The 57,671-nt window shown below is 65.5% G+C and carries 50 protein-coding genes and 2 tRNA genes (1 of these 52 only partly in view); 19 read left to right on the plus strand and 33 right to left on the minus strand.

Annotated elements, in window-relative coordinates; genetic code table 11:
- On the minus strand, positions 1 to 185 hold the 5' end (the start) of the coding sequence (locus E3T29_RS20350) for a hypothetical protein (protein WP_241987837.1). The gene continues 376 nt to the left of window position 1, outside the view; the window shows 185 of its 561 coding nt (coding positions 1-185); it begins with the start codon at positions 183 to 185; the stop codon falls past the left edge of the window.
- A gap of 88 nt (positions 186 to 273) precedes the next feature.
- Here E3T29_RS20350 and E3T29_RS14725 point away from each other — a divergent pair, with 88 nt between their 5' ends.
- The 5 genes from E3T29_RS14725 (at position 274) to E3T29_RS19725 (ending at position 6,175) form a co-directional block, all read left to right on the plus strand.
- The gene (locus E3T29_RS14725; protein WP_092340664.1) at positions 274 to 1,728 is read left to right on the plus strand and encodes a proton-conducting transporter membrane subunit; all 1,455 of its coding nucleotides are present in this window, start codon (positions 274 to 276) and stop codon (positions 1,726 to 1,728) included.
- The gene (locus E3T29_RS14730) at positions 1,725 to 4,163 is read left to right on the plus strand and encodes a putative inorganic carbon transporter subunit DabA (RefSeq protein WP_166789999.1); all 2,439 of its coding nucleotides are present in this window, start codon (positions 1,725 to 1,727) and stop codon (positions 4,161 to 4,163) included. Before E3T29_RS14725 ends, E3T29_RS14730 begins: the two co-directional genes overlap by 4 nt.
- The gene (locus E3T29_RS14735) at positions 4,160 to 4,477 is read left to right on the plus strand and encodes a transcriptional regulator (protein WP_233197391.1); all 318 of its coding nucleotides are present in this window, start codon (positions 4,160 to 4,162) and stop codon (positions 4,475 to 4,477) included. Before E3T29_RS14730 ends, E3T29_RS14735 begins: the two co-directional genes overlap by 4 nt.
- The gene (locus E3T29_RS14740) at positions 4,474 to 5,313 is read left to right on the plus strand and encodes a DUF6671 family protein (protein ID WP_134346349.1); all 840 of its coding nucleotides are present in this window, start codon (positions 4,474 to 4,476) and stop codon (positions 5,311 to 5,313) included. Before E3T29_RS14735 ends, E3T29_RS14740 begins: the two co-directional genes overlap by 4 nt.
- A gap of 541 nt (positions 5,314 to 5,854) precedes the next feature.
- A complete protein-coding gene (locus E3T29_RS19725; RefSeq protein WP_241987842.1) occupies positions 5,855 to 6,175 on the plus strand; it encodes a tyrosine-type recombinase/integrase in 321 nt (106 codons plus the stop codon).
- A 35-nt stretch (positions 6,176 to 6,210) separates the two neighbouring features.
- Here E3T29_RS19725 and E3T29_RS14750 read toward each other — a convergent pair.
- From E3T29_RS14750 to hisS, 7 genes are all read right to left on the minus strand, one after another.
- A tRNA-Leu gene (locus E3T29_RS14750) sits at positions 6,211 to 6,287 on the minus strand.
- Between the two features lie 73 nt (positions 6,288 to 6,360).
- On the minus strand, positions 6,361 to 7,863 hold the full coding sequence (locus tag E3T29_RS14755; protein WP_092340660.1) for an NAD(P)/FAD-dependent oxidoreductase: 1,503 nt from the start codon (positions 7,861 to 7,863) through the stop codon (positions 6,361 to 6,363).
- Positions 7,864 to 7,885: 22 nt separating this feature from the next.
- On the minus strand, positions 7,886 to 9,202 hold the full coding sequence (locus E3T29_RS14760) for a S8 family serine peptidase (protein WP_241987838.1): 1,317 nt from the start codon (positions 9,200 to 9,202) through the stop codon (positions 7,886 to 7,888).
- Positions 9,199 to 9,741, minus strand: coding sequence for a DUF501 domain-containing protein (locus E3T29_RS14765; protein WP_134346350.1), 543 nt, complete (start codon positions 9,739 to 9,741; stop codon positions 9,199 to 9,201). The genes E3T29_RS14760 and E3T29_RS14765 overlap by 4 nt, the downstream gene beginning before the upstream one ends.
- Positions 9,738 to 10,241 carry a septum formation initiator family protein gene (locus E3T29_RS14770; RefSeq protein ID WP_241987839.1) on the minus strand — a complete coding sequence of 168 codons (504 nt, stop codon included), beginning with the start codon at positions 10,239 to 10,241 and terminating at the stop codon, positions 9,738 to 9,740. The genes E3T29_RS14765 and E3T29_RS14770 overlap by 4 nt, the downstream gene beginning before the upstream one ends.
- Positions 10,242 to 10,361: 120 nt before the next feature.
- A complete protein-coding gene (gene eno / locus E3T29_RS14775; RefSeq protein WP_104130191.1) occupies positions 10,362 to 11,642 on the minus strand; it encodes a phosphopyruvate hydratase in 1,281 nt (426 codons plus the stop codon).
- Between the two features lie 116 nt (positions 11,643 to 11,758).
- The gene (gene hisS, locus E3T29_RS14780; RefSeq protein ID WP_104130190.1) at positions 11,759 to 13,012 is read right to left on the minus strand and encodes a histidine--tRNA ligase; all 1,254 of its coding nucleotides are present in this window, start codon (positions 13,010 to 13,012) and stop codon (positions 11,759 to 11,761) included.
- A 95-nt stretch (positions 13,013 to 13,107) separates the two neighbouring features.
- On the opposite strand from hisS, the gene E3T29_RS14785 reads away from it, so the two are divergent.
- Positions 13,108 to 14,115: an ABC transporter ATP-binding protein gene (locus tag E3T29_RS14785; RefSeq protein WP_174776432.1), complete on the plus strand. Its 1,008-nt coding sequence runs from the start codon at positions 13,108 to 13,110 to the stop codon at positions 14,113 to 14,115.
- A complete protein-coding gene (locus E3T29_RS14790; RefSeq protein ID WP_174776433.1) occupies positions 14,112 to 15,194 on the plus strand; it encodes an ABC transporter permease in 1,083 nt (360 codons plus the stop codon). Before E3T29_RS14785 ends, E3T29_RS14790 begins: the two co-directional genes overlap by 4 nt.
- A 3-nt stretch (positions 15,195 to 15,197) precedes the next feature.
- Here the strand turns inward: E3T29_RS14790 and E3T29_RS14795 are convergent, their stop codons facing one another.
- Positions 15,198 to 15,950: a MazG family protein gene (locus E3T29_RS14795; RefSeq protein ID WP_134346351.1), complete on the minus strand. Its 753-nt coding sequence runs from the start codon at positions 15,948 to 15,950 to the stop codon at positions 15,198 to 15,200.
- Positions 15,951 to 16,097: 147 nt separating this feature from the next.
- Between E3T29_RS14795 and nhaA the strand changes: the two genes are divergently transcribed.
- On the plus strand, positions 16,098 to 17,465 hold the full coding sequence (gene nhaA / locus E3T29_RS14800) for a Na+/H+ antiporter NhaA (RefSeq protein WP_134346352.1): 1,368 nt from the start codon (positions 16,098 to 16,100) through the stop codon (positions 17,463 to 17,465).
- A gap of 312 nt (positions 17,466 to 17,777) precedes the next feature.
- On the opposite strand, the gene mfd is transcribed toward nhaA, so the two are convergent.
- The 9 genes from mfd to E3T29_RS14845 all read right to left on the minus strand — a co-directional run bounded on the left by mfd (position 17,778) and on the right by E3T29_RS14845 (position 29,069).
- Entirely contained in the window at positions 17,778 to 21,407 is a 3,630-nt protein-coding gene (gene mfd, locus E3T29_RS14805) for a transcription-repair coupling factor (RefSeq protein ID WP_134346353.1), read from the minus strand.
- 18 nt (positions 21,408 to 21,425) lie between these two features.
- Positions 21,426 to 22,010 carry an aminoacyl-tRNA hydrolase gene (pth, locus tag E3T29_RS14810; RefSeq protein ID WP_134346354.1) on the minus strand — a complete coding sequence of 195 codons (585 nt, stop codon included), beginning with the start codon at positions 22,008 to 22,010 and terminating at the stop codon, positions 21,426 to 21,428.
- Positions 22,011 to 22,066: 56 nt separating this feature from the next.
- On the minus strand, positions 22,067 to 22,681 hold the full coding sequence (locus E3T29_RS14815; RefSeq protein ID WP_134346355.1) for a 50S ribosomal protein L25/general stress protein Ctc: 615 nt from the start codon (positions 22,679 to 22,681) through the stop codon (positions 22,067 to 22,069).
- 243 nt (positions 22,682 to 22,924) lie between these two features.
- Positions 22,925 to 24,154 carry a D-mannonate dehydratase ManD gene (manD, locus tag E3T29_RS14820; RefSeq protein ID WP_134346356.1) on the minus strand — a complete coding sequence of 410 codons (1,230 nt, stop codon included), beginning with the start codon at positions 24,152 to 24,154 and terminating at the stop codon, positions 22,925 to 22,927.
- Positions 24,155 to 24,208: 54 nt separating this feature from the next.
- Positions 24,209 to 25,357: a galactonate dehydratase gene (dgoD, locus tag E3T29_RS14825; protein ID WP_134346357.1), complete on the minus strand. Its 1,149-nt coding sequence runs from the start codon at positions 25,355 to 25,357 to the stop codon at positions 24,209 to 24,211.
- Positions 25,344 to 25,877, minus strand: a complete 534-nt coding sequence (locus E3T29_RS14830; RefSeq protein WP_241987840.1) for a gluconokinase — start codon at positions 25,875 to 25,877, stop codon at positions 25,344 to 25,346. The genes dgoD and E3T29_RS14830 overlap by 14 nt, the downstream gene beginning before the upstream one ends.
- 2 nt (positions 25,878 to 25,879) lie before the next feature.
- Complete coding sequence (locus tag E3T29_RS14835; protein ID WP_092340648.1) at positions 25,880 to 26,761, minus strand: carbohydrate ABC transporter permease; 882 nt, start codon at positions 26,759 to 26,761, stop codon at positions 25,880 to 25,882.
- Positions 26,758 to 27,681 carry a carbohydrate ABC transporter permease gene (locus tag E3T29_RS14840; protein WP_233197388.1) on the minus strand — a complete coding sequence of 308 codons (924 nt, stop codon included), beginning with the start codon at positions 27,679 to 27,681 and terminating at the stop codon, positions 26,758 to 26,760. The genes E3T29_RS14835 and E3T29_RS14840 overlap by 4 nt, the downstream gene beginning before the upstream one ends.
- 95 nt (positions 27,682 to 27,776) lie before the next feature.
- Positions 27,777 to 29,069: a sugar ABC transporter substrate-binding protein gene (locus E3T29_RS14845; protein ID WP_134346358.1), complete on the minus strand. Its 1,293-nt coding sequence runs from the start codon at positions 29,067 to 29,069 to the stop codon at positions 27,777 to 27,779.
- A gap of 138 nt (positions 29,070 to 29,207) precedes the next feature.
- Here E3T29_RS14845 and E3T29_RS14850 point away from each other — a divergent pair, with 138 nt between their 5' ends.
- From E3T29_RS14850 to E3T29_RS14860, 3 genes are all read left to right on the plus strand, one after another.
- Entirely contained in the window at positions 29,208 to 29,990 is a 783-nt protein-coding gene (locus E3T29_RS14850; RefSeq protein ID WP_134346359.1) for a FadR/GntR family transcriptional regulator, read from the plus strand.
- A gap of 154 nt (positions 29,991 to 30,144) precedes the next feature.
- Positions 30,145 to 31,548, plus strand: a complete 1,404-nt coding sequence (gene gndA, locus E3T29_RS14855; RefSeq protein ID WP_370449181.1) for an NADP-dependent phosphogluconate dehydrogenase — start codon at positions 30,145 to 30,147, stop codon at positions 31,546 to 31,548.
- A gap of 111 nt (positions 31,549 to 31,659) precedes the next feature.
- Positions 31,660 to 32,025 (plus strand): hypothetical protein, encoded by a 366-nt coding sequence (locus E3T29_RS14860; protein ID WP_134346361.1) that lies wholly within the window; start codon positions 31,660 to 31,662, stop codon positions 32,023 to 32,025.
- Between the two features lie 77 nt (positions 32,026 to 32,102).
- On the opposite strand, the gene E3T29_RS14865 is transcribed toward E3T29_RS14860, so the two are convergent.
- From E3T29_RS14865 to E3T29_RS14875, 3 genes are all read right to left on the minus strand, one after another.
- Positions 32,103 to 33,080, minus strand: coding sequence for a ribose-phosphate diphosphokinase (locus E3T29_RS14865; protein WP_092340644.1), 978 nt, complete (start codon positions 33,078 to 33,080; stop codon positions 32,103 to 32,105).
- Complete coding sequence (gene glmU / locus E3T29_RS14870; protein WP_134346362.1) at positions 33,081 to 34,541, minus strand: bifunctional UDP-N-acetylglucosamine diphosphorylase/glucosamine-1-phosphate N-acetyltransferase GlmU; 1,461 nt, start codon at positions 34,539 to 34,541, stop codon at positions 33,081 to 33,083.
- Between the two features lie 35 nt (positions 34,542 to 34,576).
- Positions 34,577 to 34,648, minus strand: a tRNA-Gln gene (locus tag E3T29_RS14875).
- Between the two features lie 123 nt (positions 34,649 to 34,771).
- Between E3T29_RS14875 and E3T29_RS14880 the strand changes: the two genes are divergently transcribed.
- The gene (locus tag E3T29_RS14880; protein WP_134346363.1) at positions 34,772 to 35,263 is read left to right on the plus strand and encodes a MarR family winged helix-turn-helix transcriptional regulator; all 492 of its coding nucleotides are present in this window, start codon (positions 34,772 to 34,774) and stop codon (positions 35,261 to 35,263) included.
- Between the two features lie 6 nt (positions 35,264 to 35,269).
- Here E3T29_RS14880 and E3T29_RS14885 read toward each other — a convergent pair whose 3' ends face one another.
- The 9 genes from E3T29_RS14885 to rsmI all read right to left on the minus strand — a co-directional run bounded on the left by E3T29_RS14885 (position 35,270) and on the right by rsmI (position 45,364).
- A complete protein-coding gene (locus E3T29_RS14885; RefSeq protein ID WP_134346364.1) occupies positions 35,270 to 35,929 on the minus strand; it encodes a methionine ABC transporter permease in 660 nt (219 codons plus the stop codon).
- A 1-nt stretch (position 35,930) separates the two neighbouring features.
- Positions 35,931 to 36,959 carry a methionine ABC transporter ATP-binding protein gene (locus E3T29_RS14890; protein ID WP_134346365.1) on the minus strand — a complete coding sequence of 343 codons (1,029 nt, stop codon included), beginning with the start codon at positions 36,957 to 36,959 and terminating at the stop codon, positions 35,931 to 35,933.
- Between the two features lie 131 nt (positions 36,960 to 37,090).
- Positions 37,091 to 37,981, minus strand: a complete 891-nt coding sequence (locus tag E3T29_RS14895) for a MetQ/NlpA family ABC transporter substrate-binding protein (protein WP_134346366.1) — start codon at positions 37,979 to 37,981, stop codon at positions 37,091 to 37,093.
- A gap of 199 nt (positions 37,982 to 38,180) precedes the next feature.
- The gene (locus E3T29_RS14900; RefSeq protein ID WP_134346367.1) at positions 38,181 to 39,974 is read right to left on the minus strand and encodes an ABC-F family ATP-binding cassette domain-containing protein; all 1,794 of its coding nucleotides are present in this window, start codon (positions 39,972 to 39,974) and stop codon (positions 38,181 to 38,183) included.
- Positions 39,975 to 40,029: 55 nt separating this feature from the next.
- Positions 40,030 to 40,956 carry a 4-(cytidine 5'-diphospho)-2-C-methyl-D-erythritol kinase gene (locus E3T29_RS14905; RefSeq protein ID WP_092340781.1) on the minus strand — a complete coding sequence of 309 codons (927 nt, stop codon included), beginning with the start codon at positions 40,954 to 40,956 and terminating at the stop codon, positions 40,030 to 40,032.
- Between the two features lie 51 nt (positions 40,957 to 41,007).
- A complete protein-coding gene (rsmA, locus tag E3T29_RS14910; RefSeq protein WP_104089352.1) occupies positions 41,008 to 41,880 on the minus strand; it encodes a 16S rRNA (adenine(1518)-N(6)/adenine(1519)-N(6))-dimethyltransferase RsmA in 873 nt (290 codons plus the stop codon).
- Positions 41,877 to 42,875 (minus strand): TatD family hydrolase, encoded by a 999-nt coding sequence (locus tag E3T29_RS14915; RefSeq protein ID WP_104089353.1) that lies wholly within the window; start codon positions 42,873 to 42,875, stop codon positions 41,877 to 41,879. The genes rsmA and E3T29_RS14915 overlap by 4 nt, the downstream gene beginning before the upstream one ends.
- On the minus strand, positions 42,868 to 44,439 hold the full coding sequence (gene metG / locus E3T29_RS14920; protein ID WP_104089354.1) for a methionine--tRNA ligase: 1,572 nt from the start codon (positions 44,437 to 44,439) through the stop codon (positions 42,868 to 42,870). Before metG ends, E3T29_RS14915 begins: the two co-directional genes overlap by 8 nt.
- A 61-nt stretch (positions 44,440 to 44,500) precedes the next feature.
- Positions 44,501 to 45,364, minus strand: a complete 864-nt coding sequence (rsmI, locus tag E3T29_RS14925; protein ID WP_134346368.1) for a 16S rRNA (cytidine(1402)-2'-O)-methyltransferase — start codon at positions 45,362 to 45,364, stop codon at positions 44,501 to 44,503.
- A gap of 62 nt (positions 45,365 to 45,426) precedes the next feature.
- Between rsmI and E3T29_RS14930 the strand changes: the two genes are divergently transcribed.
- The 6 genes from E3T29_RS14930 (at position 45,427) to E3T29_RS14955 (ending at position 51,658) form a co-directional block, all read left to right on the plus strand.
- Positions 45,427 to 46,983: a dolichyl-phosphate-mannose--protein mannosyltransferase gene (locus tag E3T29_RS14930; protein ID WP_104089356.1), complete on the plus strand. Its 1,557-nt coding sequence runs from the start codon at positions 45,427 to 45,429 to the stop codon at positions 46,981 to 46,983.
- 155 nt (positions 46,984 to 47,138) lie between these two features.
- Positions 47,139 to 48,239 (plus strand): acyl-CoA desaturase, encoded by a 1,101-nt coding sequence (locus tag E3T29_RS14935; RefSeq protein ID WP_134346369.1) that lies wholly within the window; start codon positions 47,139 to 47,141, stop codon positions 48,237 to 48,239.
- On the plus strand, positions 48,193 to 48,534 hold the full coding sequence (locus tag E3T29_RS14940; protein WP_134346370.1) for a hypothetical protein: 342 nt from the start codon (positions 48,193 to 48,195) through the stop codon (positions 48,532 to 48,534). The genes E3T29_RS14935 and E3T29_RS14940 overlap by 47 nt, the downstream gene beginning before the upstream one ends.
- A gap of 107 nt (positions 48,535 to 48,641) precedes the next feature.
- Positions 48,642 to 50,027 (plus strand): L-serine ammonia-lyase, encoded by a 1,386-nt coding sequence (locus E3T29_RS14945; protein ID WP_104089464.1) that lies wholly within the window; start codon positions 48,642 to 48,644, stop codon positions 50,025 to 50,027.
- 177 nt (positions 50,028 to 50,204) lie between these two features.
- Positions 50,205 to 50,624 carry a LysM domain-containing protein gene (locus E3T29_RS14950; RefSeq protein WP_134346371.1) on the plus strand — a complete coding sequence of 140 codons (420 nt, stop codon included), beginning with the start codon at positions 50,205 to 50,207 and terminating at the stop codon, positions 50,622 to 50,624.
- A 92-nt stretch (positions 50,625 to 50,716) separates the two neighbouring features.
- A complete protein-coding gene (locus tag E3T29_RS14955; protein WP_134346372.1) occupies positions 50,717 to 51,658 on the plus strand; it encodes a sulfurtransferase in 942 nt (313 codons plus the stop codon).
- 137 nt (positions 51,659 to 51,795) lie between these two features.
- On the opposite strand, the gene E3T29_RS14960 is transcribed toward E3T29_RS14955, so the two are convergent.
- On the minus strand, positions 51,796 to 54,294 hold the full coding sequence (locus tag E3T29_RS14960; protein WP_134346373.1) for an RNA helicase: 2,499 nt from the start codon (positions 54,292 to 54,294) through the stop codon (positions 51,796 to 51,798).
- Between the two features lie 246 nt (positions 54,295 to 54,540).
- On the opposite strand from E3T29_RS14960, the gene E3T29_RS14965 reads away from it, so the two are divergent.
- The gene (locus E3T29_RS14965; protein WP_134346374.1) at positions 54,541 to 56,178 is read left to right on the plus strand and encodes a molybdopterin-dependent oxidoreductase; all 1,638 of its coding nucleotides are present in this window, start codon (positions 54,541 to 54,543) and stop codon (positions 56,176 to 56,178) included.
- Between the two features lie 61 nt (positions 56,179 to 56,239).
- On the opposite strand, the gene E3T29_RS19730 is transcribed toward E3T29_RS14965, so the two are convergent.
- The gene (locus E3T29_RS19730) at positions 56,240 to 56,398 is read right to left on the minus strand and encodes a hypothetical protein (protein ID WP_166792426.1); all 159 of its coding nucleotides are present in this window, start codon (positions 56,396 to 56,398) and stop codon (positions 56,240 to 56,242) included.
- 101 nt (positions 56,399 to 56,499) lie between these two features.
- Entirely contained in the window at positions 56,500 to 57,453 is a 954-nt protein-coding gene (locus tag E3T29_RS14970; RefSeq protein ID WP_134346375.1) for a ferritin-like domain-containing protein, read from the minus strand.
- Positions 57,454 to 57,671 lie beyond the last annotated feature (218 nt).

The following is a 57,671-nucleotide window of genomic DNA, read 5'->3' on the forward strand; positions in this document are numbered from 1 at the left end:
CGCTCCCGCTCCAGGTAGCCAGCCTCTTCCAACTCGGTGACAATGCGTTGCGCTGCCCGCTCGGTGATGCCGACCTGCACTGCCACGTCCCGCAGCCAAACGTTCGGGTTATCGGCCACACACAGCAGCACGTGCGCGTGATTGGTCAGAAACGTCCAGTGCGTCATCAAATTATTGACCCCCACGGGACCCGCTTTTCCCCATTGCTAATTTCCGATCCACAACACATGTTATATTTATCGTGTTTTATGTTACGTGTTATGAGGGGCGGGTATGAACGGCAACCAACTGAACCAGCCGGCGGAGGTGGTCGCACGTCTCGTAGCGGTGGTCATGGGGGTCGGATTTTTGGTCACGGTCGTTGCCATTCCGGTCATCTTCTCCTCGGGCTCTCTGCGCGTGGGGATCCAGCGGTCGACGCTGCAGGTGGATGGCCTGGCGGTGGTGTTATCGGCGTTGGTGCTAGGCCTCAGCGCCCTGATCCAGAGCTTCGCGATCCGCTACCTTCGAGGCGACTCACGCCAGCTCTGGTTTGTGGCCGCCTCCGCCTTATTGACAGGGTTCACCGTTCTGATGGTGTGTGCAGGCTCCGTCGCGGTATTTGCAGTCGGGTGGATCGGCGCGGGAGCGGCGTTGGTACTGCTGCTGGGAACGTATTTTCCGCTAGCTCAGGCTCGGCGCGGGAAGCGGGCCACCGCGGTGAGGTTCATCCTCGCCGATGCCGCGTTCGTGTCCGCGGTGGTGGTGCTGCTGGTGGCGGGTGGCGGGGACCTGTCCTGGGCCCGGCTGGGTGCTGTGGTCACGGGCCTGCCGGTGCCGGTGCAGGTGATCGTGGCCGGGCTGCTGGCGACAGGTGCGTTCGCACGCTCCAGCCAGATCCCTTTTCACGGCTGGTTGCCGTTCACTTTGGCGGCACCCACTCCTGTGTCCGCCCTGATGCACGCCGGTGTCGTCAACGCAGGCGCGATCCTGTTGTTCCGGTTCGCTCCCGCCATTGCTCTGCACGCCTCGGTCATGACGATCGTTTTTCTGGTGGGAGCGACAACACTCACCTACGCTGCTGCGGTGCGGTTGGTGCGTGCGGACGTGAAGGGTCGGTTGGTGTTTTCGACGATGGGGCAGATGGGATTCATGATCATGGCCTGCGGCCTCGGGCTGTTCGCCGCCGCGATCTTCCACCTGATCGCTCACTCCCTCTTCAAGTCCGCACTGTTCTTGGGAGCCGGCGCGGGCATCACCCAACACACCGTCAGCCGCGACCTACCCGACCCGAAACCTCGCACCCGTGTCAGTTACGGCATCGCGGTAGCGGTGGGTGTCCTCGTGCCAGGCGGCACGCTGCTGGCCGCAAAACTGGTCCTGGCGCCCACAGCCTCAGCGGCAACGATCGGCTTGCTCGGCTTCGTCTCCCTGACCGCCTCCGTCGCCCTGGCTTCCGCCCTGATCACTCACTTCACGCTCCGCACCTTCGTGTCCGGTGTCGGCGCGACAGTGCTCCTCCTGGTCGGCTACGTCGCGTTCCTCCACACTTTCACCGCTGCCCTACAGCCGGTCTTCTCCATCACTGCTGCCCCCGCATGGCTGCTGCTGCTTCCGGGGCTCAGTCTGCTGGGCGTGCAACTGCTTGCCAGCACCCAGTGCCTCACCGGTTTCCGCAATCTCGTCTATGCCCGCGCTGTGACGACGACCGTATCCCGACCGCCGAGTGTTCAGAGAGTTGTGTCATGAGTTTGATTCTTCGCGCGCAGATCGCGTCTGCCGCCCGGAACATCGTGTCCGGGTGGCCGGTGGAGTCGTTCATCGCCGTGAACCCCTTGGCCGGCCACGAGGCCGACCCTTTCCACACTGTCACCGCGGCGGGGGTTGCGCTGACCCGCGATCAGCACGACTATTTGGAGGATCTGAGGAAGGGCCGCATTACCGATGCCGACCTTGCCCAAGCAATCAGCGAACGAATCCCGGAACTTTCCTCCGCCACGTTCAGCGTGGACGGGCAGACGGTCCCCGCCGTTCGAGTCGCCGTCCTCGACATGACCACCGCCTCGTGGGCTCCGATCCCGACACCGTCCGCACCTTCGCGCTCGACGCGGTGGCTTGATGAGTATCTGGCTGCATGGTTGCCCGCGGGCCTGACCCCGGATCCGCTGTGGCCAATGCCTCACATCGAAGACGGGTTCTTTGGGGCTTGGCGCCGCCTGGCCCTCCGGGACCCCTGTCTGCCTCGGGCCGCGCGACGGACCCTGCGGGAAGCACCAGTGCAGGCGGACGCGGCCCTCGACTGGGCGCTGGCCCGGCTCGCTATCGCCCCAGAACTGATCCGGGGTACCCTCGCCCAAGAACTGGAGCACCAGCCAGGATGGGTCGGCTACATCAAGTGGCGGGCAGAAAAGCACGGCGATATTGACCTGACCTCCTACCTCGCCAGCCGGTTCGTCCTACGAGCAGTGCTCACCCTCCCAGTGGCAGCAGTGCCGTCGCCCGCTGGCGTAGCCGATGAGCGGGCCGGGCTCTGGCAGCGGGCTGAACAGCTCACCGCGCGCCTCAGTGAACGACCCACGCGTGAAGCCGTGGCGGCCATTGCCCGCGTGCTGGCCCACCACCCGATCACTGAGCACCCGTTCACCTGGCAGAAAGCCTACGAACTGCACTACCGCACCACCCTGATCCGGTCCCTGAGCCCGGCGACTTCGACTCGTGGAGTGCGGCCCACATTTCAGGTGGTGATGTGCATCGACCCCAGATCGGAAGGCATGCGACGTCACCTAGAAATCACGGACGAGGTGGAGACGTTCGGGTTCGCCGGGTTCTTCGGGGTACCCGTCCGGTTCGCCCGATACAGCGCCCGCGGGAGCATCAACTCGCTGCCCGCTCTGCTCACGCCACGTCACACCCTCACTGAGGACCCGACCGACACCGTTCACGCTGAGAAGTATGTGGCGCGCGGTCGTGCCCGGGACGCGCTTCGTCGGGCCGTGCACAACGCTGACTCCAGCACCGCAACCCCCTTCGCGTTCGCGGAAACGGCCGGCTGGCTCTACGGTCCAACCAGCATGCTACGCACCTTTGCACCCAGCCTGCATCGACGACTGAACCGCTGGCATTCAGTTCCGCTGCATAGTTCTGTGACGATCGCGGACGCTTTCACGCTCGAGGAACGCGCCGGCATCGCCGAAACCGCCGTAAGGATGATGGGAATAACCGATTTCGCACCACTGGTGGTGTTGGCCGGACATTCCTCCGAGTCGGCCAACAACCTCTACCAGTCCGCCCTGGACTGCGGCGCGTGTGGCGGAAACCCTGGCGCTGCCAACGCTCGCGCCGCCGCAACAATCTTCAACGACCCGGCCGTCCGGGCGCTGCTGATGCTGCGAGGAATCGACATCCCGGAAGACACGGTTTTCGTCGCAGCCGACCACAACACCACCCGCGACACCATCACCCTGCTCGACCATCACCTCGTCGCCGACACCCACCGCGGCCTGACTAGCCAGTTTGATCAGCTGCACTACGACGCTGGACTAGCGCTCCTGAACGAGCGCGCGGCAGATCTTCCGGGAGCGACGAGGAGGCAGTCCCCAGCACGGGTGCGGGCGCGGGCGTATGACTGGGCGGAGGTGTACCCCGAGCTCGGGCTCGCCGGCAACGCCGCTATGGTCATCGGCTCCCGCACCCTGACCCGCGGGATCGACCTCGGCCGGCGCGTGTTCCTGCACTCCTACGACACCTCCCTCGACCCGGACGGGACCGCCCTGGAGACAATCATGACCGCCCCCCTTGTGGTCGCGCAGTGGATCAACCACCAGTACTACTTCTCCGCGCTCAACCCCGACACCTTGGGTGCGGGCACGAAAACCATTCACAACGCCATCGGCACCATCGGAGTGATCGCCGGTCAGGCCGGGGACCTCCGGCGCGGGCTGCCCTGGCAATCGGTCGGGGTCGGCACAACACTCTTCCATGAGCCGATGCGGTTGGCCGTCATCATCGAGGCACCCCTGGAGCGGATCGGTGTCATCATCTCCCGCAACCAGGTGCTGAGGAACCTGTTCGACAACGACTGGATCACCCTCACCGCCCGCAGCACCGCCCACGAACCCTGGCACCAGTACGGCGCCTACGGGTGGAAACCGACAAACTCGACCACGGAAGGGACCTCACTGTGAACAACCTGACTCAGATGACTCGACTGGAGGTGATCGTACCCGCCCGTGACGCTTCCGCCATCCGCGAATTGATCACCACCGCCGGCGCCACCGGCTACACCTCGGTATCCGGGGTGTCTGGCATCGGCCACCATGGCCAACACTCTGGTGCCCTGCTGTTCAACGAATACGACACCCTCACCATGCTCATCACCGTCCTTCCCCCGGGCAAAGCCGGCGAGCTCATCGACGCCATCCGCGAGCTGCTCAGCACCTCCAGCGGAGTCATGTTCGTGGCCGACACCTACGTCTCCCGCCCCGAGTACTTCCAATGACTCCCCGCCCCACGCACTACAAAGACCGCCACATCACCTTCGCCACCATGCACGGCAAAGAACACCTCGCACGCGACGCATTCCGCGACGTTCTCGGTGCGACAGTCACCGCCCCCGAAGGACTGGACACCGACCAGTTCGGAACCTTCGCCGGCGATATCCTTCGTACCCTCACCCCCAGAGCTGCCGCCCGCGCAAAAGCTCGCCTCGGCATGCAAATGGCCAGCAGCACCCTCGGTCTTGCCTCCGAGGGAAGCTTCAGCGCAACCTTCGGGCCGGTCGAGCACATGGAGATTCTGCTGTTCATCGACGACGACCTCGGACTGGAACTCATTGAAGGCACCCGCACCACCTCCCCCATCCCCGGAGGCCACACCATCACCGCGGCACCCCAAGCCCGACGTTACGGTGAAGCGCTAGGCTTCCCCGCCCAAGGAGTGATCGTGCAAAGCACGAAAGCTGCCCTAACCACCGCCCACAAAAACATCACGAACCTTGACCAGCTTGAGCAGACCGTTCAAGCAATGCTCAAGAATGGGTCCACCGTGATCGTTCTACCCGACTACCGGGCGCACCACGCACCCTCCCGCGCAGACACCATCCGAACCCTCTGCGCCCAAATGGCCCAACGTCTCGCCACCGAATGCCCCACCTGTCAGACCCCCGGGTTCGGGCAAGTCGACGTCGAACACGGCCTCCCCTGCTCCCAATGCGGTTCCCCGACCCGCGTCATCGCCGCCGACATCCACGCCTGCGGCAAATGCGACCACCGGACCAGAGTCCCACGCGACAACACTCGCGCCGACCCCACCTGGTGTGACTACTGCAACCCCTGACCCGACGCCCGCGTCCAGGCCAACCCCCACGACGCCACGAATTTCGATTCATTCCGAGGCACCTTCCCGAGTGGTGTCGACGGCGTTGTTTCCCTCGCTGAATCGCCCCAGGTTTACTGCCGTTCCTATGCGGATTGCGGCTCTCGGTTGAGGGCCGCGTAGCGGGCTTGCTTGAACTCGGTTGGTGAGAGGTATCTGAGGCTCGGTGAAGCCTACGGTTGAAGAAACCGCACACGTATCTCTCACACGAACAGGTAGACCTGCTCGCAACCTCGGCGACGACGCACGGAACAGTCATACTAACCCTCGCCCACACCGGCCTACGCTGGGGTGAGGTGACCGGATTACGGGTGCGAGACGTGGACCTCACCCGCAGGCGTCTGGCGGTACGGGAGAACGCCGTGCGGGTCGGCGGCAAGATTCTCCTCGGCACGCCCAAGTCGCACGAGGCACGCACGGTTCCGTTCCCGCCGTTCCTGGCGGACCGCCTGGCACTGCTTGCGCCGACAAGACACCCGACCAGATCCTGTTCGGCAACGGGCTGTCGCACCAGCGCACCCCGTCAACTCGGGACGGCTGGCTGGTCTACGCCCTCAAACGCGCCCGGGAGGTCGATCCGACTTTCCCGCGCGTCACGCCGCACGATCTACGGCACACCGCCGCGAGCTTGGCTGTGTCCGCCGGCGCGAACGTCAAAGCGCTGCAGCGGATGCTCGGCCACGCCTCGGCCGCGATGACCCTCGACGTGTACGCGGAGCTCTTCGACGACGACCTGAACAGCGTCGCAGTGGCCCTCGATCAGGCCCGAATGATTTCAAGTCTGGGCGGAATGTGGGCAAACAGGGTACTGAAGCCCCGGTGACCAAGTTAAATCCCAGATCAGAGTAGAAATTCTCGTGGTGCCCCCACTGGGACTTGAACCCAGACTGTGACGATTTTAAGTCGTCTGCCTCTGCCAATTGGGCTATGGGGGCATACCCGGTGACGGGCAGTTACAGCGTAGGTGCTGCCGAGCGCGAATACCGCCCGGCAGCACCTACCGAAAAGCTACTTCGAAGCGGATGCCTCAGCGGCCGCCTTCTCCGCAACCGGCGCCTGCGCGGCGGGTGCCTTCGTGGCGCCAGCGGCGGCATCCGCTGCAGCAGCCTTGACCGTGGGCTTGCGCGGCGCACGAGGCGCACGCGGAGCCGTCGGCGCCTTGGCTGCGGGTGCAGCAGCAGCCGGTGCCGGCGGCTTCGGACGCGACGCGAACTCTTCGAACACAGCACGCGGGTTCTCGGTGGCGCCGAGCGACACGACATCGCGACCGAGGAACACGTTGTTGACCCAGCCCCAGACGACGCGCAGTTTGCGCTCCCAGCTGGGCATGGCCAGGCCGTGATAGCCGCGGTGCGCGAACCAGGCCGGCAGACCGGTGATGGCGAGGTTACCGCTCTGGAACACGCCGACACCAATGCCGAGACCGGCCACGGCACCGAGGTTCTTGTGCAGGTACTGCACGGGCTCTTCGCCGCGCAGCACAGCAACCAAGTTCTTGGCGAGCAGCTTGCCTTGACGCACGGCGTGCTGGGCGTTGGGCACGCAGTTGCCGCCGACACCGCCACCGCTCAGGTCGGGAACGCAACTCACGTCGCCGGCACCCCAGGCGTCAGCGATGATGTCGTCTTCGGTTCCAACACGCAGGTCGGCACGAACCTGCAGACGACCACGCTCTTCAATCGGCAGATCAGTGTGACGCACGATCGTGGGGTTGGCCATGACTCCGGCCGTCCAGACGATGAGGTCGGTCTCGAAGGTCTCTCCGGTGGAGAGCTCGATCTTGCCGTCGACCGCGCTGGTCAGCTGGGTGTCGAGGTGAATCTGCGCACCGCGACCGGCCAGGTTGTCGATAACCCACAGGCTTGTCTTGAGCGAAACCTCGGGCATGATGCGACCCATGGCTTCAATGAGATGAAAGTTGGTCTCTTCGAAGCTGATCTCCGGGTAGAGGGTAAGCAGCGAGGTGGCGAAGGAGCGCAGCTCGGCGAACACCTCGATACCAGCGAAACCGCCACCGACCACGACGAAGGTAAGCAGACGTTCGCGTTCCGGGCCAGCCGGCAGGGCAGCGGCCCGGTCGAAGTTGGTGAGCACGCGGTCGCGAATGGCGACGGCTTCTTCGACGGTCTTCAGGCCGATGGCCTGGTCGGCAACACCCGGGATCGGGAAGGTGCGCGACACAGCACCGGCCGTGACGACGACGATGTCGTACTTGAACTCGTACGGCTCACCGATCGGCGGAGTGATCGTGGCCGTCTTCTCGGCGTGGTTCACGTACGTAACCTTGGCGGAGACAACATTGGTCTTCTTGAGGTGCCGACGGTGCGACACAACCACGTGACGCGGCTCGATAGACCCGGCAGCCACCTCCGGCAGGAAGGGCTGGTACGTCATGTACGGCAGCGGGTCAACAATGGTGACCTCGGCTTCGCCGGATCGTAGCCATTTCTCGAGCTTCCACGCCGTGTAAAAACCGGCGTAGCCGCCACCAACAATGAGAATTTTGGGCACGATGAGAAGGCCTCCTACATGATTATGTTTGTGCGAAATCTTTGGGGTTGCGCCGAATTCGCTTGATTTGCCGAGTGGCCCCAATGCCCAACAGCGTTACTAGGATACCAAACACCACGAGTACAGCGAGCGGCAGACTGATATAGGTCAATGTCAGTTGGTTGGGAAGCCAGGCCGTGAGCACGTTCTGGGTCGGTAGCGCCGGGTCGTCGTCCACGGCTGCGGGCGCCTCGGCGGCGGGTTCCTCGGTGGGAACCACCTCGATCTGGGCCCGACGGTGCAGGGTGATCCACTCCGTCAGCAACTCGCTCGGAGTGGCCCCGGTCGCCGGAGCGACATATCGGGTCACCGCGGCCGCGGCATCGATCAGACCATTGCCGTAGATCGGGCTCGGCACTGATTGCCCGTTCGCGTTCGCGGTGGCGATCACCCGGTTCATGACCCCCGCCGCGTCAAGGTTGGGATACGCGGCTCGAACCAGCGCAACGAGCCCGGACACAATCGGCGCCGCCGCGCTGGTTCCGTCCCACTGCACGTACGACGAGTCCGGCATGACACCCACCAACTTCTCACTCGGAGCGGCGATGGCGATGGTGATTCCCTGCGAGGACGCGTCGAAACTTGCCGTCTTGTTGCGGTCAACACCGGCCACAGTGAGCACACCGGGAATAGTCGCGGGAGCACCGACCTCGGTGGTACCGCTCCCCCGGTTGCCGGCCGCAGCAACGACGACGACATCGTTCTCAAACGCGTAGAGAAAGGCGTCGTCCCAGCTTTCCGGCCAGTACAGCGTGTTGCGAGTCAGCGACATATTGATGACATCAGCACCGTTGTCGACAGCCCAGCGGATGCCCTGCGCGATCTGGTCATCGTTACTCACCGCGGAACGGGTGCTTCCGAACCCGACCGACACCGCCAGAATGGATGCTTCCGGCGCCACCCCGATGAGGCCCGCGCCGTCACCGGTTCCGCGACCGGCCAGCAGCGAGGCCACCAGAGTGCCGTGCTCTCCGTCATCGTCGTCGCCGGCGACCGGCGTCTGGCCATTTGCGGAACCGAGGCCGGAAACATCCGTTCCCCCGGTCACGACGCCGTTCAGCTCGGGAACGCTGCCGTTGACCCCGGAGTCGATGACGGCGACGGTGACGCCAGCGCCCCGCGTGGTGTTCCAGGCTTCGGTGAACCCGTAGTCGTTCAGCCAGTACTGCAGGTCACGAATCTGGTCCGCGTGGGCTGCGGGCGCGTCGACCATGACGGAGCCGGCGATAGTGCCGGCGAACAGCGTTGTGGCGAGGGCGAGCGCGACACCGGTGGTGACAGGGCGAGAGCGTGCGGTCACTCCGAAGCCGACCCTGAAGCAGCGGCCAACGCGGTGTAGTCCAGGCAGACACAGACCGTGGGCGACCAGGCCGCACGCGCCAGCGCGAGGTCGCCGATCGGGTTCACGCCGGGCCCGGCGGCCAGGGAGTGCGCGGCGAGGGCGTGCAGGCACTTGACCCGGTTCGGCATGCCGCCGGAGGAGATCCCGGCGATTTCCGGCACGGTGCCGAGCTGGTCGCGGTCGAACAGAAAGCTTTCGTGAGCGTGCTCGTAAGCTGCCCGCACCTCGTCATCGTCGGCGAGCAGGTCGTTGTATTCGTTCATGACCTGGGTGGCCTCGAGCGAAGAGATCGCCGCCGTCGCGGCCGGATGGCAGAGGTAGTACAGCGTGGGAAACGGGGTGCCGTCGGCCAGCCGGGGAGCCGTGGCCACCACGGTCGGCGCTCCGCAGACACAGCGAGCGGCGATGCCGACCACGTTTCGGGCCGGGCGACCGAGCTGCGCCGAAACGAGATCGATATCGGCCGCAGTGAACGGGTCGAACGGCGGCCGGGTCATGGCACCACCGGTGCGGGTGCTTGCGGAGCGAGGCCGGCCGTCATGGTGGAGGCGAACAAGGAACCCAGCCAATCAATTGTGGTGCTTTGAATATTGGTGCTGACCGGGCTCGTATCCGCTTCGAGCGGAGCGACGACCGGCAGATCGTTGATGACGAGAAAGCTGATGTCTCCTGGCAGCACGTACGACAGCCGCTCTCGGGCCTGCGTCGTGACATAGGTGCGGTCGTTCCAGCGCTCCCGCTGGCTCGTGAGCTGGTCGACCTCGGCTTTCTGGTCGGCGACAGCTGCACTGAGCTGGCTGATTTGCTGCCGCTGTTCGGCGTAGGTGCGCAGACTCGGCGCGAGCACCACGACGGCAAGAATCAGTACGACCATCATCACGAGGGAAAATCCGGAGAAGCGGATGCTGCGCAGCCAGCCGCCGGCGGGCGTCTCGGTTTCCGAAACAGCGGGTTGCCGTGCTGCCGACGTGCTCTGGGCAGGTCGTTTCTGATCCACGGCAACTCCTTCCGCTGGCTGAACGTGCTGGTGAAAATGGTACCAAGTGAAAGCTGTGGGCCCCCGACCAGCCGAATCGGTGGTCGGGAGCCCGCTCCCGTGCTTTCTTGTGGGGCGCTGTTACGCGGTGAAGCGGGGGAACGCGGTGCGACCGGCGTAGACCGCGGCCTCGCCGAGTTCTTCTTCGATGCGCAGCAGCTGGTTGTACTTGGCGACGCGCTCGCTGCGCGCCGGCGCACCGGTCTTGATCTGGCCGGCATCCGTTGCGACGGCGAGGTCAGCGATGAAGGTGTCCTCGGTCTCGCCAGAGCGGTGCGAGATGATCGCCGTGTAACCGGCGCGCTGGGCGAGGGAGACGGCATCCATCGTCTCGGTCAGGGTACCGATCTGGTTGACCTTGACCAGAATGGAGTTCGCTGCCTTGAGCGTAAGGCCCTTGGCCAGACGCACCGGGTTGGTGACGAACAGGTCGTCTCCGACGATCTGCACCTTGTCGCCGAGCGATGCGGTGAGGTGCACGTAGCCGTCCCAGTCGTCTTCTTCGAGCGGGTCCTCGAGGGAGACGAGCGGGTAGTCGGTGACAAGCTCGGCGTAGTACGCGCTCATCTCTTCGGCCGAGAGCTTCTTGCCCTCGAAGTTGTAGCTGCCGTCCTTGAAGAACTCGCTCGCGGCCACGTCGAGCGCGAGGGCGATGTCCTTGCCGGGAACGTAGCCGGCGTTTTCGATGGCTTCGACGATGAGGTCGAGCGCAGCACGGTTGCTCGGCAGGTTGGGAGCGAAGCCGCCCTCGTCGCCGAGGCCGGTGGACAGTCCCTTGGACTGCAGCAGCGCCTTGAGCGAGTGGTAGGTCTCAACACCCCAGCGCAGGGCCTCGCTGAACGACTCTGCTCCGAGCGGGACGATCATGAATTCCTGGATGTCGACATCGTTGTCGGCGTGCGAGCCGCCGTTGATGATGTTCATGAGCGGCACGGGCAGGGTGTGCGCGTTCGGGCCACCGAGGTAGCGGAACAGCGGCAGCCCGGCCGAGCTCGCTGCGGCCTTGGCCACGGCCAGGCTCACGCCGAGGATGGCGTTGGCGCCGAGACGCTCCTTGTTGTCGGTACCGTCGGCTTCGATAAGCACGAGGTCGACAATGCGCTGGTCGGTCGCGTCGATGTCTTCGACCGCGGGGCCGAGGTCGTCGATGACGGCTTCGACGGCTTTGAGCACGCCCTTGCCCTGGTAGCGGGCCTTGTCGCCGTCGCGCAGCTCGTAGGCCTCGAACACGCCGGTGGACGCTCCGGACGGCACGGCAGCACGGCTGACTGTTCCGTCGCCGAGCAGAACTTCGACCTCGATGGTCGGGTTGCCACGAGAGTCGAGAATTTCGCGTGCGTCTACTGCCTCAATTAGGGCCACAACTGTCTCCTGATTTGTCGGGGTGAACGTCTGGGTGGACGCTCGGATGTGTCGCGGATTCAGTCTAACCAAACCCGTCAGCCGATCCGCTGAACTGCAGGGGCCGGCCGGTCCGCTCAGACGCCGAGCGGTTTGAAGTCGAGATCGTCGCTGGTCACGGTGTCAGCGGTCACAAACGCGAAGCGTCCGTAGCCGGCCTCGCCGGCCCGATCGAGCAGGGCCTTGAGGTTCTTGGTGCGGCGTTCCAGCCGCACCCGCAGCCCTGCGGCAACGAGGTCGCGCTTGAGGGCGACCAGACTCACCGGGTCGGCGTCCTTCTCGTGCACCAACACAACCGCGTTAAGAGCGGATGCGGCATCCGCTTGCAGCAGGTCGACGATGCGTTCAAAGCCGATCGAGAACCCGCAAGCTGGCACGTCGGTGCCGAGGAACCGACCGATCATGCCGTCGTACCGGCCGCCACCGCCGAGGGAATAGCCAAGCGACGGGTGGGAGATTTCGAAGATGGTGCCGGTGTAGTAGCCCATGCCGCGCACCAGGGTGGGGTCGAACTCGAGGTCGACGCCGGGGAGTGCAGCGCGAAGGGCTTCGAGGTCGGCGAAGGCCGCCGGGTCGAGCCAGTCCGGCGCACCTGCCCCGAGGGCCCAGCCGCCGGTACCGAGCTCGGTGAGCAGCGTGGCCAGGTCGGGCGCGTCGATGCCGAGGGCTTGCAGTTCGGCGGAGACGCCGTCGACACCGATCTTGTCGAGCTTGTCGATCACGATCAGCGCCCGCTCGGTCAGCTCGGCCGCGACTTTCCAGTGGGCGAGCAGCGCGGAGAGGATGCGCCGGTCATTGATTCGAATGCAGAAGCCGGTGAGGCCGAGCTTTTCCAGCGTTGCGGCCGTCGCGGTGATCAATTCGATCTCGGCGAGCTGGCCGGCTTCGCCGATGATGTCGATGTCGCACTGCATGAACTGGCGGTAACGCCCCTTTTGCGGGCGTTCGGCTCGCCAGACCGGAGCGATCTGAATCGACCGGAACACGGTGGGCAGCGCGGCACGGTGGGTGGCATAGAACCGGGCGAGCGGAACCGTCAGGTCGAAGCGCAGGCCGAGGTCGGCCAGGGACGCGAGGTCGTTTTGCTCGGCCGCGGCGGCAACATCCGCTGGGCTGAGACCGCGCTTGAGCACCGCGAAAGCGATCTTCTCGTTGTCGCCGCCCAGGCCCGAGTGCAGGCGGGCGGCGTCTTCCATGACCGGAGTTTCGATCTCATCGAAACCGTGAGCACGAAAACTGTCGCGGATAATGCCGAGCGAACGCTCACGCACGGCCTTGTCGGCGGGGAGAAAATCGCGCATACCGCGCGGTGGGGTCACTGCAATAGCCATGGGGCAATTCTCTCAGGTGCCGTCGATGCGTTTCACCGCCCAGCCCCGAACGGGAGCCCCCCTAGACTCGGGGGAAACAACTGGGGGTGGTGGCTATGTCAGCGACGACGATTTTCGGCTCGGAGGGGATCGTGCCGAGCGGCATCGCGGTGACCGGGGTGAGCCGGGCATTCGGCAGCGTGTTCGCGCTGCTCGATGCGACCCTCACGGTACCGGCCGGGTCGGTCACGGCACTGATCGGGCCGAACGGCTCGGGCAAGACCACGCTGCTGCTCATGCTCGCCACGCTGCTCACACCCGATGCGGGCAGCATTCGCATCAACGGTCACGACCCGGTCACCGAACCGGAGCGCGTGCGCGCCCTGATGGGCTGGATGCCAGACACCCTCGGCTCCTGGCCGAGCCTCTCCGCCCGCGCGGCCCTGCAGACCACCGGGCGCATGTACCGCATGACCCGCGAGCAGGCCGCCGTGCGCGCCGACGAGTTGATCCTTCTGACCGACCTCACGGACTTCGCCGACCGACCCTCGCGGGTGTTGTCGCGGGGCCAGAAGCAACGACTGAGCCTGGCCAGGGCGCTCGTGCACTCCCCCGGCGTACTGCTGCTCGACGAGCCGGCCTCCGGCCTCGACCCGGCAGCCCGCGCCGCGCTGCGCCAGCTGCTGAGACGCTTGGCCGGTGAGGGCGCCGCCATCCTCGTGTCCAGTCACGTTCTCGCCGAGCTCGACGAGATGGCGGATGCCGCGGTGTACCTGTCCGACGGCCGCACAGCGAGCCCGGAGCAGGTGGCCGCGGCCGGCGCGAGCGCCAGGGCCTGGCGCATCCGCTCACTCGATGAAGCAGCCTTGGAACGTGCGCTGGCAACCCCCGGCGTGGTCGGTGCGCTCGTGCAGGTTCTCGGCGTTGACCAGCTCGGAACCCTCGTGCAGGTCGAGAACGAAGCCTCGGCCGCGGCCCTGCTGCACAACCTCGTGCTGAGCGGGGTTCCGGTCTGCGATTTCGGCCCGGCCGTCGGCAACCTCGAACACACCTTTCTCGACCTCACCCGGGAGAGACCGGCACGACACAGTTCGATCGTCGTCAACCCGGAGGTAACCCCATGAACAAGCGCGTGTTCCTGACCGGACTCTGGCTGATCGTCACCCTGGAACTGCGCCAACGGGTGCGCGGCGTCTCCTGGTACGTACTGCTCGGCATCTTCATGCTGCTCGTGGGGATCGTCACTTTTCTACTCTGGCTGGCCACCTCCGCCTGGCTGTCCGGCGGTGGCGGCGTGTTCTCGACCATCATCTTCTTCGTGCTGCTGCTCGGCACGTTGGTCTCGCCGGCGCTGTCTGGCAATGCGATCAACGGCGATCGGGATGCCGGCACCCTCGCCACCACGCAGGTCACGCTGATCAGCACGGGGCAGCTCGTGCTCGGCAAGTTTCTGGCCGCCTGGATCACAGCGCTCGCCTTTCTCGCGGCGACACTACCGTTTCTCATCTTCGCGGTCGTTCTCGGCGAGGTCTCCCTCGGCACGATCAGCGTCTCCGTACTCGTGCTCGCCGCCGAGCTCGGGGTCATCGCTGCGGTCGGCGTTGGGCTGTCGGGCATCCTGACCCGGCCGCTGTTCTCGATCGTGCTGACCTATCTCGTGGTCGCGGCACTCAGCCTCGGCACGCTTATCGCCTTCGCGCTGCTCGGTACCGCCACGCAGCAGGACGCGACGAGTGTGAACTACCAGGTGGTGTCGTCGACCTACGACGAGCAAACCGGCAAGCAGTCCGACATCGTCTGCTCCACCGCGCAGACCTCGACCTACCCGGTGCCGCGGTTCGACTACTACTGGTGGATTCTCGCGGCGAACCCCTACGTTGTCGTAGCGGATGCCGCGCCCGGCAGCTTCGATGAGAACGGCTCCCCGACCGACCTGTTCGGGCAGATCGCCGTCGGCGTTCGCGGAGCCCAGACCGCGCCGGAGTTGTATACCGAGTACAACGGATGCGACGAGGCTGCCAACGGCTCCGTCCAGGCCTACGGGCAGGGACCGACCGCACAGGAGACCTACGACGGCGCGGTGCCGAGCTGGTTCATCGGCCTCACCATTCATCTGCTGCTCGGCGCGGGCGCCCTGACCTGGGCTTGGCGTCGCACTCGCACCCCCGCGACGCACCTCCCCACCGGAAGTCGTATCGCCTAGATGTCAGGAAGGGAAGGCGATGATTCCGGCGTCGAAGGCGTCGTCATCGACCGCGTTGCCTGAAGCTGTGGGGGCTTCCGCTCCGCGGATCTCCACCTGCAGATCGCGCACGGCGGCGCGCAGGGCACGCTCCGCGTCGAGGCCCTGAGAGCGAGCCGACGCCACAATGGCCAACAGCAGCGGCCCGAGGTCGGCCTCGGACTCGATCGGAAGAGGGAAGCCCTCGTCAGCATCGAGCAGGCCGATCTTCTCGGCCCGACCGAGCACCTTGTCGGCGAGCGCCAGCGCCGGCATGCCGGTCGGAATACCGTCGAGCACACTCGTGCGCCCCGGCTTCTCCTCGGCCTTGAAACCGTCCCAGGCGGCCGAGACCTCCTCCGCCGTCTCCAGCGTGACATCACCGAACACGTGCGGGTGCCGCCCGACCATCTTCTCGGTCAGCCGGGCAGCGACTTCCTGAATATCGAAGTCCTCCTCGGGCGTGTGCGCGGCCAGGTCGGCGTGAAAGAGCACCTGGTAGAGCACATCACCGAGTTCTTCGAGCAGATCGTCACGACTGCCGACCTCGATCGCCTCGATCAGTTCATGGGTCTCCTCGACCAGGTGGCGCACGAGCGAGGCGTGCGTCTGGTCGGCGTCCCACGGGCATCCGCCGGGAGCGCGCAGCCGCGCGACGGTCGCGATGAGCGTGTCGAGCGAGCTCGTCGGCACCTCGTGCTTCGGTGCGGGGGCGGAGGAAAACAGCGGGTTCGTCATGGTCAGCACTCCTGGATCGTCGTTTCAATCGTAGGCGGGCCTGCTGCCAGAGGGTCGCTCAGGTACGTCGTGTATTCTGGTGCACGGTGAGCCGGGAAGTCTGGTCGGCAGTTGCTTGTGCGCGCTCGAAACACCAGAGGAATTCTTATGACCGAACCATCCAATCTGCCTACGCCCCCGAAATCTGCACCGTCAACCGCGATCATTCTGCGCCGCGGCAGCCACAACGAGTTTGTGCGCATCTCCGGTATCCTGCGCAAAGAAACCGTCGGCGGAGCCATTCTGCTCGCCGCCACCGTGGCCGCGCTCATCATGGCCAACTCCGGATTCTCCGACGCCTACTATGCCTTTCGCGACTACAAGATCGGCTACACACCTTGGCACCTCGAGCTGAGCCTCGGCGCCTGGGCGGCTGACGGATTCCTCGCGATCTTCTTCTTCCTCGCCGGGCTCGAGCTCAAACGCGAATTCGTTGCGGGTGACTTGCGCAGCGTCAACCGCGCCATCGTGCCGGTGGCCGCCGCCGTGGGTGGAGTAATCATCCCCGCGGTCATCTACGTGCTGATCAACCTCGAAACCGGAGCTGAGACGCTGCGCGGCTGGGCGATCCCTACCGCGACCGACATCGCCTTCGCTCTCGCCGTGCTCGCCGTGATCGGCTCAAAGCTCCCGCCGGCCCTGCGCATCTTTCTGCTGACCCTCGCCGTGGTCGACGACCTGCTCGCCATCGCGATCATCGCCTTCTTCTACACGACCGACATGAATGTTCCGCTGCTGCTGCTCGCGATCGTGCCGCTGGCCCTGTTCTGGGTGTTGACCCACAAGTTCTCCTACTTCTTCGGAACGCGGGCTTGGGCGGCGTGGACGCTACTTCTGCCTCTCGGTTTCATCGTCTGGGCGCTCGTGCACGGTTCCGGCGTGCACGCGACCGTAGCCGGGGTGCTGCTGGGCTTCGCCGTGCCGGTACTGCGCAGCAAGCGTGGCGGTGGGCCCGACGCCGGGCCCGGTCTGGCCGAAACTTTGGAACATCGCATTCGCCCGCTCTCCAGCGGATTCGCGATTCCCGTATTCGCCTTCTTCTCGGCCGGCGTCACCCTTGGCGGCGCAGCCGGCCTGTATCAGGCGATCACCGACCCGGTTGCGATCGGCATCGTCGTCGCTCTCGTCGTCGGCAAGCCGATCGGTGTGCTGCTGGCAACTTTCATCGTCACCAAAACCACCAAGGCCACGCTCGACCCCGACCTGGCCTGGATCGACGTCATCGGCGTCTCCCTGCTGGCCGGCGTCGGTTTCACCGTCTCCCTACTGATCAGCGAACTGGCCTTCGGCCAGGGCAGCCCGCACGACGACCACGCCAAGGTCGCCATTCTGGTCGGTTCGCTCCTGGCCGCCTTGCTGTCCACGGCTATCCTGCGTTCGCGTAACCGCCACTACGGTCGGATCGCCGAGAAGGAAGCCATCGACAGCGACAACGATGGCATTCCGGATGTCTACCAGTCGGAAGAAGCCCGATAGCGCCCGACACGTTCCGTTGCTGAGCACCACTCGAGTCGGCCGCGCGGGACCTGCGCCAGTGCGCGGGGGTTCCGGTAGCGGGCATCCGTTCGGCCGTGTCGCAGTGCGCCGGAGGTACGCCAGTGCGCGGGAGATCCGGCACTGATACGGGTCCGACCGAGCACGCTGCGCGGGACCTGCGCCAGTGCGCGGGAGTTCCGGTCTGGCCAGAACTGCCGCGCCACGCGAGGCGCTGGACCTGCGCCAGTGCGTGGGAGGTGTGCCTCGCGCGCACCGGCGCAACACCCGCGCACCGCGGAGAAGCCCCTGAAGTCAGGCCGGCCCCGCAACTGCCGGCACGGGCGGCGGAAAGATCGCGGCGAGCAGCGTCTTCGTCCACTCGATCAGGGCGTTGTCATCGAGCGGCTCGCCGTTCGGCCGCGGCATCGGCACGCTGAGCGCCCCCGTGGCCGACACGTAACGCGAGCCGGGATACATCCGCTGTAATCGCACCTGGATCGAGTCGGCCAGGTCGGCCGGTGCCACACGCAGGTTCGACCCCATGGCGACGACCTCGCTGAGGTTGGCCTGCTGGGCCTGCCAGCGCAGCCGGGACACGGCCACGAGGTTCTGCACCGGCACGGGCGGCTCACCATATCGGTCGGTGAGTTCGTCGAGCACGAGGTCGATCTGGTCGTCGGTCGCGGTGGGCGAGCTTGCGCTGGAAAGCTTCTGATAGGCCTCGAGGCGCAACCGCTCACTGTCGACGAAGTCGTGCGGAATATGCGCGTCCACCGGCAGCTCCAGCCGCAGCTCGGTCTGCCCCTCGGCCACATCGCCGCGGAACGTCGACACGGCCTCACCGATCATGCGCAGGTACAGGTCGAAGCCGACCCCCGCGATGTGGCCGGCCTGCTCCCCGCCAAGCAGATTGCCGGCACCGCGAATCTCGAGGTCTTTCAAGGCCACCTGCATGCCGGCGCCGAGCTCGTTGTTTGCCGCAATGGTGGCGAGCCGGTCGTGCGCGGTCTCCGACAGTGGCTTGTTCTCGTCGTAGAGAAAGTAGGCGTAGGCCCGTTCGCGCCCGCGACCGACCCGACCGCGCAGCTGGTGCAGTTGGCTCAGCCCGAACTTGTCGGCGCGGTCGATGATGATGGTGTTGGCGTTGTTGATGTCGAGGCCGGTCTCAATGATCGTGGTGCAGACCAGGATGTCGAACTTGCGCTCCCAGAAGTCACCGACCACCTGTTCGAGCTGTGCCTCTGGCAGCTGTCCGTGTGCCACTGCGATGCGTGCCTCCGGCACGAGTTCGGCAATCTGCGCGGCGATGCGGTTGATGCTGGTCACCCGGTTGTGCACGAAGAAGATCTGGCCCTCGCGCAGCAGCTCACGACGGATGGCCGCGGCCACCTGCCGCTGCGAATACGGCCCCACAAACGTCAAAATGGGGTGCCGGTCTTCGGGCGGAGTCGCCAGGGTCGACATCTCGCGGATGCCGGTGACCGCCATTTCCAGGGACCGCGGGATGGGCGTCGCGCTCATCGCAAGAATGTCAACGTTGGTCTTGAGCTTCTTCAGGGCGTCCTTGTGCTCGACGCCGAAGCGCTGCTCCTCGTCGATGATGACCAGGCCGAGGTCTTTGAATATGATCGACGGCGACAGCAGCCGGTGCGTTCCGATGACGACGTCGACGGTGCCGTCGAGCATGCCGGCGATCGTCTCGCGCGACTCCTTGTCGGTCTGAAACCGCGACAGGGCCCGCAGGTGAATGGGGAATCCGGCGAAGCGTTCCTTGAAGGTTTCCATGTGCTGGCTGACCAGCAGGGTGGTCGGCACGAGCATGGCCACCTGCTTGCCGTCCTGCACGGCCTTGAACGCTGCGCGAATAGCAACCTCGGTCTTGCCGAAACCGACGTCGCCGCTGAGCAGTCGGTCCATCGGGATAGGCCGTTCCATATCGGCCTTGACCTCGTCGATCGTGGTGAGCTGGTCGGGCGTCTCCACGAACGGAAAGGCTTCTTCGAGCTCGCGCTGCCACGGGGTGTCCGGCCCGAACGCGTGCCCCTTGCTGGCCATGCGCGCCGAATAGAGCTTGACGAGTTCGACGGCGATGTCCCGCACCGCCTTACGTGCCTTGGTCTTGGCACTGGACCAGTCGCTGCCGCCCATTTTGCTCAGGGTCGGCGCTTCACCGCCGACGTAGCGCGTGACCAAGTCGAGTTGGTCGGTCGGCACATAGAGCCGGTCGCCGGCGTGCCCGCGCTTCGATGGCGCGTATTCCAGCACGAGGTATTCCCGAGTGGTCTTGACCGGGTTGCGGCCACCACTGGACACCTCACGTTGGGTCAGTTCGAGAAAACGGCCGATACCGTGCGTCTGGTGCACCACGTGGTCGCCAGCCACCAGCTGCAGCGGGTCGACGACATTCTTGCGGCGACTGGCGAGCTTCTTGATCTGACGCGCGTCATATCCGACCGTGCGACCGTAGAACTCGCTCTCGCTGATCAGCGCGAGCTTGCTCTGCGGCAGTTCGAAACCGTGATCAACGGATGCTTTCAGCAGGTAGGCGATACCCGGTTCCGGCTCCAGCGGCCACACGTCCACGACGCGCACCGGCAGTTCACGCTCCGCGAGCACCTGCGCGGCTCGTTCCACGAGGCCGGTGCCCTGGGCGACGATGCCGACGACCCAACCGTCGTGCAGCCGGCTTGCGACGTGCCCGACGGCGCCGTCGACGCTGCCGGCGAAGGTAGGGACGGCATCCGCTTCGATGCGAATGGTGAGCAGTTCGTCCATCTCAAGGTGTTCGGGCAAGACGGGCGCATCGGTCGGCGCTGCCTGAAAAGTGCTCAGGGTCCACCAGCTGTGACCGGTGGCGGGCGCCCCCGGCGCCGAGTACTTCACGCTGTCGCGCAGGCGCCCGAGGGTGAGAAAATCACCGGATTCGAGGTCGATCGGGGCGTCGGCACCGGCCGTGGCGGCGCTCCACGCTGCACCGAGGAATTCGCGGTTGGTTTCGGCGAGGCTGATGGCCCGGCTCGCGACCCGTTCCGGCGAGATCACGGCGACGGCGGCGTTGGTCGGCAGGTAGTGGGTGACCGGCACCAGCCGGTCGACCAGGGCGGGAGCGAGGCTTTCCATGCCCTCGACCGGGATTCCCTCGGCGATCTTGGCCAGCAGTCCGGCCAGGCTCGGAAACTCGTGCTGCATTTCACGGGCACGCTGCCGCACCGCGGGGCTCAGCAGCAGTTCCCGGCTCGGCGGCAGGCTGACCGACTCGACCGGCTCGGGCAGTGAACGCTGGTCGGCAACACTGAACAGGCGAATCTGCTCGACCTCGTCGCCGAAGAACTCCACCCGGTACGGGTGCGAGGCGACCGGCGGGAATACGTCGAGGATGCCGCCGCGCACAGCGAACTCGCCACGCCGGGTGACCATGTCGACCCGGGCGTAGGCAACGTTGACCAGTTGCAGCACGATCGCCGCGAGGTCGTGCCCGCGCCCGCCGACCGTGAGCTCGATCGGTTCGTAGTCGGTGAGGTTGTCGGCGACCGGCTGCAGCGCGGCCCGCACCGAGGCGACGACGATAAGCGGATACCGCTCGCTCGCGTCTTGCGCCTGCCACTCGCGCATGCGGCGGAGCGCGTGCAGGCGCTTGCCGACGATCTCGGCGCTCGGACTGAGCCGTTCGTGCGGCAGGGTTTCCCAGGCCGGAAAGTCAATGATTTCAGCGCTCGTGGCGAAGCAGCCGAGGTTCTCGCGCAGCGCCTCGGATTCGCGGCCGGTCGCGGTGATGACGAACAGGGCCTGGGCATCGTCCCGGCGCAGGTCGAGCAGCGCGGCCAGCAACGGGGCACGCAGGCCCTCGGTCAGAGAGAAATCAGCGTCCCGGCTGGCATAGGCGAGGGCGTTATCGAACGTGGAGGCGCGCGCGAGCGCTGCGATTAAGCCCTGAAGGATCACTGAACGAGTCTACGCAGCCTAGGAGGGCGAGTGAAACTTCTGCTGCGCGGCCACGACGCCGTCGGAGGCGATCAGTTCGACCGCGTCGGCGGCATCCGCTATGAGGTTGGGCAGAATGCTGCGCTCGGCAGCGACAAAGTCGTGCAGCACGAAATCGGCCGGGTTCTGGCGACCCGGCGGACGCCCGATGCCCATGCGAATGCGAATGAATTCGTTGGTTCCGGTGGCGGCGATGATGTCGCGCAGGCCGTTGTGACCGCCGTGACCCCCGCCGACCTTGATCTTGAGCGTGTCAAAGGGCAGGTCCAGGTCGTCGTGCACGACGATGAGCCGGGAGACGGGCAGCGAATAGAAGCGCAGCAGGGCGGCGACCGGGCTGCCGGAGACGTTCATGAACGTGGTGGGCTTGGCCAGCACCAGTTTGGGGCCACCCGGTGAGAGGCGTCCCTCGGCGACGAGGGCGGCCGTTTTGTGACGCTTGAAGTTCGACGTGAGACGATCGGCGAGCTGCGCCGTCACCATCTGGCCGACGTTGTGCCGATTTCCGGCGTAGTCGGGCCCGGGGTTGCCGAGCCCGACTACGAGCCACAGGTTCGTATCCAGGGGATTCCTCCGTGTAAGCGGGCGAAAGCCCAGACGGAACCAGTTGATGATAAGTGCTACGCGGCGGGAGGCGTAGCGGCCGGGGTGCCGGCCGTGATGACCTCGGTCTCGGCCTCTTCTTCGTCTTCGCCACGCGGGGTGTGGATGTACGCGACGAGAGCGTCTTCATCGGAGATGAGCACGGCGCCGGTGGGCAGCGGAACGTCCTTGGCGTGAATCTGGGCGCCGTCTTCGAGGCCTTCGATCGACACGGTGACGTTCTCGGGGATGTCGGTGGCTTCAACCTCGAGCAACAGGGTCTTGGTGTCGAAGTCGGCGATCGTGCCGGCGAAGGACTCGCCGGACATGTGCACCTGAACTTCAACCTGAACCTTTTCACCCTTGCGCACGACGACGAGGTCGATGTGCTCGATGATGGCCTTCACCGGGTCCTTCTGCACGTCCTTGACCAGCACGAGCTGCTTGGCGCCTTCAATGTCGAGCTCGAGGAGCATGTTGGCGCGACGCAGCAGCAGGGCGATGCGGTGGGCGGGCAGCGACACGTGCACCGGATCGGTGCCGTGGCCGTAGATGACGGCCGGGATCTTGCCGAGTACGCGCAGCTTGCGGGCCGCACCCTTGCCGAAGTTCGTGCGGAGGTCTGCCTCGACGGCGGTAACTTCTCTAGCCATGGTATTTCTCCTTGCGGGGCCTAAGCCCAGATCGTGGTTCACGGGCCGAAGCCCGAAAAAGAGGGGTACTGATTCAACTCGAACGCATGTCAGCGTGAGGAAAAGCCCAAGGCCTCGTCCGCCGCGTCGATAACGGATGCCGCCGGCCCAGAATGCAGGCACGACACTATCCCTCGCCGAAGTTCGTTTCAATCCTACACAGTTCGAGCCACCCCTGCAGCCCGGGCGTGTCGTCGGCTTGCCTTACCAGTCGTGAACGGTGCCGTCGGCCAGACGATTGAAGGGCAGGTACGCCGTCTGGTACGGGTATTTGCCGGCCTCGTCCACGTTCAGCTGAACGCCCAGGCCGGGCTTGTTACCGGGGTGCAGGTAGCCGTCGGAAAAGCTGAAGGACTGTTCGAAAACGCTGTTGGTGGCGTCGCCGTGTTGCATGTACTCCTGGATTCCAAAGTTGTGAATGGCCAGGTCGAGGTGCAGCGCCGCCGCCATGCCCACCGGGGAGATGTCGGTCGGGCCGTGAATGCCGGACTTGATCTGGTACTGGGCGGCGTAGTCAAGAATCTTCTTCAGGGGCGAAATACCACCGGTGTGGGTGACCGCCGACCGCACGTAGTCGATGAGCTGGTCCTTGATCAGGGTTTGGTAGTCCCAGACCGTGTTGAAGACCTCACCGATCGCGAGCGGGGTGGTGGTATGCGAGCGCACCAGCCGCAGGGCATCCTGGTTTTCGGCCGGGGTGCAGTCTTCGAGCCAGAACAGATCGTACGGTTCAAGCGACTTACCGAGTCTCGCGGCCTGGATCGGCGTCATCCGGTGATGACCGTCGTGCAGCAGGGGCAGTTCGGCGCCGAACTCGCCGCGAACCCCCTCGAACACGGTCGGCAGGTGCCGCAGGTAGGCGCGGGTGTCCCAGTCTTCCTCCGCAGGCCTGGCCGCACGCTGGGCCGGTTCGTAGTCGTAGCGTTTGCCGCTGGTCTGGGTTTGCGCGGCAACGCCGTAGATGGCTTTCAGGCCGGGGATGGCAGTCTGCACCCGGATGGCCCGGTAGCCGAGCGCCTGGTGATTGCGGATGGAATCGAACAGTTCGGGCAGGTCGCGCCCCGATGCGTGACCGTAGGCGAGAATTTTGTCCCGGCTGGCTCCCCCGAGCAGCTGGTACAGCGGCATCCCGGCGGCCTGCGCTTTAAGATCCCAGAGCGCCACGTCAACGGCGGCAATCGCGGCCATGGTGACAGGGCCCCGGCGCCAGTAGGCGCTGCGATAGAGAAACTGCCAGGTGTCTTCGATGCGGTGGGCGTCGGCGCCGAGCAACAGCGGCACGACATGCTCCTGCAGGTAGGCCACCACGGCCAGTTCGCGGCCGTTCAAGGTGGCGTCACCGAGCCCGACGAGCCCGTCGTCGGTGGTGAGGCGCAGGGTCACGAAATTGCGATCCGGGCTGGTGACGATGACTTCTGCTCTGTCGATCTTCATGGTTCTCCTTGGTCGTGCGTGTCATCAGAAGGGGGCTCGGCACGGTGATGGCCGTCACCACTCCGCCAGTGCGCCGTCCGCGTGCCGCCAGATCGGCGACCGCCACGTGTGCCCGCGCGAGTCGGCGGCCCGTACTGCGGCCTCGTCAATCTCGATGCCGAGACCGGGGTCGGTCAACAGTTCAATGTTTCCGTTGACGAATTTCAATGGCTCCTTGTCGAGCACGTAATCGAGAACTTCGGCGCCCTGGTTGTAATGGATGCCGATGCTCTGCTCCTGAATCAGGTAGTTGGGAGTGGCGAAGCCCACCTGCAGGCAGGCGGCGAGCGCGATCGGGCCAAGCGGGCAGTGCGGCGCCAGCTGTACGTCGTACACCTCGGCCATCGCCGCGATGCGGCGTACTTCGGAGATTCCGCCGGCATGGGAGAGGTCGGGCTGCGCCACGGCGATGCCAGCCTCGAACACAGGCAGAAAATCCTGCCGGGTGTAGAGCCGCTCCCCGGTCGCGATCGGAATCGAGGTGGCCTGGGCCAGCTGACCAATCAGGTGGGAATTCTCCGGCACGACCGGTTCTTCAATGAAGAACGGTCGCAGGGGTTCGAGCAACGGGGCGATCCGGCGGGTATTGGCGAGCGTGAACCGACCGTGAAAGTCCACGGCCACATCACGGTCGGGGCCGAGCACGGCCCGCGCTGCGGCGACCCGTTCGAGCACACCGTCGATTTCAGCGACCGTGCCGACTCGGCTCATGATGCCGGAGGCGTTCATCTTGACGGCGGTCAGCCCCACGGCCATCTGCGCCGCGATCGCGTCGGCGATGCCGCTCGGGTCGTCGCCGCCGACCCAGCCGTACATGCGGATGCGATCGCGCACCGCGCCGCCGAGCAGCTGGTAGACCGGTACCCCGAGCGACTTGCCCTTGAGGTCCCACAGAGCCTGGTCGATGCCGGAGACAGCGCTGCCGAACACCGGTCCACCGCGGTAGAAACCGCTCTTGGTCAATACCTGCCAGTGGTCTTCAATGCGGTCGGGGTCGGCGCCGATGAGATATTCCGCGAACTGTTCGACGACCGCGCGCACGGCATCCGAATGCCCTTCCAGGCTGGCTTCGCCCCAGCCGACGACGCCATCGCTGGTTTCAAGCCGCACGAATAGCCAACGGGGTGCCACGAGAAAAGTTTCCACTCGTTCAATGTGTGACACGGGCAGCCTCACCGCTTTCTGTTTCGGCGGCGAGAGCCGCAAGGATCCGTTCGACGATGGTGCCGGGCGGTTCGACGATGTCCACGGTTACGCCGCGTTCATCGTCTGTGCGTACCTCGAGCGTGTCGAACTGCGATTGCAGCAGCGCGGGAGGCATGAATTCGTGGGTGCGTGCGCGTAGCCGGGCTGCGATCAGGTCGATCGACCCTTCCGGATCAACCACGAACAGGTCAACGGCGTGATCGCGCAGCAGGTCGCGGTAACTGCGTTTGAGGGCCGAGCAGGCGATGACGATGCCGTTCGGGTAGTCCCCGGCCAGGCAGCGCCCCACCTCATGCAGCCACGGCAGCCGGTGTTCATCCTGCAGCGCGTTTCCGGCGGCCATGGTGGCCTTGTTCGCGGCGGGGTGCAGGGTATCGCCGTCGAGGAACCGGGCGCCGAGGCGCTCGGCCAGAAATTCACCGATGGTCGATTTGCCAGAGCCCTGCACCCCCATGACGACGATCGGCGGGAGGCCCACTCTCAGCCCTTGGTCGCACCGGCGGTGAGGCCGGACACGATGTACTTCTGGGTGAACAGCGCGATGACCATGATCGGAACGGTGACCACGACGGCTGCCGCCATCAGGCTTCCCCAGTCGATGCTGGCATACGAGACGAAGTTGAAGATCGCCACCGGCAGGGTCTTGGTATTCGCGCCGGAGAGCACCAGCGCGAACATGAAATTGTTCCACGAAAAGATAAAGGAGAGGATGCCGGCTGTCGCGAGTCCCGGAACCGACAGCGGCAGGGTGATCCGTAGGAACGCGCCGATGTGGGTGAGGCCGTCCACCTGCGCCTGCTCCTCCAGTTCGAGCGGAGTCGAGTCGAAGTAGCTGATCATGATGTACACGATGAGCGGCAGGGCGACGAACATGTGCGAGAGAATCAGCACGCCGAAGCCGCCGACCATGCGCATGTTGGCGAAGATGAAGTACCACGGCACGAGCAGGCTGACGCCCGGAATGATGCGTGCCATGAGGACGACCAGCGCGGAGCGGTGCATTGCGAAACGACTCATCGCGTAGGCGGCCGGAACTCCGATGAGCAGGGAGAAGACGGTGGACAACAGCGCCACCCAGAAACTATTGAAGATGAATCCGAAATAGTTATTGCGGCTGAGCACGTTGTCGTAGTTGTCGAGCGTCGGCGTGAAGAACAGGGTCTTGCTGGCGTCGTAGATGTCGACATTGGTCTTGAGTGACGCGACGAACATCCAGACCAGCGGAGCGACGAACAGCAGCACCGTGAGGGTGAGGGCGACGACCCGAAAGATTTTGTACGCTCGCGGTTTGCGGCGCCGCGGTGCAATCGCGACCGGGCGCGGAGTCTGGGTGACAGGACGGGCTGGCAGGGTCGTTGTCATGACCGGTTCGCCTTTCTGCGGTAGGTGAGTACCCACATGATCGCGATGATGAGCAGGAAGAACAGGATCAGCACGGTGGACGCGATCCCGTAGTCGTTGTAGTCGAAGCTCAGGCCGAAGGCATAGATGTTCAGCGTCTCGACTTCGTGGAATGACCCGCCGCCCTTGCCCTTGGTGGCATAGAGGATGTCGAAGGTCTTGAGGGCGTCGATTCCGCGCAGCACGATGGTCACGATGACGGTGGCCCGCAGGAGTGGCAGAGTGACGAACCAGAATCGCTGCCAGGCGTTGGCGCCGTCAATGCGCGCAGCTTCGTCGGGTTCGTCGGAGAGTGAGGTGAGGCCGGCGAGCAGCATCAGTACGACCATCGGTGTCCACTGCCAGATATCGACGAACATGAGCGTCGGCAGGGCGGTGTACTGGCCGGACAGCCAGGGCTGGGCCGGAATACCGATCCAGCTGAGCACCTGGTTGGCGAAGCCGATGTTCGGGTCGAAGATGAGGCGCCACATCATGCCGACGGCGACCGGGGTGGCGACCAGGGGCAGCAGGATCGCGACGCGAACCCATTTCTCGCCGCGGAACGGGCGCCAGAGCAGCAGGGCGATGCACATGCCGAGGACAAGCTCAATGGCCAGCGCTCCGCCGGTGAAGACGAACGTGCGCATCACGGCGGGCCAGAAGCGATCCGTGTCGGTGAGCACCTCGACGTAGTTGCTGAATCCGACCAGGTTGGATGCTGCGCGCACCGAGCCCTCGGAGTCCGTCACGCTGAGGTACAGCGTCCAGCCCAGCGGCACCGCGATGAGCAGCCCGACGAAGATCATCGCTGGGGAGGCGAAGAGCCACTTGCGATGACGGTTTGCCCAGGTGGAATAGTTCTTCCACATTGAGGGCTTGGTGGTGACCATTGTGGTCATCGTTCACCTCACACTTGGTATTGCACGTTCAGAAAGAAGGGGGTGGCGGGGCTGACGACCGCGTTCGGGCATCCGCCCCGCCTCAGTGGTGCGGGTTATTCGTCGTCGAGGATTCCCTGGAACGCCTCGCTCGCGGCATCCGCTGCTGCGTCGGAGTCGCCGCCGGTGATGGCGATGACGATGGGGTCTCCTACGATCTCGCGTGCTTCGGGCACCTTGATGACGAGGGGGCGGTCATGACCGACACCGTTCTTGGTGCTCGTGGCGATCGCGGCGGCGAGGTCGGCCGGGTAAGTCGACGTGCCCTCCGGGTCTTCCCAGACCGACTGGCGCGCACCGGGAACGCCGTCCTGCTGCACCTCCAGGGTCAGGTCCGCGCTGGTGGCCCATTCGATGAACGACCAGGCTTCATCCGTGTAGGCCGATTCAGCGTTGACGCCGAGTGCCCAGGACGGCACGTTGTAGGCGGCCGATCCGCCAGGACCGGCCGGCATCGGTGCGAAGCCGACGGTGTCGGAGACCTTGGAAGTCTCGGGGTCGGTCGCGTTCTTGTAGAGGCTGTCGGCCTCGGTGTACAGTCCGGCCTGGCCCTGGGTGAAGATGGCCATGGCCTCAGGCCAGCTCATGTCGGTGCTGACATTCTCCGGACCGTAGTCGCGGATCAGTCCGCCGTAGAACGCGTAGGCTTCCTTGGCCTCAGGGCTGGCGATAGCTGAGTTGCCGTCTTCGTCGATGAAGTCACCGCCGAAGCTGTAGAGGAAGCTGGAGAACTGGGTGACGGCGGCGGACTTGCCGGTACGGGCGACGAAGCCGGCCACGCCGGGGTTTTGTTCCTTGATTGCCTTGGCCGCGGCTTCGAGCTCGTCCATCGTGGTCGGCACCTCGAGTCCGGCCTTGGCGAGGAGGTCCTTGCGGTAGTAGAGCACTTCCTGCTCGGTGATGATCGGCACGCCAACGACGTTGCCGTCGTAGGTGGTCGACTCGACCGGCCCGGACTGGAAGTCGCTCCAGTTCCAGTCGGCGTTCGACTCGACGTTGTCAGTCAGGTCGGCCAGATAGCCGTTCTTCGCGAACAGCTTGCCTTCTTGGAGCGGGCGATACATCATGACGTCGATCTCATCGGTGCCCGCATTGAGCTTCACGTTGTACTGATCGGAGAGCTGGTCTTCGCCGTACTGGCTGAGCTCGACGGTGAGGCCGGTGGCTGCCTCGAACTCGGGCAGTTTGCTCTTGATCGTGTCGGTCCACACGTGGTTGGCGAGGGTCACTCGAAGAGTCTTCGAGCCCCCGTCATCACCGGCACCGGCACTGCACGCGGTAAGTGTGCCCGCCGCGAAGAATGTCGCTGCGACGATGGCCGCAACGCGAACAACTGAATGACGCTTCACTGTGTCTCCATTCGAAAGAACCGGCGCTTTGAGCCACGGTTCCCAACAGAATGCATCTTTACATCTGTCTCGAGAGAAAACGTTACCGAATAAAGCATACTTATTCAAGTTTATTGCCGGAACGATATGATCAACCGCATGACGCACAATCTGACGACCGGGCCGGGCGCCGACCCGCTCGTCGACTTGCCCCAGAACCTTGACGACGGAACCCCCTCGACCAGCCTGCACGCGCGCGTCGTCGATCTGCTGGGCCTGGCCATCTGCGCCGGTGAACTTGCCAGCAAGTCGGTCTTCCGCATCGAAGAGCTCGAGGAACGATACGGTGTCTCCCGATCGGTGGTGCGCGAAGCCATCCGCGTGCTCGCCTCCATGGGTATGCTCGCTTCTCGCCGTCGCGTCGGCGTGCAGATTCTGCCAGCCTCCGAGTGGAACCTGTATGACCCACAGGTCATCCGCTGGAGGCTCGCGTCGCCGGCCCGCATCGCCCAATTGCGTTCCCTGACCGAGCTGCGCACCGCCATTGAACCGCAGGCCGCCCGGCTCGCCGCCATCCGCGCTCCCCTGGCGGATGCCAGCGAGCTGATGGGGCTGGCCGGCAAGCTGTGGGCCGCCGGCCAGGCCGACGATCCCGAGGCCTTCCTCGTGCTCGACATCGAGTTTCACCGTCTTGTGCTGGCCAGTTCGGGCAACGAAATGTTCGCCAAACTCAACACCCTGGTGGCCGAGGTGCTGACCGGGCGCACGAACTACGGACTGATGCCGCGGCATCCGCACAACGAAGCACTGCAACTACACGTCGATGTGGCCAGCGCGATTCAGCGCGGCAACCCGGAGGCAGCCCACGAAGCCATGCTCGGCATCATGGAACGCGCCTTCAACGAGATGAGTTCCATCTGGGACGGCAAGCCCACGAAATAGGACCAGCATTGCGCAATGCTGTCCCCCGATTGCGGGACCATTCAGGCCTGTGCGCTAAACTCGTGGGTGGTCTGTTCAGTACAGCCCCAAAGGAGAAAACGTGTCAGAGTCCGGTTCAGCACAGGCAAACATTGGTGTCGTGGGTCTGGCGGTGATGGGCTCGAATCTCGCCCGCAACCTCGCCGGCCGCGAGGGGAACACCGTCGCGGTCTACAACCGCTCCCCCGAACGCACCCGCCTGCTCACGACCGAGCACCCGGAGGCGAACTTCGTCGCCTCCGAGGACATCGCCGATTTCGTCGCCTCGCTGACGAAGCCGCGCACCGCCATCATCATGGTGCAGGCCGGCCGCGGCACCGACGCCGTCATCTCCCAGCTCTCTGAGCTGTTCGAACCCGGCGACATCATCGTCGACGGCGGCAACGCCGAATTCACCGACACCATTCGTCGCGAAAAGGAGCAGAGCGCCAAGGGCATCAACTTCGTCGGCGCCGGCATCTCCGGTGGCGAAGAGGGCGCCCTCAACGGCCCGAGCATCATGCCCGGCGGCTCGGTGGAGGCCTACAAAACTCTCGGCCCCATCCTTGAGTCCATTGCCGCCGTCGTCGACGGTGTGCCCTGCGTCACCCACATCGGCACCGACGGTGCCGGTCACTTCGTCAAGATGATCCACAACGGCATCGAATACGCCGACATGCAGCTCATCGCGGAAGCCTACGACCTGCTGCGCAAGGTCGGCGGGCACTCCCCCGAGGCCATCGCCGATATCTTCACCGACTGGAACGGCGGGGAGCTCAATAGCTACCTGATCGAAATCACCGCGGAGATTCTGCGCCAGGTCGACGCGAAGACCGGCGAACCCTTCATCGACGTCGTGCTCGACGAGGCCGGCTCCAAGGGAACCGGCGTCTGGACCGTACAGAACGCGCTCGACCTCGGCGTTCCCGTCGGCGGCATCGCCGAGGCCGTCTTCGCCCGCGCCGTTTCGGCCCACCCGGAGCAGCGCGAACCGGTGCGGGCCACCATCACCGCCCGCCCCGAAGTCGCCGTCGTCGGCCACACCTTCCAGGAAGACGTCCGCCAGGCGCTCTACGCCTCGAAGATCATTGCCTACGCCCAGGGTTTCGACGCGATCATCGCCGGTGCGGCCAAGTACAACTGGAGCATCGACAAGGGCGCCATCGCCACCATCTGGCGCGGCGGCTGCATCATTCGCGCCCAGTTCCTCAATCGCATCGTGGATGCCTACAACAACGACCCGTCCATCCCGAGTCTGCTCGTTGACCAGTACTTCGCCGACGCCATCGCCGCCGGCGAGGCCGCTTGGCGCCGCGTCGTATCCACCGCCGCGCTGTCGGGCATCCCGGTTCCCGGCTTCGGCTCGAGCCTGAGCTACTTCGACTCGCTCGCAAGCGAACGCCTGCCGGCCGCCCTGGTGCAGGGCCAGCGCGACTTCTTCGGTGCGCACACCTACCACCGCGTCGACATGCCCGGCACCTTCCACACCCTGTGGTCCGGCGACCGCACCGAGATCGCCACCGAGGCGTCGACGCACTAGCGGCCGTGTCGGCCGGCGGCATCCACTTCTCACGCGTAGAGAACGGATGCCGCCGGCCGCTTCGTGTAACCGGGTCGCTTCACACCCAGGTCTGGGAGAATGGGGGTACCCATGACTGACAATCACCCCGAGCTCTCCGGCTACGAGCCGAACGACGACTACCGCCCCCTGCGCGGCAAGCACTTCACGGCCATTTTGCGCGTCGTCGTGGTGCTCGGGCTGATCGCCCTGGTCGTGCCGGGCGTGCTCACAACCATGCGCGTCGCCTCCGACACCGCCAGCAACGCCTGTGTGACCGCGGTGGCCCAGTACTATCCCTCAGCCGTGGACTTCGACGCGCGATTCGAGTTCGCCGGGCCCGGCGGGTTCGGCTGGCAGTGCTACGCGATCGACGTGAACGAGCGCGAGACCTTCGTGACGCCGCTCGGCATCATTCCCTCCGCGCCGCACCAGCTCGCCCCGGCCACGCGCACATAATTCTCTAACGAGGTGTGAGTTTTGACCCGAAAATCACGAAAATCAGGCTCGAACTCACACCTCGGCAGCGCCTAAACCTACGCGGCGCCGTCGAACATCGAGGTGACCGAACCCTCGTCGAAGACCTCGTGGATGGCGCGGGCCAACAACGGAGCGATCGGCAGCACTGTGAGCGTCGGGAAGCGCTTCTCCGGCGGGATCGGCAGCGTGTCGGTGACGACGACGGCGCTGATGGCCGGGTTCTGCAGCATGTCAACGGCCGGGTCGCTGAACACGGCGTGCGTGGCGGCGACGACGACGCCGATGGCGCCGGCCTCGCGCAGTGCCTCGGCGGCCAGGGCGATCGTGCGTCCGGTGTCGATCATGTCGTCAACGAGCAGGCAGACGCGGCCGCTGACCTGGCCGACGATCTCGTGCACGGAGACCCGGTTGGGCACGAGTGGGTCGCGGCGCTTGTGGATGATGGCGAGCGGCACACCGAGGCGGTCGCTCCAGATGTCGGCGACGCGCACGCGACCCATGTCGGGCGAGACCACGGTGAGGGTGGCCGGGTCGAGCTTCTCGCGGAAGTGCTCGAGCAGAACCGGCATCGCGAAGAGGTGGTCGACGGGACCGTCGAAGAAACCCTGGATCTGGGCGGCGTGCAGGTCGATCGACATGATGCGATCGGCGCCGGCGACCTTGAACAGGTCGGCGACGAGGCGGGCCGAGATCGGCTCGCGTCCGCGACCCTTCTTGTCCTGCCGGGCGTAGGGGTAGAACGGAGCGACCACGGTGATGCGCTTGGCAGAGGCCCGCTTGAGCGCGTCGACCATGATGAGCTGTTCCATCAGCCATTCATTAATCGGAGCGGTGTGGGACTGGATGACGAAGGCATCCGAGCCGCGCACGCTCTCGTCGAACCTGGCATACAGCTCGCCGTTGGCGAAGGTGCGTGCGTCGGTGTGGAGCAGCTCAGAACCAAGCTCCGTGGCGATGTCGAGAGCGAGCTGCGGGTGCGCTCGCCCCGAAACCAGTACTAGTCGTTTGTCGCCGCTGGTCTTGATTTCCGACACCTATTCTCCAGTCTTCGTGCTGTCCGCGCGTTCTGTGTTGCTCAGGCTGGCGGTCGCGGCGTGAGCCGCGGCTGTGCCCGGACGGTTGGCGTGAACCCAGCCGTCCATGTTGCGTTGCGGGGCCACGTTGATGGCCAGTGCGCCGGCCGGAACGCTCTTGCGAACGACCGTGCCTGCTCCCGTGTACGCCCCGTCACCAATTGTAATCGGCGCGACGAACACGTTGTGCGACCCGGTGCGCACGTGCGACCCGATCGCCGAGTGGTGTTTGGCCACGCCGTCATAGTTGGCGAAGATTGTTCCGGCACCGATATTCGACCCCTCGCCGACGGTGGCGTCGCCCACGTAGCTCAGGTGCGGCACCTTGCTGCCGGCACCGATCTGCGCGTTCTTGGTCTCGACGAAGGCGCCGATCTTGCCGTCGGCACCGAGCACGGTATTGGGGCGCAGGTAGGAGAACGGGCCGACGGATGCCCCCGCCTCGATCACCGCGAGGGTCGCGTCGGTGCGATTAACCCGGGCATTCTCGCCGATCTCGCAGTCGCGCAGGGTGGTGTCCGGGCCGACGATGGCACCGGTTGCGACCACGGTGGCGCCGATGATCTGGGTGCCGGGCAGCAGGGTGACGTCGGCCGCGAGCACGGCTTTGAGGTCGATCCAGGTGGTGGCCGGGTCCTGCACGGTCACTCCGGCCAGCTGCCAGCCGCGCACGATGAGGGCGTTGAGTTTCTGGGCTGTGTCGCCCAGCTGGGCGCGATCGTTGATTCCGGCGACGATCCAGGCATCCGCGACCGGAACAGCGCTCACCTCGGAGCCGGCCCGGCGCAACAGTTCGATCACATCGGTGAGGTATTTCTCACCCTGGGCGTTGGCGGTGGTGAGCTGGGCGAGCTGCTCGCGCAGCGCGGCCAGGCCGAACAGGTAGACGCCGGCGTTGATCTCGGTGACGGCCAGTTCGGCATCCGTCGCATCCTTCTGCTCGACGATGCGGTCGAACACACCCTCCACCGAGCGGATGATGCGGCCATAGCCGGTCGCATCGTCCGGATAGGCGGACAGCACGGTTCCCGCCGCGTTGCCCTGGCGGTGCGAGGCGATGAAGGAGGCGAGCGTTGCGGCGTTCAGCAACGGGACGTCGCCGTTGATCACGAGCACGTCACCGTCGAAATCGGCCGGCAGCGCGGCGACCGCCTGCTCGACGGCGCGGCCGGTGCCGGGAATCTCGTCTTGGTCGACGATCGTGCTCTCCGGCAGGTCTTCGGCCACGACGGCGGCCAGCAGGTCGCGTTCGTGCCGCACGACGGTCACGACGTGGGCGGCGTCGAGCGCCCGCGCGGTCGCGAGCACGTGGCTGACGATCGGTACGCCGGCGAGCGGATGCAGCAGCTTGGGCAGGCTGGACTTCATGCGGGTACCCTGGCCGGCGGCCAGAACAACAATGGCGAGGCGGGCGTCTGTCACGAGATTCCTAACGCATTTGGTGAAGAAAGTGAGGGCTCCGCCACCAGGATTCGAACCTGGACCGAACAACTCCAAAGGTTGCCGTGCTGCCGTTACACTATGGCGGACCATGCCGGCCGAGGCCAGCAACCAGTCAAGTCTGCCAGATTCTGAGCGGCGCGCAGCACCGCTGACGGCGGCCAGACGGCCTCTGGGCGAAGAAACCCCCGGGTAAGCGGGATAATGGAGCAATGCCTGCCCATGATGAAGTCGACCGAATCGTCGATTCGTGGCTGCGCGAACGGCCCGATCTGGATTTTGCGCCGCTGCAGGTGCTCAGCCGGGTTGCCCGGTTGTCGAAGCACCTCGACCGGGCCCGCCGCACCGCCTTCTCCCGGTCGGAGCTCGCATCGTGGGAGTTCGATGTGCTCTCGGCCCTGCGCCGCGCCGGCACCCCCTACGAGCTCAGCCCGAAGGCGTTGTTGCTGCAGACGCTCGTCTCAAGTGGCACCATGACGAACCGCATCGACGGGCTCGTTGACCGCGGTCTGGTCACGCGCCGCTCCGCACCCAACGACGGTCGCGGCATCCTCGTGGGCATGACGCCTTCCGGGCTTGCACGAGTGGATGCCGCCATCACCCGGCTGGTCGACGCCGAAGCCGACCTGCTCGATACCCTCTCGGTGACCGACCAGGAGCGGTTGGCCGGCCTGCTGCGAAAGCTCAGCCTCGACTTCGACTAGCTACCGCTACCGGCGAAGAGCCTTGCGCGCGAGGTAGTTGCCGAAGAACTGCACGACCTGCACCAGCACGATGATCAGCAGCACCGCCGCCCAGGTCACGATGGGGTTGAACTGACGGTAGCCGTAGAGCAGCGCAAAATTACCAAGGCCCCCGCCACCGACGTAACCGGCAACGGCTGACATGTCCACGAGCGCGACGAAGATGAACGTGTAGCCGAGAATCAGCGGTCCGAGCGCTTCCGGCAGCAACACGGTGAAGATGATGCGAATCGGCCCGGCGCCGACGCTGCGGGCCGCGTCGATCACGCCGGGCGTCACGGTGAGCAGGTTCTGCTCCACGATTCGGGCCATGGCGAAGGAGGCTGCGAGAGCGATCGTGAAGATGATCGCGTTATTACCGATGCCGCTGCCGGTGACGGCCCGGGCCAGTGGTTGCGCCGCCGCCAGAAAGATGATGAACGGAATCGGGCGAATGAAGTTGACCAGCAGATTCAGCACGAAAAACAACGGCTTGTTCTCGAGGATGCTGCCGGCACGGGTCAAGTAGAGCCCGAGACCGACCAGCAGGCCGCCCAAGCCACCGAAGAACAGGGTCAGCGCGACGATGTACAGGGTCTCGTAGGTGGCCGTCCACAGTTCGGGCAGCAGGTCGATGAGTGCATCCATGTCAGCGCACCTCCGTGACGGTCGTGAGCGTTCGAATGTGGGCGAGCACCTGGTCGATGACCGGGTCTAAGCCAGTGAGCGCGAGGGTGAGATGCCCGAACGGGCGCCCCTGTATCTCATTGATGCCACCGTAGACGACCTCGAACGCCACTCCGGCACTCGAGAACTCGCCGAAGACGGCCTTCTGGTCGACCGCACTGTCGCGAAAGGCCAGCGTCACGATGCGGCCCGCGTGCCGCTCACGCAACACGGCGAGTTCGTCGGGCGACGGAATCCCCTTGACCACGGTCGAAACGAAACGAGCGGATGCCGCGGCTTGCGGGTTCGAGAACACGTCGAAGACGGGGCCGCGTTCGATGACTCGCCCCTGATCCATCACGGCGACCTTGGTCGCAATGGTCTGGATGACGTCCATTTCGTGGGTGATCACGATGATGGTGACGCCGAATTCCGCGTTCACCCGCTTCAGCAGGGCGAGCACCTCGTGCGTGGTTTCCGGGTCGAGAGCACTCGTGGCTTCGTCAGCCAGCAGAATGCTCGGCTGGGTAGCGAGGGCGCGGGCGATGCCCACCCGCTGTTTCTGCCCGCCGGAGAGTTGGTCGGGAAAGGACCCGGCCTTATCAGAGAGGCCGACGAAGTCGAGTAGTTCGGCCACGCGGGCGGCGCGCTGCTCCTTGGGATGCCCGGCCACTTCGAGCGGGTAGGCCACGTTGCGCGCCACCGTGCGTGAACCGAGCAGGTTGAACTGTTGAAAGATCATGCCGATGCCGAGGCGCACCTTGCGCAGCTCGCGCTCCGACAGCAGGGCGATATCCTGCCCGTTGACGATGATCTCGCCGCTCGTTGAATGTTCGAGAGCATTCACGAGTCGCACAAGTGTGCTCTTACCGGCACCGGAGTATCCGATGATCCCGTAGATGTCCCCGGCCTCCACGTCGAGACTGACCGAGTCGATCGCCGTGACACTCGGTGCACCCTTGCTCGCGGGCGGGTACACCTTGCTGACATTCCTCAGGCTTACTAGAGCCATCCGTTGTTCCTCAAAAACCTTCTCGTTGCTGGTCTATCGTGATGTCGCGCCGGGAACGCGAACGAGCAGTCTCGGCTATTGGGCGTAAATCTTAGAAAGAACCGAAACTGCTCACGCGGTAACGCTGATGCTTACTTCTGAGCCTTGGTGTCGGCCTCGACCGCGACGCGCGACTCTTCAAGCTCGGCAACCGGGGTCGTCAACAGCACTGCCGTGTCGCCGGACGCTTCGCGAACACCATCCTGAACGGCCTTCGTGGTCTGGTAGATCTCGACGAGCTTCTGGTATGTCGCGTTGTCTTTGTCCTCGGCGCGCGCTGCAAAGACGTTCGCATAGGGCACGGACTTGGAGTCGGCCGGATCGTCCTGGGCGATGGCATCCGAGAAACTGAGCCCGGCCTTTCCAACAAACTCGTTATTGACGATCGCGGCGGCGACGTCGGGCAGCGAGGTCGTCGTGAGCGACGCGTCGAGAGCCGTCACTTTCACCCGCGAGGCGGCGGTGTCGATGTCGTCGAGTGACGACGAAATCGTGCCGCCGTCGGTGAGCTCGATCAGACCGGCTGACTGGAGTACGACGAGGGCGCGGGCCATGTTGCTCTGGTCGTTGGGCACGGCGACCGTGTCGCCCTTCTGAATCTCATCGACGCTGGTGTACTGCGTGGAATAGAGACCCAGCGGGTAGATTGCGGTGGCGCCGATTGCCGAGAGGTCCTGGCTGCTCGCCACGTTGTAGTTTGCGAGGTAGACGATGGTCTGAAATTGATTGAGGTCGATTTCGCCGGCGGTCAGGGCAGGGTTCGGCTGTTCGTAGGTGGCGAAGTTGACCAGGTCGACCGTAATCCCTGCGTCGGCTGCGGCTTGTGTGAAGACATCCCAGTACGGTTCGCTCGCGTCGACGACCCCGATCTTCACGACGTCGTCGCCACCAGCAGCGCCTGCGCACCCGGCCAGCAGTGCCGCAAGCGGCAGAATCGCGAGTGCGGCCAGTACGGACTTCTTGAAGGAACGTGGCTTTTTCATGGAGGGTCTCTTTCGCTGTGTGAATTCCCCGAGAGCGCCGATGGCGATTATGGGCACAGCGATTTTTTGGGCACAGATCAACCCCGGGTGTTGGGGGTGGGGGTCTGTGCCGCAGCTCTGCGAGGCACTCAACAACGATACGCGCTGAAACTGCGACGCGTGGCCTCCCCCGACACACTGCGTCACAGCTTCTGCGACGTTACCCCTCGATCAACTCGGTAAGTTCGACCCAGCGGGTTTCGAGCGTGGCGATGGTCTCTTCCAGTTCGGTCAGTTTCACGCCGAGCGCGCCGAGACCGGCGAAATCGGACTGGTCGTGCGCGGCGAGCCTTTCGTGCTTGAGTGCGATGCGCTCTTGCAGTTTGACCACCTTGCGGTCGATCGAGCCGAGCTCTTTCTGGGCGTTGCGCAGTTCGGCGCCACCCAGGGTGGGGATCTTTTTGGCCTTGCCAGCGGCATCCGTCGGCGACCCCTGAGCGGGGCCGGCGACAGCTTTGCGGCGCACCTCGAGGTACTGGTCGACGCCGCCGGGCAGGTGGCGAAAGCCGCCGTCCATGACGGCGTACTGGTTGTCGGTGACGCGCTCGATGAGGTACCGGTCGTGCGAGACGACCAGCAGGGTGCCGGGGAAGGAGTCGAGCAGGTCTTCCATGGCGGCGAGCATGTCGGTGTCGAGGTCGTTGGTGGGCTCGTCGAGGATGAGTACGTTCGGCTCGCTGAGCACGATCAGCAGCAGTTGCAGTCGGCGCTTCTGGCCACCGGAGAGGTCCTTGACCTGGGTGGTGAGCTGCGCGCTCAGAAAGCCCATGCGTTCGAGCATCTGGCCGGGCGTGATCTCCTTACCGCCGGCCATGTAGCTGGTTTTCTGGCGGCCGATGACGTCGCTCACGCGGTCGTTGCGGATTTCGTCGAGTTCGAACAGCTGCTGGGTGAGTACGGCGACCTTGATGGTCTTGCCGCGCTTCACGTGCCCGCTGGTCGGCTGCAGGGTGCCGGCGACGAGGTTCAGCAGGGTGGACTTGCCCGCCCCGTTGACGCCCATGATTCCGGTGCGCTCCCCCGGTGCGATGCGCCAGGTGATGTCGTTCAGCACGGTCTTGTCGCCGAACTTCACGCCGATGTCGATGAGGTCGACGACGTCCTTGCCGAGGCGCTGCATGGCCATCGACTGCATCGTGACGGTATCGCGGGGCGGCGGCTCGTTCTCGATCAGCACGTTGGCGGCATCGATGCGGAACTTGGGCTTGGCGGTGCGGGCCGGGGCGCCGCGGCGCAGCCAGGCCAGCTCCTTCTTCATGAGGTTCTGGCGCTTGGACTCGACGACCGAACTCATGCGGTCGCGCTCGACGCGCTGCAGAATGTAGGCGGCGTAGCCTCCCTCGAAGGGCTCGATCAGGCGGTCGTGCACCTCCCAGGTGATGTTGCAGACCTCGTCGAGGAACCACCGGTCGTGGGTGACGACCACGAGTCCGCCCGACTGGGCGGCCCAGCGGGTCTTGAGGTGCCCGGCGAGCCAGGAGATGCCTTCCACATCGAGGTGGTTGGTGGGCTCGTCGAGAAAGATGCAGTCGTAGTCGCCGATGAGCACGGCGGCGAGGGCGACCCGACGCCGCTGGCCACCGGAGAGGTCGTCGACCAGGGCGTCCCAGGGAATGTCGCGTACGAGGCCGCCGATGACGTCGCGCACCTTGGCGTCGCCCGCCCAGACGTGTTCTTCGATGCCGCCGACGATGGTGTGCCCGACGGTCTGGCCGCTGGCGAGGTCGTCGGACTGGTCGAGCATGCCGATAGTGACGCCGCGGCGACGGGTGACCCGGCCTTCGTCGGGTTCCATGCGGCCGGCCAGCAAACGCATGAGGGTGGATTTGCCGTCACCGTTCTTGCCGACGACGCCGATGCGGTCGCCTTCGTTGAGGCCGGCGGTGACGCTGTCAAAGATAACGCGGGTGGGAAATTCGAGGTGCAGGGACTCAGCCCCGAGAAGATGTGCCATAGCCTCCGAGTTTACGGCACGCTGGGCGCTGTCATCCCGGGCCGAATGCGAAGGCTCAGATGAGGCGGGCCCCATGCACCGGGCCGGTGGCTCGCACGACCTTGAGGCGGGAGGCAGAGAGCGCGACCTGCAATTCGAGCGCGCTGTCGGCATCCGCTACCAGAAAAGCCACGGTCGGGCCGGAGCCGGAGAGGATGCCGGCCAGGGCGCCGTTCTCTTCGCCGAGCTGCAGCACCTTGCCGAGCCCGGGCGCGAGGTGCAGCGCCGGAGCCTGCAGGTCGTTGTGCAGCACGTCGGCGAGCATGTGCGGGTCGCCGGCGCGCAGTGCCTGCAGCACGTTCGCGTCGACACTGGGCTGATGCTCGGCCGGAAAGATGTCCTGCGCGTGGCGATCGCGGTGCCGGTCGAGCTCCTGGTACACGCCGGGCGTCGACATACCGAAGTCGGCCAGGGCGAGTACCCACTGGAATTTTCCCTTGGCCAGCGCCGGGCTCAGCTGGTCGCCGCGACCGGTTCCGATGGCGGTGCCGCCGGTGAAGGAGAACGGTACGTCGGCGCCGAGGGTGGCGGCAATGGCGAGCAGCTCGTCCTTGGTGGCGCTGGTCCCCCACAGGGCGTCGCAGGCGAGCAGGGTGGCCGCGGCGTCGGCCGAGCCGCCGCCCATCCCGCCGGCGATGGGCACGTTCTTCTCGATCTCGAGGTGCACGCCGCCGCGATAGCCGGTCTTGCGGGCGAGGGCCCTGGCTGCTTTGATGGCGAGGTTGCTGCCGCCGGTGGCGAGGCCGGAGGTGTCGATGCTGCCGCTGAACTCGACCGAGAAGTCGCTGGCCGGCGTGGCACGCACGTCCTCGAACAGGGAGACAGCCTGGTAGGCGGTCGCGAGGTCGTGGTAACCGTCTTCCATGACGGCGCCGACCTTAAGGAAGACGTTGATTTTGCCCGGTGCCCGCGCGTGCACAGCGGTGGTACCGGCGGTCGTCATCATGCTTTTAACTTAGCCCAGCCCGTGTGCCCGCACCGACCGCCGCCGCAGCTACGCGGGTGACCAGACGCGCGCGATGGCGAGAAAATCGTGCACGGTGAGCTGCTCGCCCCGCGCCTCGGGGTCGATGCCCGCCGCGCTCATCAGAGCGGATGCCGTGGCCGAGTCCCCAAGGACGACCGACAGGGACTGCCGCAACATCTTTCGGCGCTGCTGGAAAGCGGCGTCGACGAGCGCGAAGGTCTTGAGCCGGAGCTCCTCGGATTCCAGCGGCGCGCTTCGACGCTCGAAGGCGATCAGGATCGAGTCGACGTTGGGGACCGGCCAGAACACCTGGCGGCTTACTTTGCCAGCGGTGCGAAAATCGCCGTACCAGGCGGCTTTGACGCTCGGGCTGCCGTAGATCTTGTTGCCGGGCGGGGCTGCGAGGCGTTCGCCGACCTCGGCCTGCACCATGACGACACCGGCGCGAATCGACTCGAAGTGCTCGAGCAGGTAGAGCAACACCGGCACAGAGACGTTGTAGGGCAGGTTGGCGACGAGCCGGGTGGGGTCGCCGGGCAGCTCGGTGATCTTCAGGGCGTCGGCACGGATGACCGACAGTCTGGCGCCGGGCTGCATGAGTTCGACGGTGAGTGGCAGCTGCTCGGCCAGGCGGTCGTCGATTTCAACGGCGACGACGGCGGCGCCGACCTCGAGCATGCCGAGGGTGAGCGAGCCGAGGCCTGGTCCGACCTCGACCACGGTGTCGCCGGGTGCGACCCGGGCGACCTTGACGATGCGCCGTACGGTATTGCCGTCGATGACGAAGTTCTGGCCGAGCTTCTTGGTGGGGTTGACGCCGAGCATCTCGGCGAGGTCGCGAATCTCAGCCGGACCGAGGAGGGTCTTCGCGGGCTTCGGCTCGTCAGCAACGTCGGTCATGCGATGCCGCCGCGCGGGCTGGGGTCCGGGCCTGGATCGTCGTGGGCGGCCGTGACCGGTTCGGCGTCCCAGCGGCCGTAGACCAGCTCGGTGTTGGCGGTGATTTGAGCGGAGAGCAGGGAGACATCCGTTTCGAGGTGGGCAGCCATGCCGCGCAGCGTGTTCGGCAGCAGGTAGGGCGCGTTGGGCCGGCCGCGGTAGGGCAGGGGGGTGAGGAAGGGGGCATCCGTTTCGACCAGCAGCAGGTTGCGTGGGGCAGCGAACAGGGCGTCGCGCAGCATGGAGGCGTTTTTGAACGTGACGTTGCCGGCGAACGACATATACCAGCCATGATCGGCGCACAGGCGAGCCATGTCGGCGTCGCCGGAGAAGCAGTGAAAGACCGTGCGTTCGGGGGCGCCCACCTTGAGCAGGGTTTCGATGACGGCTTCGTGGGCGTTGCGGTCGTGAATCTGCAGCGCCAGGTTGTTCTCCTTGGCAATACGAATGTGCGCCTCGAAGGATCGAAACTGGGCGGCGCGGCCTTCTTCGCCGGTGCGAAAGAAGTCGAGGCCGGTCTCGCCGACCGCGACCACGCGCGGCTGTCCGGCGAGTTCGTTGATCACGGCGAGGGCGTCGTCGAGGGTGCCGGCCGCGTCGAGTGCTGGCGCTTCGTTGGGGTGGATGGCGACGGCGGCCAGCATGCGCGGCTCGATCAGGGCGCACGCGGCCGACCAGCGGGACGTTTCCACGTCACCGCCGACCTGGATCACCCCGCGCACGCCGACGCTCGAGGCGCGATCGAGCTGTTCCCGATAGCTGAGCGGATGCTCGCCGTCACTGATTTCGAGATGGGTGTGGTTGTCGTAGACGGGCACCGTGAGCGGTTCCGGCAGCGGCGGGTAGCTCAGGTCACGGCCCTGAGTGTTCTCGCGCTTCCGAATGGCGCTGCCGTAGCCGTCGACGCCTCCGTCGAGACTGGTGAGGGAATCGCTGGGCACCGCGTCGCTAGGCATCGGCCGGCTCCACGATCGATTCGATGCGCGGAAACAGCGGCTCGAGCGGGCTGGCGTGTGCGCCGCCGGCCCATTCCCAGGCCCGGTCGATGCGCTGGTCGGCGAGCGCGCCGTCGCCACCGAGGGCGGTCCACAGCTTGCCGGTCGCGATGGGAATGACCGGCGAGAGCAGCACGGTGAGGGTGCCGAGGCCGCGCACGGCGGTGTGCAGCACGCTCTCCAGGCGCGCCCGCGTCTCCGGGTTCTTGGCCAGCGCCCACGGCTCCTGCAGGGTGATGTAGCCGTTGAGCTCGTCGACCAGTTCCCACACGCTCGCGAGGGCGTCGTGGATGGCGAGGGTCTCGATGAAGGCGCGCGAGGCATCCGTCACGCGCTGTTCGGTCGCGGCAATCGCGAGGTCGTCGGCCGTCAACGCGCCAGCTTCGGGCACGACGCCGTCGCAGTACCGCACGACCATGGCGATCACGCGGGACGCGAGGTTGCCGAAGCCGTTGGCGAGCTCAGACTGGTAGCGGGCCGAGAGATCCTCCCAGCTGAACGAGCCGTCCTGGCCGAAGCTGATGGCGCGCATGAAGTAGTACCGAAAAGCGTCGGAACCGAAGGTGTCGGTGATCTGGCTCGGGGCGATACCGGTGAGCTTGGACTTGCTCATCTTCTCTCCGCCGACCAACAGCCAGCCGTGGCCGAAGACCTGCTTGGGCACCTCGATGCCGGCGGCCATGAGCATGGCCGGCCAGATGACGGCGTGAAAGCGCAGAATGTCCTTGCCGACGATGTGGGTGGCAGGCCAGCGGCTCGCGAATTCCTCGTCGTTCTGGCCGTAGCCGGCCGCGGTGATGTAGTTCAGCAGAGCGTCGAACCAGACATAGACGACGTGCGATTCGTCCCACGGCACCTTGATGCCCCAGTCGAAGCTCGACCGGGAGATCGACAGGTCACTCAGGCCGCGCCTGACGAAGGACATGACCTCGTTGCGGGCCGCTTCCGGCTGCACGAAGTTGGGGTTCTCCTCGTACAGGGCCAGCAGTCGGTCGGCAAAGGCACTCATCTTGAAGAAGTAGTTCTTCTCGTGCAGCAGTTCCACCGGCTTGGAGTGGATCGCACAGACCGGCTGGCCGGCATAGTCACCGGTGCCGTCGACGAGGTCGCTGATCTGCTTGTACTCCTCGCAGCCGACGCAGTAGTAGCCCTCGTACTCGCCAGTGTAGATATGACCCTCATCGTGCAGGTGCTGCAGAAACTTCTGCGCGTTCACCTCGTGGCGTTCGTCGGTGGTGCGAATGAAGTCGTCGTTGGCGATATTGACGGTCTCCAGCAACGGCTTCCACGCGGTCTCGACCAGACGGTCGGCCCATTCCTTGGGCGTGACGCCGTTGGCGATGGCGGTGCGCAGAATTTTCTGGCCGTGTTCGTCGGTGCCGGTGAGCAGCCAGGCGTCATCGCCGGACTGCCGGTGCCAGCGCGCGAGCACGTCGGCAGCGACCTCGGTGTAGGCGTGCCCGATGTGCGGCACATCATTCACGTAGAAAATGGGCGTGGTGATGTAAAAAGAGCCAGCGGACATGCGTTCATCTTATGCGCCAGGCCACCGCCTCTCCTCCCTGTTACGCCGGGCGGGCCTCGGCCTAACCGAGCGGAAAGGCCGACCGGTCGGGTTTCGGCGCGGATGCCCCGGTCTTGGCCTGCAGCGCGTGCTCGTAGAGTTCACGCTTGCCGAGGCCGCTGGCCGCCGACACGTCGGCCGCAGCATCCTTCAAGCGGATGCCGCCCGCTACCAGGTCGAGCACCTCCGCCACGCCCATGGCCAGGTCCAGTACCCGCACTTCAGCACCCGCAACGACGATGCAGATCTCGCCGCGCACGCCGGCCGCCGCCCACTCGGCCAGTTCGGCCGCCGTGCCGCGCTTGACCTCTTCGAAGAATTTGGTCAGTTCGCGGCAGACCACGACGCGGCGGTCAGCTCCGAGCGTTGCCGCGAGGTCAAGCAGGGAGTCGGCCAGACGGTTGGGCGATTCGAAGAACACCATGGTGCGGCGTTCTGCGGCGAGGTCACGCAGCAGCTTGATCCGCTCACCGTGCTTACGCGGCAGGAAGCCTTCGAAGGTGAACCGGTCGGTCGGCAGCCCGGAGACGGCGAGAGCGGTCAGGACTGCGGACGGCCCGGGCAGGGCGGTGACCTGCACGCCGGCCGCCACCGCGGCATCCACTAAATGAAAGCCGGGATCGGAGACGGTGGGCATTCCGGCGTCGCTCAGCACGAGGATGTCGACGTCGCGGGCGAGTTCGACCAGTTCGGCGGCCTTGCCGCGTTCGTTGTGGTCGTGCAGGGCAATGAGCTTGGGCCGATTCTCGATGCCGAGGGCTTTGAGCAGGTGCACGGTGACGCGGGTATCCTCGGCGGCCACGATCGTGATGGTACTCAGGGTCTCGATCAGGCGCCGGGAGGCGTCGCCGAGATTTCCGATCGGGGTGGCAGCAAGGATGATCATGCTGCAATTCTCGCAGCCTCGGGCGAGCCTTTCGTTCTTCGCTTGCTCGGTACGATAGTCAGGTGCTCGCAACTAGTCGATGGGTTCGCTGGGGCGCGCCCCTCCTCGTGGTCCTGCTGGCCGCCGGATTACGCTTGTGGAACCTCGGCGTGCCGCACGCTCTCGTGTTTGATGAGACCTTTTATGTGAAGGACGCCTGGACCCTCTTCAATAACGGGTATGAGTCCACCTGGCCGGCCGACGCCAATCCCTTGTTCGAGGCCGGGCAGACCGACATCTTCACGACGGATCCGTCGTTCGTGGTGCACCCGCCGCTCGGTAAGTGGCTCATCGCCCTCGGCATGAACCTGCTCGGTCCCGGCAACCCGTGGGGCTGGCGCCTGGCCACCGTGGTGGTCGGGGTGCTCGCGGTCGTGCTCATCATGCTCGTGGCCCGCAAGCTGTTCCAGTCGCGCCTACTGGCCGTGATCGCTGGTTTTTTGCTCGCCATCGACGGTCATGCCATCGTCATGAGTCGGGTTGCTCTGCTCGACAACTTCGTGATGTTCTTCGCACTGCTCGGTTTCGGGGCGATCCTGATGGATCGGCAATGGCACGCGACGCGTCTGGCCGCCCGGACGGCCGGGGTGAGCGACGTCGGATGGGGCCCGACCCTGTGGTGGCGACCGTGGCTGCTTGCCGCCGGTCTCGCCTTCGGCCTGACCAGTTCGGTGAAATGGTCGGGGCTGTACTTTCTGGCCGCTTTCGGCGTCTACCTCGTTGTCGTCGACGCGCTCGCTCGGCGCCGTAACGGCGTCACTTTCTGGGCCAGTGCCGCCATTCTGAAGCAGGCCCCCGCCACGTTCCTGCTCCTGGTTCCCGTGGCCGTCACCACGTTCTTCGTGTCCTGGACGGGCTGGTTCGTCACCCGCGGCGGGTATTACCGGGAGTGGGCAGACGGGGCTGGAGCGGCCTGGACCGGTCCGCTCGCTTGGGTTCCGCACACCCTGCAGAGTTTCTGGCACTACCAGGCGGCCGCATACACGTACCACGTGGGCCTCGCCACGCCGCATCCGTACCAGGCCAACCCGGTGACCTGGCTGTTCATGATTCGCCCGACCAGCATGTACTACCGCGGTTCCAGTCAGGGCGAATTCGGCTGCCAGTTTCAGAACTGCTCCGAGGCGATCACCTCGGTCGGCAACCCGCTGATCTGGTGGGCGGCGACCGCCGCGCTGTTCTACCTGGTCTACCGACTGGCCCGATACCGGGAATGGCGGGTCGGCCTTATTCTCATGGGAATGGTCGCCGGCTACCTGCCGTGGCTGATGTACCTGAACCGCACGGTTTTTCAGTTTTACACGATCGCGTTCGAACCCTATCTGCTGCTCGGCCTCGTTTTCGTCATCGGCATGTTCCTCAAGCGAATTCCCGAACTGTCCAGGCCAGAACACCGGCATTCAGCACATTCGCAGGTGTACGAATATGACCCCCAACCGCGGGTCGGAGCGCTTGGCGCCGTCATTGTCGGCCTCGGGGTGGCGCTGCTGCTGACCGCGTTCTTCTTCCCGGAATGGACCGGAATGCAGACTCCATTCGCGTTTTGGCAGCTCCACATTTGGATGCCAAGTTGGCGATAGATCGGTCAGATACATTCCATTTTTGGCATATAATGACTGAGAATGCTGTGTGAATGAGGCACGGATTACGCTCCGGCGAACGTAGACTGACGATTATCTGCTCCACGAGTAATTGCTCACGTCCCGGCTGAGAAGTCCCGATCCACAAAGGCCTCATGTCGGAAGCACTAGCCGCACCCTCGGTCCGCATCATCAGGACCCGGCCGGGTGGAGACACAAAGAATCCCACAACCGAATATTCGGCGCTCCTGCATACCGTGCGCAATCTCGGCCTTCTCGGCCGTCGCACCGGTTTCTACTGGATGGTCTTCTCCATTCTCGTCGTGGCCACGCTCGGCGCTGCTGCCGGGTTCGTTCTGCTCGGCGATACCTGGTACCAGCTGATCATCGCCGGCGCGCTCGGCATCATCTTCACCCAGTTCGCTTTTCTGGCCCACGAAGCCTCGCACCGCGCCGTGTTCACCTCCGGCAGGGCGAATGACCGGGCCGGCCGTGTCCTGGCCAACCTCTTCGTCGGCATCAGCTACGCCTGGTGGATGACCAAGCACAGCCGGCACCACGCCCAGCCGAACGTCATCGGCAAGGACCCCGACATCGAGCCAGACTTCATCGTGTTCCGCGAAGAAGACGCCAAGAAGGTGAGCCGGCTCGGCGCTATCGTCACCCGCAAGCAGGGCTACCTGTTCTTCCCCCTGCTCATGTTCGAAGGCATCAACCTGCACATCCAGGGTTTCAAAACCGTCTTCGGCAAGAACAAGGTCAGCGAACGCTGGGTCGAGATCACGATGCTCGTCACGCGCATCACCGCCTACTTCGCCGTCATCTTCTACTTTCTGCCGCTCGGCATGGCCTTCGCCTTCATCGGTGTGCAGATGGCCGTGTTCGGTGTCTACATGGGCGCATCGTTTGCTCCCAACCACAAGGGGATGCCGCAGCTTCCGGCCGAAAGCCGCGTCGACTTTCTGCGCCGCCAGGTTCTCACCAGCCGCAACATTCGCGGTGGCACCTTCATCGACACCTACATGGGTGGGCTCAACTACCAGATCGAACACCACCTGTTTCCGAACATGGCCCGACCGCACCTGCGGAAGGCGCAGGAGATCGCCAAGGAATACTGCATCTCCCACGACGTGAAGTACACCGAAACCGGCGTCTTCGAGAGCTACGGCATCGTCATCGCCTACCTCAACAAGGTGGGCCTGGCCGCGCGTGACCCGTTCGATTGCCCAATGGTGCAACGCTTCCGCACGCACTAACACCACCCAGTTTGCCTCAGGCCGTTTCCCCTCTGGGAGGCGGCCTGATGCAGTTAATTGGCAGTACCACCGCCGGAACCGGTTCCGACGCCGCGCCTACGGCTGCCCCCTCACCATCCGCAACGTCGCCCAGTCGCTCGTCTACACGACGACCCTTGGCAAGGGCACCCTCACGCTCGCCCCGACCTTCGCCCTGAGCGTTCCGGCCAACACCTTCCGTTCCAACTACTCGGATGCGGTCGGCAGCACCGCCGTCGACCCCTACGTGTCGACCATCACGTTCACCATCGCGTAGCCACCGTTCTCGGCAGGTCCATGGACCTCTCGGGTAATGCCCCGCACCTCAGGGTGCGGGGCATTGTTGGGTTAACTCCCGCGTGCGGGTGCCGTACCATGAAGACCGTGACAGCGTACGTCTCAGCCCTGGACCTCTTTTCCATCGGAATCGGCCCGTCTAGTTCCCACACGGTGGGTCCGATGCGTGCTGCCCGCGTTTTCGCCGAAGACCTCGTGGCGACCGGCCGTCTGGCCGAGGTGGGACGCATCCGCTGTTCCCTCTTCGGATCGCTCGGGTCAACCGGTCTCGGCCACGGTACGCCCGACGCCGTCCTCGCCGGGCTGACCGGGCTGCGCCCGGAGACCTGCGACCCCGACCAGGTGCGTTTCGCCTGGTCCGGCCTGCGCGATGGCGCCACCCTCACTCTGCTCGGTGGGCACCGTATTCCGATCAGCACGAGCGACGTGCGCTTCGAGCCGCGCACCCGTCTGCCCGGCCACCCCAACGCGCTCACCCTCTCGGCCTGGGCGACCGACAGCGCAACGGATGCCCCGCCCCTGCTCGAGGAGACCTTCTATTCGATCGGTGGCGGGTTCATCCGCCGCGGCACCGAACGCTCGAGCGCACAGGCCCGTGTCGCTCAACCACTCCCCTACGATTCCAGTGCCGAATTGCTCGCCCTGTGTGACGCGCACGAGCTCACCATCTGCGAGGTTGCCCGCCGCAACGAGGAAGCGATCCACGGTGCCGCAACGCTCGACGCGGGCCTCGACGCCATTTGGGATGCCATGCACACCTGCGTCGACGCCGGGCTCAGTCACACGGGGCTGCTGCCGGGGGGCCTCAAGGTCAAGCGTCGGGCCGCGGCGGTACGTATGCGCCTGGAGGAATATGACGGGCTGCCGCTGCGCGACCGCGATACCTCCACCGAGTGGTTGCACGCCTTCGCGCTCGCGGTGAACGAGGAAAACGCGGCTGGCGGCCGGGTGGTCACCGCACCGACCAACGGGGCGGCCGGCATCATCCCGGCCGTCGGTCACTACTACCTGCGCTTCGTTCCCGGAGCGGATGCCGCCGGCATCCGTCGGTATCTGCTCACGGCTGTGGCCATCGGTTCCCTGGTCAAAGCCAACGCGTCGATCTCCGGAGCCGAGGGCGGCTGCCAGGCCGAGGTGGGCGCGGCCTGCGCCATGGCCTCCGGCGCGCTCTGCGCTGTGCTCGGCGGCACTCCGCGACAGGTGGAGAATGCGGCCGAAATTGCCATGGAACACCATTTGGGGCTCACCTGCGATCCGGTCGGGGGCCTCGTGCAGGTGCCCTGCATCGAGCGCAACGCCATTGCCTCGTCGACCGCGGTGTCGGCAGCCCGGCTGGCGCTGCACGGCGACGGAACCCACCTGGTCTCGCTCGACACCGTGATCGAGACCATGCGGCAGACCGGACTTGACATGATGACGAAGTACAAGGAAACCAGCGAGGGCGGGCTCGCCGTGAACGTCATCGAGTGCTGACGGACACCCCTGAATGGGGGTAGTCAGCTCCGTGTTGCCGCCATGTCGGCAGCCTAAACTGGCTGAACGCGTGCATCGACGATGTCGCATCGCGCCTCTTGAAAGGGTTGAACCATTCGCAGCACACTCGCACGCCGCCCGTGGGGCATCATCGTCGCCACTCTCCTGCTCGTGGCGATGGCTGGCTGTGCCGGCGAACCGGCTCCGGCCGTCACTGTGACCATCACCCCGGCCGTCACGCCGACGCCCACACCGAGTCCCACGCCGACACCGACGCCCGTTCCCACCGAGGAGGCGGCGCTGATTCCGAACCCGACGGTGCCCGACCTCGTTCCCAACGCAGAGCCGGTGCCGCTCCCGCAGGGGCCGGCGGCTGACCAGGGCGCTACGCCTGGAGCCCGCGGCACCACGACCGCCGACGGTGCGGGCGCACTACTCACCTACACCGTCGTCGAAGGCGACGCGTTCTTCGACATAGCTCAGCGGTTCAATATTCCGGTGCAATTGCTGCTCACCATGAACCCCTCGGTACCGGGGCTCGGCGAAAACATCTACATCAAGCAGGTCATCAACCTGGACTGGACCACGACGCGCTAACCGGCCGGAGTTTCACCGGCCACTGTGTCGCCGGATGACTCGACCCGGCACCGGTTCCGTCGGCTGTCGGCGGCCCCCGCTAGCCTTGCACCATGAGTTCTCCCGTTCCGCCTTCGCGCCTTGTGTCCAGCCCCGTTGTCTCCAGCCCCGTTGTCTCGACCCAGTGGCTTGCCGATCATCTCGGTTCCGACAACCTGGTCATTCTCGACGCCACCGTGTTTGCGCTAGCCCCGTCCACGACCGAGTCGGGGGCGGCGGGTCCCCGCTACCTCAGCGGTCGTGACGATTACCTCACCAAGGGGCACATTCCCGGGGCCGTGTTCGCCGACCTGTTCGACGTCTTTTCCGACCCGGCCGGTGAATTTGATTTCTCCCGGCCGAACGCCGACCTGTTCGAGAAGGCGGCGGCATCCGTCGGTATCGACAACGGCACGACCGTAGTCGTCTACGACGCCGTGGTCGGCCAGTGGGCGGCCCGCATCTGGTGGTTGTTCCGCGCCTTTGGCTACGACGATGTCGCCGTGCTCGACGGCGGCCTCACCAAGTGGCACGCCGAAACACGCCCCTTTGCGACCGGCGGCGTGCGTCCGCGGGTTGTCGGCGGGTTCACGGCAGCGCCGCGTCCCGAGCTGTGGGTCGACAAGAGCTTCGTCGAGTCCATCGTGGCAGGCGTAGCGGATGCCGCCCTCGTCTGCTCCCTGCCGCCGGCGGAATTCGCCGGCACGGCCGGGTCCCGCTCGCGGGCCGGGCACATCCCCGGCAGCATCAGCCTGCCGGCCAGCACGCTCGTGGATCCTGCCACGAACGCGTTCCTGCGCGGTGACCAGCTCGATGCAACGCTTTCCCCGGCCGTCACGGCTTCAGCGGCGGGTGCGTCGGGTCACCTCGTCACCTACTGCGGCGGCGGTATCGCCGCGGCAGCGAGTGCTCTCGCGCTCATCCGCGCCGGTAACGAGCACGTATCGATCTACGACGGCTCGCTCAACGAGTGGGCCGCCGACGCCGCGGCGCCGCTGAACGCGCCCGGCGCGTAGCCCACAGCACCCGCGCCAACGCCCGCCGCGGATGAGCGCGCCGGAATTCGGTGGCCGCTAGGTCGGTTCGTTAGCGGCCACCGAGATCGGGCACAGTCCTGGGCAGATCCACTGGCACGCGCCTGCGCGACGCCGCGCTAGAGGCGATTCACCCCGGTGACGCGCACGACCGCCGCGCCGAGCTCGTCGGAATCGGCCAGGTTCACGCTCGCGCTGATCCCCCAGTCGTGGTCGCCGGCCGGGTCGTCGAGAATCTGCCGCACGGTCCACTCCTCGACGCCCTCCCCGATCATGAGCAGGTCGGAGCTGCGCGCGTTGCCGCCGGTGAGTAGCTCGTCGTGCTCGGCGAAGTAGCCGTCCATCGCGTCTGCCCAGACATCGGCCGAGTAGCCATGCTCGCGATCGAGTTCACCGAGCTCGTCGTAGTGTTCCAGCGCGGCCAACTGCACCCGACGGAACAGCTCGTTGCGCACCAGAATGCGGAAGGCCCGCACGTTGGTGGTCAGGCGGCGAGGCGGCGGCGGCAGGATCGCGTGGGCATCCGCTTCGTGCGCGGCTAGGTCGGGGTGCAGCAGCTCTTCCCACTCGTCGAGCAGGCTCGAGTCCACCTGACGCACGAGTTCGCCGAGCCATTCGATGAGGTCGAGCAAGTCTTCGCTCTTGGCCTCGTCGGGAATGGTCTGCCGCGCGGCCCGATAGGCGTCCGAGAGGTAGCGCAACACCACGCCCTCGCTGCGGGCCAGCTTGTAGAACGCGATGAACTCGCCGAACGACATCGCCCGCTCATACATATCGCGCACCACGGACTTGGGCCGGAGCTCGAAGTCCGCGATCCACGGCTGCGAAGCCTTATAGGTGTCGAAGGTGTAGTTCAACAGTTCTTCGAGCGGCTTGGGGTGCGTGATCTCCTCGAGCAGCGCCATCCGCTCGTCGTATTCGATGCCCTCGCGCTTCATCGCGTTCACGGCCTCACCCCGGGCGGCAAACTGTTGCCCCATGAGCACGGGCCGCGGGTTGTCGAGGGTCGACTCCAGAATCGAGATCATGTCGAGCGAGTAGGTAGGCGATTCCGGGTCGAGCAGTTCGAACGCGGCCAGCGCAAACGGTGACAGCGGCTGGTTGAGCGCAAAATTCGCCTGCAGGTCAACGGTCAAACGGATGCTGCCGCTCGCGCTCTGCTCCACAATTCCAGCTTCACGCAGGGTCTTGTAGATGCCCAGGGCGCGTCGGGCTAACACCAGCTGGCGGCGCCACGGTTCGTGGTTGTCGAAGACCAGGGAGTGCACGTGGGCGAAGGCATCGCCGCCGCGCCCGATCACGTTGATGAGCATCGCCGCGGTCATCTGCATGGAGGGCGACAGGGTCTCGGGTTCGGCATCGACCAGACGGCGAAAGCTTGGTTCGCCCCAGGACACGAAGCCGTCCGGCGCCTTTTTGCGCACGATCTTGCGCTTCTTCTTCGGGTCGTCGCCGGCCTTCTCGATGGCCTTGAGGTTCTCGCTCTCGTGCTCCGGCGCCTGGATGACCACCGTGCCAGCCGTGTCGTAGCCGGCCCGCCCGGCCCTCCCGGCGATTTGGTGAAACTCCCGCACGTTCACCTGGCGCATTTTCACGCCGTCGTATTTGGTGAGGGCGGTGAACAGCACGGTGCGAATCGGTACGTTGATGCCGACGCCGAGGGTGTCCGTGCCGCAGATCACCCGCAGGTAGCCGCGCTGCGCGAGCTGCTCGACCAGCCGCCGATACTTGGGCAGCATGCCGGCGTGGTGCACGCCGATTCCCATGCGGATGAGCCGCGACAGGGTCTTGCCGAAACTCGTCGTGAACCGGAACTCGCCGATCAGTTCGGCGATGACGTCGCGCTGTTCACGAGTGGCGACCTTGGCGCTCGCGAGGGCCTGCGCGCGTTCCAGGGCGGCCGCCTGGGAGAAATGCACGATGTAGACCGGCGCTTTGTCGGTGTGCAGCAGCTCTTCGACCGTTTCATGCACCGGCGTCTGCTCGTAGTAGTAGCTGAGCGGGACCGGGCGTTCCACCCCGGTGACGACGGCGGTTGGCCGCCCGGTGCGCCGGGTCAGGTCGTCACTGATGAATTTCACGTCGCCGAGGGTGGCCGACATGAGGATGAACTGCACGCGCGGCAGGAGCAACAGCGGTACCTGCCAGGCCCAGCCGCGTTCCGGGTCGCCGTAGAAATGGAACTCGTCCATCACGACGAGGTCGACCTCGGTGTCTTCGCCGTTACGCAGTGCCAGGTTGGCGAGAATCTCGGCGGTGCAGCAGATGATCGGGGCGTCGGCGTTGACGCTCGAGTCGCCGGTCATCATGCCGACGTTCTCGGCGCCGAAGGTTTCGACCAGGGAGAAGAACTTCTCGCTCACGAGGGCTTTGATTGGCGCGGTGTAGAAGCTGCGCTTGCCGGCCGAGAGCGCGGCGAAGTGCGCGCCGACGGCCACGAGCGACTTGCCGGTTCCGGTCGGGGTGCTGAGGATCAGGTTGGCCCCGGAGACGATCTCGATGACCGCCTCCTCCTGGGCCGGGTACAGGGTGAGGCCTTGGTCGGTCGCCCAGGATTCGAACGCCTCGAAGAGAACGTCGGGGTCGGTTTCGTTTTCGAGGCGCACAAGCAAAGACATAGTCCCTTAACACTGCACTACTTCTGCCGCTCCCGCCCACGAACGGTACCCACGCCGTCCCTCCCCCGTGGCTAATTCCGGAAATCCCCTCGGAAAGGTGCACGAAGGCGGGGCAATCGGTCATTTCATCGCCGATCTCCTGACTTAGCCACCAAACCCGGAGCCAAGATGTGACGGATGTCTGACGAAACCGGCGCGGACCCCGGGCAGAGTGCTAATCACAGCCGCCGGTTCTAGGCTGGCTGCATGGTTTATGTCACCCCCGATACCGCTGCGGCTCGGACCCCCCGCCGCGCCCGGGCCCTCTGGCGCCCGGCGGCCGCGGGACTCGCCGCAGCCCTGGCCGGCCTGGGCCTGGCCGAGCTGACTGCCGCATGGATCGCCCCCGGCGCGAGCCCGGTGCTGACCGTCGGCGCGCTCGTCATCAACATTGTTCCGCCCGGTGTCAAAGAACTCGTGATCGGCTTGTTCGGCACGGCCGACAAGTTCGTGCTCATCGTCACCATCGTGCTCGTGCTGGCCGTGGTCGCCGCTCTGGCCGGCATTCTTGAATCGAGGCGTCCACCGTTTGGCCGTCTGCTTGTCGTGCTGATCGGCGCGATCGCCCTGTTCGCGGCGCTCTCCCGCTCAAGCGCCTCCACCCTAGACGCGGTGCCGGCGGTTGTCGCCATGGGGGTCGCCGCGATCGCGCTGACCTTCCTCACCACGAGGCTGCCGACACTTCGAGCCACCGAGAGCACCGCCGCCACACCCGACGGGGCGCTCGAACTGGGCGCACCCTTTGACACCTCGGACCGCGCCGAGACGCCCGGCCCCGACCGCCGCCGCTTTCTCGTCTACACCGGCGTCGCTGCGGGCATCGGGCTGCTCGCCCTGGTCGGCGGCCAGCTCAGCGCCGCAGCGACCAGGGCAGCGGATGCCGCGCGCGCGTTATTCACGCTGCCAGCGGCATCCGTTCGGCAGGCCGCAATACCGGCCGGGGCGAGCCTCGACGTGGCGGGCATCACCCCGCTGATCACGCCGAACGCGGACTTCTATCGCATCGACACCGCCCTGAGCGTGCCGCGGATCGACCCCACGACCTGGCGGCTGAGAGTCACCGGCATGGTCGAGAATGAGGTCGAGATCGACTTCGCCGAGCTGCTCGCGCTGCCACTCGAGGAGAGCACGACCACCCTGGCCTGTGTGTCGAACTACGTCGGCGGCGACCTGATCGGTAATGCCACCTGGCTCGGCTACCCGATTCGCGAGCTGCTGGCCCGCGCCACGCCCACGAGCGGGGCGGATATGGTGCTCTCCACAAGCGAGGACGGCTTCACGGCCGGCACCCCGATCGAAGCGCTGACCGACGGTCGCAACGCCATTCTTGCCGTGGGTATGAACGGCGAACCACTGCCGCTCGAGCACGGCTACCCGGTGCGCATGGTCGTGCCCGGGCTGTATGGCTACGTCTCGGCCACGAAGTGGGTCGTCGATCTCAAACTCACCCGATTCGACCAGGAACAGGGCTACTGGACTCCGCGCGGCTGGTCCGAACTCGGCCCGGTCAAGCTGTCCTCCCGGGTCGACGTGCCGCGCGACGGCACCTCGGTGCCCGCCGGATCCGTCGTCATCGCCGGCGTCGCCTGGTCGCAGCACGTGGGAGTGAGCAGTGTCTCCGTGCAGATCGACGACGGCCCGTGGAAGGACGCCACCCTCGCCGACGTGATCTCCGTCGACACCTGGCGGCAGTGGGCCTACACCTGGAGCGATGCGACCATCGGTAACCATACCGTCAAGGTGCGGGCAACGGATGCCGAGGGTCTCGTGCAAACGTCAGCCACTGCCGACGTCGCGCCCGACGGGGCCACCGGACTGCACGAGATCTCGGTGTCCGTCTCGTAAGTGACGCGCTGGGCGCAGGTTTGCCTGCCGAGCTCATGATTGAACCTGCACCCGGGCCGGTCTAGCGGGGGCGAAGCACCGCGATCGGCACGGTGCAGCCAGCCTTGTGCTCGTAGGGCGCGAAGAACGACGCCTTTGCCACGATCACGTCGCGCCACAGCGTCGCCCGCTCGGCCTCAGCGGCCACCGGCACCGTCACTGTCAGTGTTCGCGGCCCCACCTGCACTTCCGCGTCACGCGCGACGCTGGAGCTGCGCCAGTACGCCGGAGTTTCGCCTCCCGCGTACTGGCGCAACTCCCGCGCGCTTTGGTAATGACGGGCTAGCCGTTGGCACCGCTGGTGTTGATGACACCGTTCACGCCGGCCGGGAAGAACCCGCCCGACCGCACCGGAGCCGCGTTGAGATAGGTGATGTTGAGCACCTGGGCGGCGCTGCGGCTGAACGCCAGGCCATTGGCGTCGGTCGGCACGAGGTTCGACTTCGAGGCGTTGCCGATGCCTTGGTCGAGGTCGGTCGGGCCGTCGACGGCGTCGCGCACATCGGAGATCGCCTGCACGGTCGTGTACACCGAGGGCAGTGCCACACCGAGCGCGTAGAGCGTGCTGCGGATGACGCCGGCGTGGTAGGCCTCGACCGCGAGCAGGCCGGCGGCCGCTTCGAGGTAGGTCTTGTTCGAGATCAGTGGCGCCGCGCCCTTGTAGGCGGTGACTCCGACGTCTTCGAAGATGAACGCGCCGAACAGAAAGTTCGCCTCGTTCGCGTACACGTCGAATTTCTGTCCGGGCTTGACCAGTCCGGCCGCCTGGGCGGCGGCGGTGAAGCTCGCGTCGAGGTTGATCTTGGGGCGTGACACGGCGACGCTACCGAGCGCGGACCGCAGGAAGGCCACGTGAGCTTTCTCGTCGGCGGCGATCTCGGCGGCGTACTTCTTGATGATCGACGTCTTGAAGTGCACCATCCGACCACCGGTCACGCCGCCGCGGGTACCGGTTCCGGTCGTCATGCTGTCGGGCAGCCCGCTGCCGGTCGTAGCCCGCAGATAGAACTCTGCCTCGAGGTACTCGAGATTGAGTGCGAAGTTCAAAATGGACGCGTCACTCGGCGCGGCTGCCGGGCCGGTCGATTCCGCGGCCAAAGCCGGTGAGCCAGTGGCGAGCATGGCTGCTCCCACACCGAACCCGGCCACACCAGCCGCCCGCAGAAAGTTTCGGCGGTCCGAAGAATTCTCTGCACTGCGGTTGATAGCGCTGGTAATGAAACCCTGATCAAACATTCTTGTTCTCCTGTCGATTGGCGAATGTGCCGGGTGGGTCTGAAGTAACAACGGCAACCTACCCGCTCAAATCAATCTCCCGGATGGCTGGACACGGACGTAAGCAAACGATAAGAATTATGCTCACTTTGTAGGTTTGTGCGTTCTGTATGTTTTCCGGCGCGACTAAACGCCAGCAGAGCGGATGCCGGCAGCCCGCGCCCGCTCGTGCCAGCTAG

Origin of the sequence: Cryobacterium sp. TMT1-66-1, from assembly GCF_004403435.1 — a bacterium.
Lineage (GTDB): Bacteria > Actinomycetota > Actinomycetes > Actinomycetales > Microbacteriaceae > Cryobacterium > Cryobacterium flavum.

Excerpts from the sequence above, each read along its gene's own strand:
- E3T29_RS14725 (WP_092340664.1), top strand. The coding sequence starts at position 274 with ATGAACGGCAACCAACTGAACCAGCCGGCGGAGGTGGTCGCACGTCTC.
- E3T29_RS14730 (WP_166789999.1), top strand. The coding sequence starts at position 1,725 with ATGAGTTTGATTCTTCGCGCGCAGATCGCGTCTGCCGCCCGGAACATC.
- E3T29_RS14740 (WP_134346349.1), top strand. The coding sequence starts at position 4,474 with ATGACTCCCCGCCCCACGCACTACAAAGACCGCCACATCACCTTCGCC.
- E3T29_RS14765 (WP_134346350.1), bottom strand. The coding sequence starts at position 9,741 with ATGACCCGGCCGCCGTTCGACCCGTTCACTGCGGCCGATATCGATCTC.
- hisS (WP_104130190.1), bottom strand. The coding sequence starts at position 13,012 with ATGGCTATTGCAGTGACCCCACCGCGCGGTATGCGCGATTTTCTCCCC.
- E3T29_RS14785 (WP_174776432.1), top strand. The coding sequence starts at position 13,108 with ATGTCAGCGACGACGATTTTCGGCTCGGAGGGGATCGTGCCGAGCGGC.
- E3T29_RS14790 (WP_174776433.1), top strand. The coding sequence starts at position 14,112 with ATGAACAAGCGCGTGTTCCTGACCGGACTCTGGCTGATCGTCACCCTG.
- E3T29_RS14795 (WP_134346351.1), bottom strand. The coding sequence starts at position 15,950 with ATGACGAACCCGCTGTTTTCCTCCGCCCCCGCACCGAAGCACGAGGTG.
- nhaA (WP_134346352.1), top strand. The coding sequence starts at position 16,098 with ATGACCGAACCATCCAATCTGCCTACGCCCCCGAAATCTGCACCGTCA.
- E3T29_RS14815 (WP_134346355.1), bottom strand. The coding sequence starts at position 22,681 with ATGGCTAGAGAAGTTACCGCCGTCGAGGCAGACCTCCGCACGAACTTC.
- manD (WP_134346356.1), bottom strand. The coding sequence starts at position 24,154 with ATGAAGATCGACAGAGCAGAAGTCATCGTCACCAGCCCGGATCGCAAT.
- E3T29_RS14835 (WP_092340648.1), bottom strand. The coding sequence starts at position 26,761 with ATGACAACGACCCTGCCAGCCCGTCCTGTCACCCAGACTCCGCGCCCG.
- E3T29_RS14840 (WP_233197388.1), bottom strand. The coding sequence starts at position 27,681 with ATGACCACAATGGTCACCACCAAGCCCTCAATGTGGAAGAACTATTCC.
- E3T29_RS14850 (WP_134346359.1), top strand. The coding sequence starts at position 29,208 with ATGACGCACAATCTGACGACCGGGCCGGGCGCCGACCCGCTCGTCGAC.
- gndA (WP_370449181.1), top strand. The coding sequence starts at position 30,145 with ATGGGCTCGAATCTCGCCCGCAACCTCGCCGGCCGCGAGGGGAACACC.
- E3T29_RS14860 (WP_134346361.1), top strand. The coding sequence starts at position 31,660 with ATGACTGACAATCACCCCGAGCTCTCCGGCTACGAGCCGAACGACGAC.
- E3T29_RS14880 (WP_134346363.1), top strand. The coding sequence starts at position 34,772 with ATGCCTGCCCATGATGAAGTCGACCGAATCGTCGATTCGTGGCTGCGC.
- E3T29_RS14885 (WP_134346364.1), bottom strand. The coding sequence starts at position 35,929 with ATGGATGCACTCATCGACCTGCTGCCCGAACTGTGGACGGCCACCTAC.
- E3T29_RS14890 (WP_134346365.1), bottom strand. The coding sequence starts at position 36,959 with ATGGCTCTAGTAAGCCTGAGGAATGTCAGCAAGGTGTACCCGCCCGCG.
- E3T29_RS14895 (WP_134346366.1), bottom strand. The coding sequence starts at position 37,981 with ATGAAAAAGCCACGTTCCTTCAAGAAGTCCGTACTGGCCGCACTCGCG.
- E3T29_RS14900 (WP_134346367.1), bottom strand. The coding sequence starts at position 39,974 with ATGGCACATCTTCTCGGGGCTGAGTCCCTGCACCTCGAATTTCCCACC.
- E3T29_RS14905 (WP_092340781.1), bottom strand. The coding sequence starts at position 40,956 with ATGACGACCGCCGGTACCACCGCTGTGCACGCGCGGGCACCGGGCAAA.
- rsmA (WP_104089352.1), bottom strand. The coding sequence starts at position 41,880 with ATGACCGACGTTGCTGACGAGCCGAAGCCCGCGAAGACCCTCCTCGGT.
- E3T29_RS14915 (WP_104089353.1), bottom strand. The coding sequence starts at position 42,875 with ATGCCTAGCGACGCGGTGCCCAGCGATTCCCTCACCAGTCTCGACGGA.
- metG (WP_104089354.1), bottom strand. The coding sequence starts at position 44,439 with ATGTCCGCTGGCTCTTTTTACATCACCACGCCCATTTTCTACGTGAAT.
- rsmI (WP_134346368.1), bottom strand. The coding sequence starts at position 45,364 with ATGATCATCCTTGCTGCCACCCCGATCGGAAATCTCGGCGACGCCTCC.
- E3T29_RS14935 (WP_134346369.1), top strand. The coding sequence starts at position 47,139 with ATGTCGGAAGCACTAGCCGCACCCTCGGTCCGCATCATCAGGACCCGG.
- E3T29_RS14950 (WP_134346371.1), top strand. The coding sequence starts at position 50,205 with ATGGCTGGCTGTGCCGGCGAACCGGCTCCGGCCGTCACTGTGACCATC.
- E3T29_RS14955 (WP_134346372.1), top strand. The coding sequence starts at position 50,717 with ATGAGTTCTCCCGTTCCGCCTTCGCGCCTTGTGTCCAGCCCCGTTGTC.
- E3T29_RS14960 (WP_134346373.1), bottom strand. The coding sequence starts at position 54,294 with ATGTCTTTGCTTGTGCGCCTCGAAAACGAAACCGACCCCGACGTTCTC.
- E3T29_RS14965 (WP_134346374.1), top strand. The coding sequence starts at position 54,541 with ATGGTTTATGTCACCCCCGATACCGCTGCGGCTCGGACCCCCCGCCGC.
- E3T29_RS14970 (WP_134346375.1), bottom strand. The coding sequence starts at position 57,453 with ATGTTTGATCAGGGTTTCATTACCAGCGCTATCAACCGCAGTGCAGAG.